At 33.5% G+C, this 57,671-nt stretch carries 56 protein-coding genes and 2 tRNA genes (1 of these 58 running past the window's edge); 24 read left to right on the top strand and 34 right to left on the bottom strand.

What is annotated here, in order from left to right:
- From BMX53_RS11360 to secA, 8 genes are all read left to right on the top strand, one after another.
- Nucleotides 1-185, top strand: partial view of a hypothetical protein gene (locus BMX53_RS11360; protein ID WP_038985837.1) — the 3' portion only. 145 nt of this gene lie to the left of the window's left edge; only the last 185 of its 330 coding nucleotides appear in the window; its start codon lies beyond the left edge, outside the window; its stop codon occupies nucleotides 183-185.
- A 208-nt stretch (nucleotides 186-393) separates the two neighbouring features.
- Nucleotides 394-467, top strand: a tRNA-Arg gene (locus BMX53_RS11355).
- A gap of 46 nt (nucleotides 468-513) precedes the next feature.
- Nucleotides 514-587: transfer RNA gene (locus tag BMX53_RS11350), tRNA-Arg, on the top strand.
- 77 nt (nucleotides 588-664) lie between these two features.
- Nucleotides 665-1,174 (top strand): hypothetical protein, encoded by a 510-nt coding sequence (locus tag BMX53_RS11345; RefSeq protein WP_038985838.1) that lies wholly within the window; start codon nucleotides 665-667, stop codon nucleotides 1,172-1,174.
- Nucleotides 1,175-1,327: 153 nt separating this feature from the next.
- The gene (locus BMX53_RS11340) at nucleotides 1,328-2,017 is read left to right on the top strand and encodes an ABC transporter ATP-binding protein (RefSeq protein ID WP_038985839.1); all 690 of its coding nucleotides are present in this window, start codon (nucleotides 1,328-1,330) and stop codon (nucleotides 2,015-2,017) included.
- 66 nt (nucleotides 2,018-2,083) lie between these two features.
- Complete coding sequence (locus BMX53_RS11335) at nucleotides 2,084-2,659, top strand: cob(I)yrinic acid a,c-diamide adenosyltransferase (RefSeq protein ID WP_063176616.1); 576 nt, start codon at nucleotides 2,084-2,086, stop codon at nucleotides 2,657-2,659.
- 133 nt (nucleotides 2,660-2,792) lie between these two features.
- A complete protein-coding gene (locus BMX53_RS11330; RefSeq protein ID WP_002986941.1) occupies nucleotides 2,793-3,014 on the top strand; it encodes a DUF2795 domain-containing protein in 222 nt (73 codons plus the stop codon).
- A gap of 87 nt (nucleotides 3,015-3,101) precedes the next feature.
- Entirely contained in the window at nucleotides 3,102-6,203 is a 3,102-nt protein-coding gene (gene secA, locus BMX53_RS11325; RefSeq protein ID WP_074746413.1) for a preprotein translocase subunit SecA, read from the top strand.
- Nucleotides 6,204-6,556: 353 nt separating this feature from the next.
- Here secA and BMX53_RS11320 read toward each other — a convergent pair whose 3' ends face one another.
- The 4 genes from BMX53_RS11320 to BMX53_RS11305 all read right to left on the bottom strand — a co-directional run bounded on the left by BMX53_RS11320 (nucleotide 6,557) and on the right by BMX53_RS11305 (nucleotide 9,970).
- Nucleotides 6,557-7,630: a peptidylprolyl isomerase gene (locus tag BMX53_RS11320; protein WP_116355032.1), complete on the bottom strand. Its 1,074-nt coding sequence runs from the start codon at nucleotides 7,628-7,630 to the stop codon at nucleotides 6,557-6,559.
- 5 nt (nucleotides 7,631-7,635) lie between these two features.
- Nucleotides 7,636-8,187 (bottom strand): gliding motility-associated peptidyl-prolyl isomerase GldI, encoded by a 552-nt coding sequence (gene gldI / locus BMX53_RS11315; protein ID WP_038985974.1) that lies wholly within the window; start codon nucleotides 8,185-8,187, stop codon nucleotides 7,636-7,638.
- Entirely contained in the window at nucleotides 8,180-9,202 is a 1,023-nt protein-coding gene (locus BMX53_RS11310; protein ID WP_074746411.1) for a DHH family phosphoesterase, read from the bottom strand. The genes gldI and BMX53_RS11310 overlap by 8 nt, the downstream gene beginning before the upstream one ends.
- A gap of 84 nt (nucleotides 9,203-9,286) precedes the next feature.
- Entirely contained in the window at nucleotides 9,287-9,970 is a 684-nt protein-coding gene (locus BMX53_RS11305) for a Crp/Fnr family transcriptional regulator (protein WP_038985976.1), read from the bottom strand.
- Between the two features lie 117 nt (nucleotides 9,971-10,087).
- Here BMX53_RS11305 and BMX53_RS11300 point away from each other — a divergent pair, with 117 nt between their 5' ends.
- The 8 genes from BMX53_RS11300 to BMX53_RS11265 all read left to right on the top strand — a co-directional run bounded on the left by BMX53_RS11300 (nucleotide 10,088) and on the right by BMX53_RS11265 (nucleotide 19,408).
- Entirely contained in the window at nucleotides 10,088-12,478 is a 2,391-nt protein-coding gene (locus BMX53_RS11300) for a heavy metal translocating P-type ATPase (protein WP_074746409.1), read from the top strand.
- 77 nt (nucleotides 12,479-12,555) lie between these two features.
- On the top strand, nucleotides 12,556-12,762 hold the full coding sequence (ccoS, locus tag BMX53_RS11295) for a cbb3-type cytochrome oxidase assembly protein CcoS (protein WP_038985978.1): 207 nt from the start codon (nucleotides 12,556-12,558) through the stop codon (nucleotides 12,760-12,762).
- A gap of 6 nt (nucleotides 12,763-12,768) precedes the next feature.
- Nucleotides 12,769-14,949, top strand: coding sequence for a cytochrome-c oxidase, cbb3-type subunit I (ccoN, locus tag BMX53_RS11290; protein WP_038985979.1), 2,181 nt, complete (start codon nucleotides 12,769-12,771; stop codon nucleotides 14,947-14,949).
- Between the two features lie 19 nt (nucleotides 14,950-14,968).
- On the top strand, nucleotides 14,969-15,175 hold the full coding sequence (locus BMX53_RS11285; RefSeq protein WP_038985980.1) for a CcoQ/FixQ family Cbb3-type cytochrome c oxidase assembly chaperone: 207 nt from the start codon (nucleotides 14,969-14,971) through the stop codon (nucleotides 15,173-15,175).
- A complete protein-coding gene (locus tag BMX53_RS11280) occupies nucleotides 15,172-16,149 on the top strand; it encodes a cbb3-type cytochrome c oxidase N-terminal domain-containing protein (protein WP_038985981.1) in 978 nt (325 codons plus the stop codon). Before BMX53_RS11285 ends, BMX53_RS11280 begins: the two co-directional genes overlap by 4 nt.
- A 649-nt stretch (nucleotides 16,150-16,798) precedes the next feature.
- Entirely contained in the window at nucleotides 16,799-18,232 is a 1,434-nt protein-coding gene (ccoG, locus tag BMX53_RS11275; RefSeq protein WP_074746407.1) for a cytochrome c oxidase accessory protein CcoG, read from the top strand.
- 18 nt (nucleotides 18,233-18,250) lie between these two features.
- Entirely contained in the window at nucleotides 18,251-18,709 is a 459-nt protein-coding gene (locus BMX53_RS11270; protein ID WP_074746405.1) for a FixH family protein, read from the top strand.
- Between the two features lie 3 nt (nucleotides 18,710-18,712).
- On the top strand, nucleotides 18,713-19,408 hold the full coding sequence (locus tag BMX53_RS11265) for a sulfite exporter TauE/SafE family protein (RefSeq protein WP_063176623.1): 696 nt from the start codon (nucleotides 18,713-18,715) through the stop codon (nucleotides 19,406-19,408).
- A 225-nt stretch (nucleotides 19,409-19,633) separates the two neighbouring features.
- Here BMX53_RS11265 and BMX53_RS11260 read toward each other — a convergent pair whose 3' ends face one another.
- The 9 genes from BMX53_RS11260 to BMX53_RS11220 all read right to left on the bottom strand — a co-directional run bounded on the left by BMX53_RS11260 (nucleotide 19,634) and on the right by BMX53_RS11220 (nucleotide 27,521).
- The gene (locus BMX53_RS11260; protein WP_074746403.1) at nucleotides 19,634-20,260 is read right to left on the bottom strand and encodes a WbqC family protein; all 627 of its coding nucleotides are present in this window, start codon (nucleotides 20,258-20,260) and stop codon (nucleotides 19,634-19,636) included.
- Nucleotides 20,261-20,268: 8 nt separating this feature from the next.
- The gene (lepB, locus tag BMX53_RS11255) at nucleotides 20,269-21,861 is read right to left on the bottom strand and encodes a signal peptidase I (RefSeq protein WP_074746402.1); all 1,593 of its coding nucleotides are present in this window, start codon (nucleotides 21,859-21,861) and stop codon (nucleotides 20,269-20,271) included.
- Nucleotides 21,862-21,898: 37 nt separating this feature from the next.
- The gene (gene dapB / locus BMX53_RS11250; RefSeq protein ID WP_038985987.1) at nucleotides 21,899-22,603 is read right to left on the bottom strand and encodes a 4-hydroxy-tetrahydrodipicolinate reductase; all 705 of its coding nucleotides are present in this window, start codon (nucleotides 22,601-22,603) and stop codon (nucleotides 21,899-21,901) included.
- A gap of 12 nt (nucleotides 22,604-22,615) precedes the next feature.
- Nucleotides 22,616-23,200: a DUF5683 domain-containing protein gene (locus BMX53_RS11245; protein ID WP_038985988.1), complete on the bottom strand. Its 585-nt coding sequence runs from the start codon at nucleotides 23,198-23,200 to the stop codon at nucleotides 22,616-22,618.
- Complete coding sequence (locus BMX53_RS11240) at nucleotides 23,200-24,105, bottom strand: ParB/RepB/Spo0J family partition protein (RefSeq protein ID WP_038985989.1); 906 nt, start codon at nucleotides 24,103-24,105, stop codon at nucleotides 23,200-23,202. Before BMX53_RS11240 ends, BMX53_RS11245 begins: the two co-directional genes overlap by 1 nt.
- A 28-nt stretch (nucleotides 24,106-24,133) precedes the next feature.
- On the bottom strand, nucleotides 24,134-24,898 hold the full coding sequence (locus tag BMX53_RS11235; protein WP_038985990.1) for a ParA family protein: 765 nt from the start codon (nucleotides 24,896-24,898) through the stop codon (nucleotides 24,134-24,136).
- Between the two features lie 260 nt (nucleotides 24,899-25,158).
- The gene (gene bshC / locus BMX53_RS11230) at nucleotides 25,159-26,748 is read right to left on the bottom strand and encodes a bacillithiol biosynthesis cysteine-adding enzyme BshC (protein ID WP_074746400.1); all 1,590 of its coding nucleotides are present in this window, start codon (nucleotides 26,746-26,748) and stop codon (nucleotides 25,159-25,161) included.
- Nucleotides 26,749-26,904: 156 nt separating this feature from the next.
- A complete protein-coding gene (locus BMX53_RS11225) occupies nucleotides 26,905-27,192 on the bottom strand; it encodes a MafI2 family immunity protein (protein WP_074746398.1) in 288 nt (95 codons plus the stop codon).
- Between the two features lie 23 nt (nucleotides 27,193-27,215).
- Nucleotides 27,216-27,521, bottom strand: coding sequence for a hypothetical protein (locus tag BMX53_RS11220; protein ID WP_074746396.1), 306 nt, complete (start codon nucleotides 27,519-27,521; stop codon nucleotides 27,216-27,218).
- Between the two features lie 535 nt (nucleotides 27,522-28,056).
- On the opposite strand from BMX53_RS11220, the gene BMX53_RS11215 reads away from it, so the two are divergent.
- Entirely contained in the window at nucleotides 28,057-28,533 is a 477-nt protein-coding gene (locus BMX53_RS11215; protein WP_143061422.1) for a hypothetical protein, read from the top strand.
- A gap of 167 nt (nucleotides 28,534-28,700) precedes the next feature.
- On the opposite strand, the gene BMX53_RS19115 is transcribed toward BMX53_RS11215, so the two are convergent.
- The 4 genes from BMX53_RS19115 to BMX53_RS11200 all read right to left on the bottom strand — a co-directional run bounded on the left by BMX53_RS19115 (nucleotide 28,701) and on the right by BMX53_RS11200 (nucleotide 32,682).
- A complete protein-coding gene (locus BMX53_RS19115; protein ID WP_167357248.1) occupies nucleotides 28,701-28,868 on the bottom strand; it encodes a hypothetical protein in 168 nt (55 codons plus the stop codon).
- Between the two features lie 7 nt (nucleotides 28,869-28,875).
- Entirely contained in the window at nucleotides 28,876-30,213 is a 1,338-nt protein-coding gene (locus tag BMX53_RS11210) for a c-type cytochrome (RefSeq protein WP_074746392.1), read from the bottom strand.
- Nucleotides 30,214-30,215: 2 nt separating this feature from the next.
- Entirely contained in the window at nucleotides 30,216-31,667 is a 1,452-nt protein-coding gene (locus BMX53_RS11205; protein WP_240485541.1) for a c-type cytochrome, read from the bottom strand.
- A 127-nt stretch (nucleotides 31,668-31,794) separates the two neighbouring features.
- Nucleotides 31,795-32,682 (bottom strand): AraC family transcriptional regulator, encoded by an 888-nt coding sequence (locus BMX53_RS11200; protein WP_074746390.1) that lies wholly within the window; start codon nucleotides 32,680-32,682, stop codon nucleotides 31,795-31,797.
- 126 nt (nucleotides 32,683-32,808) lie between these two features.
- Here BMX53_RS11200 and BMX53_RS11195 point away from each other — a divergent pair, with 126 nt between their 5' ends.
- From BMX53_RS11195 to BMX53_RS11185, 3 genes are all read left to right on the top strand, one after another.
- Nucleotides 32,809-33,228 (top strand): GNAT family N-acetyltransferase, encoded by a 420-nt coding sequence (locus BMX53_RS11195; RefSeq protein WP_074746388.1) that lies wholly within the window; start codon nucleotides 32,809-32,811, stop codon nucleotides 33,226-33,228.
- A gap of 149 nt (nucleotides 33,229-33,377) precedes the next feature.
- Entirely contained in the window at nucleotides 33,378-35,576 is a 2,199-nt protein-coding gene (locus tag BMX53_RS11190) for a B12-binding domain-containing radical SAM protein (RefSeq protein WP_074746386.1), read from the top strand.
- Nucleotides 35,577-35,587: 11 nt separating this feature from the next.
- On the top strand, nucleotides 35,588-35,914 hold the full coding sequence (locus BMX53_RS11185) for a winged helix-turn-helix transcriptional regulator (protein WP_038986001.1): 327 nt from the start codon (nucleotides 35,588-35,590) through the stop codon (nucleotides 35,912-35,914).
- On the opposite strand, the gene BMX53_RS11180 is transcribed toward BMX53_RS11185, so the two are convergent.
- Both BMX53_RS11180 and BMX53_RS11175 read right to left on the bottom strand, forming a co-directional pair.
- A complete protein-coding gene (locus BMX53_RS11180; RefSeq protein WP_074746384.1) occupies nucleotides 35,909-36,367 on the bottom strand; it encodes a VOC family protein in 459 nt (152 codons plus the stop codon). The two genes, BMX53_RS11185 and BMX53_RS11180, sit on opposite strands and share 6 nt — an antisense overlap.
- Before the next feature lie 128 nt (nucleotides 36,368-36,495).
- On the bottom strand, nucleotides 36,496-37,770 hold the full coding sequence (locus tag BMX53_RS11175; RefSeq protein WP_074746382.1) for a hypothetical protein: 1,275 nt from the start codon (nucleotides 37,768-37,770) through the stop codon (nucleotides 36,496-36,498).
- A gap of 257 nt (nucleotides 37,771-38,027) precedes the next feature.
- Between BMX53_RS11175 and BMX53_RS11170 the strand changes: the two genes are divergently transcribed.
- Entirely contained in the window at nucleotides 38,028-38,669 is a 642-nt protein-coding gene (locus BMX53_RS11170) for a hypothetical protein (RefSeq protein WP_074746380.1), read from the top strand.
- On the opposite strand, the gene BMX53_RS11165 is transcribed toward BMX53_RS11170, so the two are convergent.
- The 4 genes from BMX53_RS11165 to BMX53_RS11150 all read right to left on the bottom strand — a co-directional run bounded on the left by BMX53_RS11165 (nucleotide 38,662) and on the right by BMX53_RS11150 (nucleotide 42,531).
- Nucleotides 38,662-39,201 carry a DUF1697 domain-containing protein gene (locus BMX53_RS11165; RefSeq protein WP_074746378.1) on the bottom strand — a complete coding sequence of 180 codons (540 nt, stop codon included), beginning with the start codon at nucleotides 39,199-39,201 and terminating at the stop codon, nucleotides 38,662-38,664. The genes BMX53_RS11170 and BMX53_RS11165 overlap by 8 nt on opposite strands.
- A 73-nt stretch (nucleotides 39,202-39,274) precedes the next feature.
- Nucleotides 39,275-40,678, bottom strand: coding sequence for a dihydrolipoyl dehydrogenase (lpdA, locus tag BMX53_RS11160; protein ID WP_074746376.1), 1,404 nt, complete (start codon nucleotides 40,676-40,678; stop codon nucleotides 39,275-39,277).
- 14 nt (nucleotides 40,679-40,692) lie between these two features.
- Nucleotides 40,693-41,871 carry an acetyl-CoA C-acyltransferase gene (locus BMX53_RS11155; protein WP_074746374.1) on the bottom strand — a complete coding sequence of 393 codons (1,179 nt, stop codon included), beginning with the start codon at nucleotides 41,869-41,871 and terminating at the stop codon, nucleotides 40,693-40,695.
- 63 nt (nucleotides 41,872-41,934) lie between these two features.
- On the bottom strand, nucleotides 41,935-42,531 hold the full coding sequence (locus tag BMX53_RS11150; RefSeq protein WP_074746372.1) for a TetR/AcrR family transcriptional regulator: 597 nt from the start codon (nucleotides 42,529-42,531) through the stop codon (nucleotides 41,935-41,937).
- Between the two features lie 147 nt (nucleotides 42,532-42,678).
- Between BMX53_RS11150 and BMX53_RS11145 the strand changes: the two genes are divergently transcribed.
- A complete protein-coding gene (locus tag BMX53_RS11145) occupies nucleotides 42,679-42,879 on the top strand; it encodes a hypothetical protein (protein WP_074746370.1) in 201 nt (66 codons plus the stop codon).
- A gap of 38 nt (nucleotides 42,880-42,917) precedes the next feature.
- Here the strand turns inward: BMX53_RS11145 and BMX53_RS11140 are convergent, their stop codons facing one another.
- From BMX53_RS11140 to BMX53_RS11105, 8 genes are all read right to left on the bottom strand, one after another.
- Nucleotides 42,918-43,244 (bottom strand): SdpI family protein, encoded by a 327-nt coding sequence (locus tag BMX53_RS11140; protein WP_074746484.1) that lies wholly within the window; start codon nucleotides 43,242-43,244, stop codon nucleotides 42,918-42,920.
- Nucleotides 43,245-43,263: 19 nt separating this feature from the next.
- Nucleotides 43,264-43,653, bottom strand: coding sequence for a DUF3784 domain-containing protein (locus BMX53_RS11135; RefSeq protein WP_074746368.1), 390 nt, complete (start codon nucleotides 43,651-43,653; stop codon nucleotides 43,264-43,266).
- Between the two features lies 1 nt (nucleotide 43,654).
- Nucleotides 43,655-44,566 carry an alpha/beta hydrolase gene (locus tag BMX53_RS11130; RefSeq protein WP_074746366.1) on the bottom strand — a complete coding sequence of 304 codons (912 nt, stop codon included), beginning with the start codon at nucleotides 44,564-44,566 and terminating at the stop codon, nucleotides 43,655-43,657.
- 16 nt (nucleotides 44,567-44,582) lie between these two features.
- Nucleotides 44,583-45,170 (bottom strand): hypothetical protein, encoded by a 588-nt coding sequence (locus BMX53_RS11125; protein WP_074746364.1) that lies wholly within the window; start codon nucleotides 45,168-45,170, stop codon nucleotides 44,583-44,585.
- A 22-nt stretch (nucleotides 45,171-45,192) separates the two neighbouring features.
- Complete coding sequence (locus tag BMX53_RS11120) at nucleotides 45,193-45,477, bottom strand: DUF2089 family protein (protein ID WP_038986013.1); 285 nt, start codon at nucleotides 45,475-45,477, stop codon at nucleotides 45,193-45,195.
- A 162-nt stretch (nucleotides 45,478-45,639) separates the two neighbouring features.
- Nucleotides 45,640-48,333, bottom strand: coding sequence for a toxin-antitoxin system YwqK family antitoxin (locus BMX53_RS11115; RefSeq protein ID WP_074746362.1), 2,694 nt, complete (start codon nucleotides 48,331-48,333; stop codon nucleotides 45,640-45,642).
- A 134-nt stretch (nucleotides 48,334-48,467) separates the two neighbouring features.
- A complete protein-coding gene (locus BMX53_RS11110) occupies nucleotides 48,468-51,194 on the bottom strand; it encodes a toxin-antitoxin system YwqK family antitoxin (protein ID WP_074746360.1) in 2,727 nt (908 codons plus the stop codon).
- Between the two features lie 151 nt (nucleotides 51,195-51,345).
- The gene (locus BMX53_RS11105; protein ID WP_074746358.1) at nucleotides 51,346-52,902 is read right to left on the bottom strand and encodes a hypothetical protein; all 1,557 of its coding nucleotides are present in this window, start codon (nucleotides 52,900-52,902) and stop codon (nucleotides 51,346-51,348) included.
- Nucleotides 52,903-53,219: 317 nt separating this feature from the next.
- Here BMX53_RS11105 and BMX53_RS11100 point away from each other — a divergent pair, with 317 nt between their 5' ends.
- A complete protein-coding gene (locus BMX53_RS11100) occupies nucleotides 53,220-53,960 on the top strand; it encodes a YggS family pyridoxal phosphate-dependent enzyme (protein ID WP_074746356.1) in 741 nt (246 codons plus the stop codon).
- Between the two features lie 75 nt (nucleotides 53,961-54,035).
- On the opposite strand, the gene BMX53_RS11095 is transcribed toward BMX53_RS11100, so the two are convergent.
- Nucleotides 54,036-55,013, bottom strand: a complete 978-nt coding sequence (locus BMX53_RS11095; protein WP_038986018.1) for an EamA family transporter — start codon at nucleotides 55,011-55,013, stop codon at nucleotides 54,036-54,038.
- Nucleotides 55,014-55,762: 749 nt separating this feature from the next.
- On the opposite strand from BMX53_RS11095, the gene BMX53_RS11090 reads away from it, so the two are divergent.
- A complete protein-coding gene (locus tag BMX53_RS11090) occupies nucleotides 55,763-56,143 on the top strand; it encodes a hypothetical protein (protein WP_143061421.1) in 381 nt (126 codons plus the stop codon).
- A gap of 85 nt (nucleotides 56,144-56,228) precedes the next feature.
- Here BMX53_RS11090 and BMX53_RS11085 read toward each other — a convergent pair whose 3' ends face one another.
- A complete protein-coding gene (locus BMX53_RS11085; RefSeq protein ID WP_074746352.1) occupies nucleotides 56,229-57,089 on the bottom strand; it encodes an IS3 family transposase in 861 nt (286 codons plus the stop codon).
- Nucleotides 57,089-57,628 carry a transposase gene (locus BMX53_RS11080; RefSeq protein WP_074746351.1) on the bottom strand — a complete coding sequence of 180 codons (540 nt, stop codon included), beginning with the start codon at nucleotides 57,626-57,628 and terminating at the stop codon, nucleotides 57,089-57,091. Before BMX53_RS11080 ends, BMX53_RS11085 begins: the two co-directional genes overlap by 1 nt.
- Nucleotides 57,629-57,671: the final 43 nt, after the last annotated feature.

The following is a 57,671-nucleotide window of genomic DNA, read 5'->3' as shown; positions in this document are numbered from 1 at the left end:
AGGAGTGGGATGATGATTTTATAGATAAGCAGAGTTTTAATTTTCTTTTTGCAGGAGCAGTAGCTACTATACTTTTTCTAGTTTTTGGTCTCTTTACTGGTAATTCGTTCTATTTTATTTTGATGATTTTTATAATTACAGCTGTTTTATACTTGTATTTCTTTCCACCTACAGGGAAATTTTAGAAGTAAAGACTCTGTGATATACTAATGAATTCAATGGATACGAATAAAAGCGAAAAAAAGGAATGTTAAAATTTAAAAATCTTTACTGTTTAAATATTTAGTAATAAGTGTTTTAAAAAACAGGTAAAAAAAAATAATTATATTTTTCCTTTCTAGAGTTTGTATTTACGGAATAACGTCCTATATTTGCACTCGCAATAACGCAATAGGCCACGTGGCGCAACTGAATAGCGCATCTGATTACGGCTCAGAAGGTTGCAGGTTTGAATCCTGCCGTGGTCACTAAACTTTAAGAAATTAAAGTTTTGACAAAATAAATAAGGTACAAGGCCGAGTGGCGCAACTGAATAGCGCATCTGATTACGGCTCAGAAGGTTACAGGTTTGAATCCTGTCTCGGTCACAAAAAAGCTTCTCATTTGAGAAGCTTTTTTTATTTATACCTATTTTTGTTAGAAACTTCTTATTTATAATTCAGCAATGACAAAGAAAGAGAGCTATTTTAAGTTTTGGTGGAGATCGAGTAATGAGCATGGGGTGCATTCTCCATTTATCTTTAATTTATTGATGAAAGGGCTCTATCCTAAAGATAGTAGATGGAAAGGAATGTCTGTTAAGAATGCCTTTGTTTCTCGTATCGAGGCTTACTACGCTCCAAAAACTGTGGGTGTATATGGTGATTATACTTCTTCTCTGTCTAATACAATTGATTTTAAGACAATATCTGGTCAATGTGATATGATTGGTGTTGGAAAAGGAGAAAGTCTGCCAGATTTGACTAAAGTGTATGCTGCTATGCATAATGATAGTATTCTAGTTATAGATAGGAGAGTGGAGGTAGCTTCTGTGGAAGCTTATTGGCAAGAGATTGTCAATGATGATCGCTTTACAGCTACTATTGACTTTTATTATTTCGGAGTCGCTTTTGTGAGAACAGAGCAGTTAAAACAACATTTTGTACTTAGAATGTCTTCTATGTTATTTCATTAATCTGTTAGAGTGGTTTATTTCTGATATTTTTACTTACCTTAGAAAAGTCTTTGACTTAAAACAAGATTGTATAGGAGGCCAACTAATTTAAGTATTGGCAATTGTGGAAAATTGGTTTAGGTCAATGTGTATTTTTTAATAAACTGTCTAGTTATGGCTGAGAATATTATAGAAGTTAGAGAAATAAAACGCGATTTTAAATTGGGATCTGAGACAGTACACGTGCTGAAAGGAGTTAATTTAGAAATAGAAAAAGGAGACTATGTGGCACTGATGGGGCCATCTGGTAGTGGTAAGTCTACTCTAATGAATATTCTAGGCTGCTTAGATACACCTACTTCGGGTGCTTATTTCTTAGATGGAAAGGATGTGAGTGCATTAAAGGACGATCAATTGGCAGAAATTAGAAATAAGAGTATCGGATTTGTATTTCAAACCTTTAATTTACTTCCTCGTACTACTGCTTTAGACAATGTAGCATTGCCTATGGTTTATGCTGGAAATTCTAAATCAGAAAGAGATGAACGTGCTAAAGAAGTACTAGACCAAGTGGGGTTAAGTGATCGTATGGATCACCACCCTAATCAGCTCTCTGGTGGACAACGCCAGCGTGTTGCTGTAGCTAGAGCATTAGTGAATAGACCTGCTATTATTTTAGCAGATGAACCTACGGGTAACTTAGATACTAAAACTTCGATTGAGATTATGCATTTGTTTGATGAAATACATGCTAATGGAAATACTGTTATTCTAGTAACTCACGAAGAAGATATTGCAGAACATGCTCATCGTATCATTAGGTTGAGAGATGGTGTGATCGAAAGCGATATAAGAATTAAATAGCCCAACTGTTTTTGCTTGGTATTTTGTTGTATTTTGTGGTCTTGTTATAACTAATGACTACACTTTATGAAAGTATATACTAAAACAGGAGATAAGGGAACTACCGCATTATTTGGAGGAACACGTGTTCCTAAACATCATATTAGAATAGAAAGTTATGGAACTGTAGATGAATTAAACTCTTATATTGGTTTAATTCGCGATCAGGAGATGAATCAGTTGTATAAGAATGTACTGATAGAGATTCAAGATAGATTATTTACAGTTGGGGCTATATTAGCAACCGATCCAGAGAAGGCTATTTTAAAGAATGGGAAAGAGAGATTGAACATTCCGAAGATTAGCGTAGCTGATATTGAGCTGCTAGAAAATGAAATAGATAGAATGGAAGAGTCTCTGCCTCAGATGACACACTTCGTTTTACCTGGAGGGCATACTACTGTGTCATATTGTCATATAGCGAGATGTGTATGTCGTAGAGCAGAGCGTCTGTCAGTAAGCTTAAATGAAACAGAAGCAGTAGATGAGTCAGTTTTGAAGTATTTAAACCGACTTTCTGACTACTTATTTGTGTTGGCACGAAAGTTGACTTTTGATTTGAACGCTGAAGAAGTGAAGTGGATTCCAAGAAAAGACGAGTAAAAAATGTTATTTTTCTTAAAATCTATAGATTTTGGAGAGCTACGTTCTTGAAAACAGCTGAAATAAATAAAAAAAAGCTTGATAATTTCATAATAAAAATTATTTTTGCATTAAAAATTTAAAACGATTAGAGATGTATTGGACATTAGAATTAGCATCTTATCTAAGTGATGCTCCATGGCCTGCGACGAAGGATGAACTTATTGATTATGCAATTAGAACAGGTGCTCCTCTAGAGGTAGTAGAAAACCTACAGTCTATCGAAGACGAAGGGGAGATCTATGAATCAATGGAAGAGATTTGGCCAGACTATCCTACTGACGAAGATTACCTTTGGAACGAGGATGAGTATTAAGATATAAATAAAAAAGCCTCTAAACAGGCTTTTTTTTTATTTAGCTTTACGATTTGACAGTAATAAAAAAATAAACCACATAAATTTATGAGTATCATAAACAGTATATTAAAGGTTTTTGTCGGAGATAAATCAGAGAGAGATATCAAAGCAATTAAGCCTTTAATTGAGAAAATAAAAACATATGAAGGTGCTTTAGGTAGCCTTTCAAATGATGAATTAAGAGCAAAGACAATCTTCTTTAAAGAAAAAATACAACAATCAAGAGCAGATCAAGATGCTAAGATTGCTTCGTACAAAGAAGAGATTGAAAAAACTCAAGATATCGATAAAAGAGAGTCTATCTATGCTAGCATTGACAGCTTAGAGAAAGAGGCTTATACTAATTCAGAGAAATGCTTAATGGATATTTTACCAGAGGCATTCGCTGTAGTAAAAGAGACTGCTCGTCGATTTAAAGAGAACGAAACTGTTGTAGTTACGGCTACAGAACAAGATAGAATCTTCGCTGAGTCTAAACCTTACGTTACTATCGTAGGTGATCAAGCTCATTGGGCTAATACATGGTCAGCTGCAGGTAAACAGGTTACTTGGGATATGATTCACTATGATGTACAGTTAATCGGTGGTATCGTGTTGCACCAAGGTAAAATTGCTGAGATGCACACAGGGGAAGGTAAAACGTTAGTAGCAACTTCACCATTGTACTTAAACGCATTGACAGGTAATGGAGTTCACTTAGTAACAGTGAATGACTACTTAGCAAAACGTGATAGTCAATGGAAAGCTCCATTGTTTGAGTTCCACGGTATGACTGTTGATTGTATCGATAATCACCAACCTAACTCTGCAGGAAGAAGAGCTGCATATGCAGCAGATATTACGTATGGTACAAATAACGAATTTGGTTTTGACTACTTACGTGATAATATGGCTCACAGCCCAGAAGAATTAGTACAAAGAAAACACAACTTCGCAATCGTGGATGAGGTGGATTCAGTATTGATCGATGATGCTAGAACGCCATTGATTATTTCTGGTCCTGTACCTCAAGGAGATCGTCATGAGTTTAATGAATTAAAACCTGAAGTAGCTGGATTAGTAGAAATGCAAAGAAAGCTAGCGAATGGTTTCTTAGCTGATGCTAAAAAATTAATTCGTGAAGGAAATACTAAAGAAGGTGGATTCTTATTGTTTAGAGCATACAGAAGTTTACCTAAGAATAAAGCTTTAATTAAGTTCTTAAGTGAAGAAGGAGTAAAACAATTACTTCAAAAAACTGAGAACTACTATATGCAAGACAACAATAGAGAAATGCATAAAGTAGATGAGGCTTTATACTTCGTAATCGAAGAGAAAAATAATCAAGTACAATTAACTGACTTAGGTATTCAATATCTATCAAAAGATACAGACCAAAACTTCTTCGTACTTCCAGATATCGGTGTAGAGATTGCTAAGATTGAAGCACAAAACTTATCTAAAGATGAAGAGGCTGAGGCAAAAGAATTATTGTTCCAAGACTTCGGAGTTAAGAGTGAGCGTATTCATACATTAAGTCAGTTATTAAAAGCTTATACTTTGTTTGAAAAAGATACAGAGTATGTAGTTATGGATAACAAGATTATGATCGTGGATGAGCAAACAGGACGTATCATGGATGGTCGTCGTTACTCTGACGGATTACACCAAGCTATCGAGGCAAAAGAAAATGTAAAAATTGAAGCAGCTACTCAAACGTTTGCTACAATTACATTACAGAACTACTTCCGTATGTATAATAAACTAGGAGGTATGACTGGTACTGCTATTACAGAGGCTGGTGAGTTCTTACAAATTTATAAATTAGACGTAGTAGAGATTCCTACGAATAGAGGAATAGCTCGTCATGATAGAGAAGATAAGATTTATCGTTCAGTTCGTGAGAAATTTAAAGCGGTAATCGAAGATGTAGTAGAATTGTCAAATGCTGGTCGTCCAGTATTGATTGGTACTACTTCAGTTGAGATTTCTGAATTACTGAGTAGATCTTTAAAAATGCGTGGTATTAGACACAATGTGTTGAATGCTAAGTTACACAAACAAGAGGCACAAATCGTAGAAGAGGCAGGTCAATCAGGTATTGTAACTATCGCTACGAATATGGCTGGTCGTGGTACGGATATTAAATTATCACAAGAGGTTAAAGACTTAGGTGGTTTAGCTATTATCGGTACAGAGCGCCATGATTCACGTCGTGTTGACCGTCAGTTAAGAGGTCGTGCAGGACGTCAAGGAGATCCAGGAAGTTCACAGTTCTATGTGTCTTTAGAGGATAACTTAATGCGTTTATTTGGATCTGATCGTGTAGCTAAGTTGATGGATAGAATGGGATTAGAAGATGGAGAAGTTATCCAACACTCTATGATGACTAAATCTATCGAAAGAGCTCAGAAGAAAGTTGAAGAGAACAACTATGGTATTCGTAAACGTTTATTAGAGTATGATGACGTTATGAATGCTCAACGTGAGGTAATCTATAAACGTAGAAAACACGCGTTATTTGGAGAGCGTCTTAAAGTGGATATCGCAAATATGATGTTTGATTTATGTGAGCGTATCATCGAGACTAATAAGTTAGCTAGTGACTATAAAAACTTTGAGTTTGATATCATCCGTAACTTCGGTACTAATAATGTGGTAAGCGAGGAAGAGTTTGCAAAAGGTGATATAGTGACTTTAGCAAATAAACAATACGAAATCGTATTTAATGCTTATACAGAGAAATGTGCGCGTAGTGCAGCTGAAGCATTTAAGGTGATTAAAAATGTTTATGAGAATAACGGTGGTCAGTTTGAGCGTATCGTAGTTCCTTTTACAGATGGTGTTAAAACAATCAATATTGTTACTAACTTAGAAGAAGCTTACGCTAGTCAAGGGATGTCATTAATTAATGATTTTGAGAAAAACATTACATTGACAATCTTAGATGAAGCTTGGAAGAAACACTTGAGAAAAATGGATGAGTTAAAACAATCTGTACAGTTAGCTGTACACGAACAAAAAGACCCTCTATTGATCTATAAGTTTGAAGCTTTCGAATTGTTCAAAAAGACTATTTTTGAGATTGACTCTGAAGTAATGACGTTCTTAACAAGAGCAGATTTGCCTCAACAAGAGCAACCAGCTGAAGAAGTAGCTGAAGCATAAGAATATAAAAATTCATATAATTAAAAAAAGATGTGTTTTAAGCACGTCTTTTTTTGTTTTATATATATTGAGTTGTAAAACATTTTATAGTTGCTTAAAAGCTAATATTATTGCTTTTTAATGTTTGTTTTCTCTGCAGGATATCTATTGGTGGTTTTATTGGTATTGGTTATTATATCATACAGTGTATCACAGTGATATTTAATCTTGGTTTAAATGTTATTGTTTTAAAGTGATTTTTTAGAATAGAGAAAACGATTGACTTAAGCAAGGTTGTTGATTTTGGAATACAACAAAAAAAGGGTTGAAACGAAGCGTTTCAACCCTTTTTTTGTTGTTATATATTATTATAACTATTTCATTTCTAATTCGAATACTAGATCTGTGTTAGGTGGAATTACTCCTCCTGCACCACGCTCTCCATATGCTAAATGAGCAGGGATAAAGATAATCGCTTTATCTCCTATTTTCATTTGTTCAATTCCTTCAATAAACCCTGGTATTAGGCCAGTTTTAGTTCCATATTTGAAAGGAATTGGAATATATTGTTCAGCATCAGCTCTTCTTTGGTCAAATGTTCCAAATGTTTTTGATAATTCTTCATTGCTTGAATCAAACATTAATCCATTCTCAAAGAAACCTGCGTAGTCAATCATTACTTCTTGACCCACGTTTGGTTTTTTACCTTGTGCATCATTCGTGATAACATAAGATAATCCAGAATGTGTTTTAGTAGCTTTAGCTTTTAATTCAGCGAATTTATCAGCGTATTCTTTTTGTGCTTTTTCTACCTTCTCTTGTAGGTCTTTTTTCGTTTTGTCTGCTTCTTCAAAGTATTGTTTGAATACTTTTACAGCGTTAAATTTCTTAGCATCTTTACCGATTCTGATGATTTTAACTGACTCCATTTTATCACCTCGTTCGATAGTATTTACAATATCTAAACCTTTAACAGTGTATCCGAAAACTGAGTGTCCTCCATCTAAGTGAGGTGTTGCTTTATGTGTGATAAAGAATTGACTTCCGTTAGTGAATGGTCCACTGTTAGCCATAGATAAAGTACCTGCTTTGTCATGTCTAAGACTTGGATCAAACTCATCTTTAAATACGTATCCAGGACCACCTGAACCTGAACCTGTAGGGTCACCACCTTGAATTACAAAGTTGTTCTCTACACGGTGGAATGTTAATCCATCGTAGTAAGGTTTGTCTTTGTATTGCTTATCTACGAATGGGTTGTTTCCTTCTGCTAATGAAACAAAGTTAGCTACAGTAACTGGAGCTTTTTGGTATTCCAATTCGATGATGATGTTACCTTTAGATGTTTTGATATCTGCGTATAATCCGTCTGGTAAATCAGATTTAGGTGAAGCACATGATGTAACTAGTGCAACAACACTTAATATTAAACTTGTCATTTTTTTCATATTATTTAGTTATTTCTATCTATTGATTTTAAATCTACAGTAATTATTATTGGTTGGTTTTTGTCTATTTTATTTTTATCTCCTAAGTAGCTATAAGCTAATGTTGATGGTGAAACAACTTTTATTGATTCATTGTTCTTCATTAGTTTAATAGTATGTCTTAATACAGGAAGAATGTCTTCTTTATCCACGATATATGATAGTACTCCTATGTCATTTTTAGAATACAGTATACTATCTTGAAGTGTACTAATCTCATAAGTGTACATAACGGTATTGCCTTCTAATGGTCTAATAGAGTCGTGTACTTTTCTTTCTTGGTACGTATACCAAAAGCCATTCTTAGAATTGATATAGGTGTGTTCTTTATCAGTTTCTATATATTTAGAAATAAGCTCTTCTTCGCTTTGTACCATTTCCATGTTTTTTAAAGCAGAACTGTGAATTACGCTTTCTTTTGATTTAGAAATAGGTTTTCTTACTTCGTTGTTATTATTACAACTAACGGCAATGATAGCCATAGCGGCTAAACTTAGAAACTGAATAAATTTATACATAGAACTCTTGTTTGTGCTTTTTGATTATATCAACAAATCTTGTTATTGTATCGTTTAGAGAAAGAGTAGACTTTCCTCCAGCAGCATTGACGTGACCTCCTCCTTCGAAATATTTACGTGCTAATAGATTGACATCCATATTACCTTGCGATCTCAAAGAAATCTTGACAATACCTTCGTCTTTACGTTCAATAAAGAAGAAGGTTAAATCAACACCTTTAATAGATAGTCCATAGTTAACGAATCCTTCTGTATCTCCTTTTTGATGTTGGAACTCATTAAGTTCTTTATCTGTTAGGAAGATATAAGAAGTGTTATATTCTGGTAAAATAACCATATTTTGTAATGCTCTACCTAGTAATTGTAGTCTATTGTAATTACTGTTGTCAAATAAAGCGTTGTGGATTTCTGGATTTTCTATTCCCTTATCAATAAGATTTGCAACAACTCTATGTGTGTTTGCATTTGTTTTTGGGAATCTGAATGAACCTGAATCAGTAACAATACCTGTGTAGATACAAGTAGCAGCTTCTTTACTAATTTTATCAGTAAGATTTGCTTTATCTAAGATAGTGTATAGCAGTTCACAAGTAGAACCAAATTCAGGGTTGGAGAACGTTAATTCAGCATAGTTACCAGGCATCTGATGATGGTCTATCATGACAAAAGGAGCTTTCATCTTTTCGAGAACCTTCTCCATGTCATCACCTGTTCTCAATAGAATATTAAAATCTAGAGTAAAGATATAGTCACTACTAGATAAGAGTTGAGTAGCATAATCTCTTTTTTTGTCAAATATTATAATGTCTTCACTAGCTGGCATCCAAGCTAAGAAGTGAGGGAAATCATTAGGAGATATTACATATGCTTCATGTCCTAGAGACTTTAGAACATGGTATAAACCTAGTGTAGAACCTATAGCATCTCCATCAGGATTTCTATGAGGTATAATACTTATTTTTTTAGGAGAACTTAAAATAGATTGAAGTTGCTCTATGTTTTTTTCATTCATCATGTTGCGAAAATACATTATTTTATAATATTAAATAATGATATCTAAGTTTAAATGACAAAAAGATGTGTTAATGAATAGATAAGATTATTGAGCAAGATTCTTTAGCTCATTTTTATCTTTTAAGATAATTTTCTTTCCTGATAATTCAATGATACCATCTTTCTTAAGTTCAGATAATAAACGGATACAACTCTCTGTAGCAGTACCTACCATATTAGCTAGATCTTCTCTAGAAAGTTGGATATTTAAAGCGTTGTTCTCAGGATTGATACCACCTACTTCTTCTAATTTAAGTAGAATTATAGCAAGTCTTTCTTTTACTGTCTTATGAGTATGATCAGCTAAACCTTTATCTGCATCTTTTAAGTGATTACAGATATCTCTAGTTACTAGTAATGAGAATTTGTTATTGTCTGTGAAGTAATCCATCATTTCCTTTTTAGGAATAAAACAGATTTGCATATCTTCAATAGCTGTAGCAGTAAGGTTTGATGTCTCTTCGTTAATGATAGAGCGTTGTCCTAGTAAATCTCCGTTTTTGGCAAGTTTAACGATAGTGTCTTTACCATTAGAGTTTAACTTAGTTAACTTACAGAAACCATCTTTTATGCAATACACACCATTAAGGTTATCTCCTTCATTGAAGAGAACTTCTCCTTTTTTTACGATAAAATGCGTCTTAGTTTCAGAAATTGTTAAAAGTTCTTCTCTTGTTAGAGCTTTTAAAGAACTAAACTCTCTAATTATACACTGTTCACATCTGCCCATAACCACGTAGATTTTGTTAAAATAACTGCACAAAGATAGTGATTTTTTATGATAAATGTCATATATTCTGCATTATTAAACGTAGACCTTTGTTAGAGGTAAAATGAGCATTTTTTTATGGATAAGAAGACGTGTTATCACTGTGGTAATGAGGTGACCACCTTTAACCGCATTGAGTTCGATAGTAGGGAGTTTTGTTGTAATGGATGTAAGACAGTTTATGAGATTTTTAGTGAGAATGATCTTGGCTGTTATTACGATATGGAAGCTACTCCTGGAGCTACTCCAGAAGAAGCAAATGGGAAATATGACTTCTTAGAAAAGAGTGATATTATTAACAAATTACTTGAATTTAATGAAGGGACTACAAGTATCGTGTCTCTCTATATTCCACATATTCATTGCAGTTCTTGTATTTGGATCTTAGAGAATTTACATAGACTTAATGAGGGCGTTATACGCGTTCTAGTAAACTTCCCTGAGAAGAAGGCTACTATTACTTATAATGATAGTAAAGTAACTTTAAAAGAGCTGGTATTGCTTCTTACACAAATAGGGTATGAGCCTTATATTAGTTTGAAAAATTATGAAGAGAAACCTCAGTCTATAGATAGAAGCCTAATCTATAAGATTGGTATTGCATTCTTTAGTTTTGGGAATGTTATGATGCTTTCTTTTCCAGAGTATTTTAATATAGATGATATCTGGATGAGAGAGTATAAGGATTTCTTTAGATGGTTGATTCTACTTATTTCTTTACCTGTATTTTTTTATTCTGCTTCACCATATCACTTAGCTGCTTGGAAAGGTATTAAGACTAAGAATTATACGATTGATATTCCGATGTCATTGGGAATTATAGTGATGTTTATAAGAAGTACTATTGATATAATCTTTGATTTAGGTCCTGGTTTCTTTGATAGTATGACAATGCTAGTGTTCTTTATGTTGTTAGGAAAATTATTTCAACAGCGCACTTATAACTTCTTGTCTTTTGAACGTGATTACAAATCATACTTTCCTATTGCAATTACTAAAATTGGAGAGGATGGAGTAGAAGAACCAATACAAGTTTATGAAGTAGTAAAAAGGGATAGACTTTTAATACGTAACCAGGAGCTAGTTCCTGTCGATTCGATATTGATTTCTAACTCAGCTTTCATTGATTATAGCTTTGTTACTGGGGAAGCAGTACCTGTTGAGAAAAAATCAGGAGATAAAGTATTCGCAGGAGGAAAGCAGGTTGGTGATGTAATAGAGGTAGAGGCAGTTAATACTGTTTCACAAAGTTATCTGACTCAACTGTGGAGTAACGATGTATTTCAGAAGAAAGTAGATATGAAGTATAAGACTATTACTGATACGATAAGTCATTACTTCACACCTGTATTACTGACAGTATCAGTTTTAGCTTTTCTAGGATGGGCTTTTGTTGATTTAAATGCGGCATTTAATGTTTTTACAGCAATTCTAATTGTAGCTTGTCCATGTGCTTTAGCCTTGACTGCTCCTTTTACATTGGGAAATGCAATACGTATATATGGTAGAAATAAGTTTTATCTAAAGAATGTAACTGTAGTAGAGCAGATGGCAAAAGTAAATACTGTTGTGTTTGATAAAACAGGGACAATTACTACTAATGCTAATTCTACTATTTCTTATGAAGGAGATGAATTAACTAAAGAACAACAAAATGATATTCGAAATATCATAAGAGCTTCTAATCACCCATTGAGTAGAAAATTATATAATTTCTTATCAACTAAAGTTGTAGTGAAACCTCAATTTTTTGAGGAAATAGCAGGGCAAGGCCTAGTAGGTGTTATTAATGATGTTAAGTATTTAATAGGATCTCCTAAGTTACTAGGTATAGATACAGAAAAAATGATTAATGAAACTTCTGTTCATATTCAGATTAATGGGATATATAAAGGAAAGTTCATTTTTGCAAATCACTATAGAGAGGGGTTAAAAGAATTATTTGATAATTTAACATATTCAGGATATAAGTTAGTAATCCTATCGGGAGATAATGATGGTGAAAAAGAAGCGTTACAGGAGCTACTGCCAGAGTCTACTACATTGGTATTTAATCAAAAACCAGAAGAAAAGTTAAGTTATGTTAACTATTTACAAGAACAAGGGGGCAATGTTATGATGGTTGGTGATGGACTTAATGATGCTGGAGCTTTAGCACAAAGCAATGTAGGAGTGTCTGTCTCTGAGAATGTTAACGTTTTTACTCCTGCAAGTGATGCAATTTTAGACGCGAGAATGTTTGAATACTTAAAGTCATTCTTAAAATATTCAAAGAAATCTGTTAAAACTATTAAATTAAGTTATATCTTAGCATTAAGCTATAATGTGATAGGTATTTCGGTTTCAATAATGAATAAAATGTCTCCACTTGTAGCTGCTATTTTAATGCCTATAAGTACTATATCTATTATAAGTTTTGTGACAATAATGAGTAATTATTATGCTAAAAAAATTATAAAGAAAGATTGATAGAAAAAATGTAAATATGATACTTATCATATTTTAAGGCGAGAGAGAATGTTAATTTTGACAAATAAATATAAGGTATGAGTGTTATTTATTTCTTAATTAGTATCAGTGTCGTTGTAGCTGGTATTTTCCTGTACTTATTTATTAAGTCTGTGAAGAGTGGGCAATTTGATGACGCATATACTCCTTCTGTTCGTATGTTATTTGACGATGAAGTCAACGTGAAACAGAAAAAAACAAACAGTGAACAAACAGAAAATAAACAAAAAGAAAATCAAATATAAACAACTATGGAAGTGCAACAATTTTATTATGACAACAAAATTGTAAAGAAATTTCTTTATGCTTCAATATTTTTTGGAGCTGTCGGAATGCTAGTAGGATTAGTTTTAGCAGTGATGTTTATATTTCCTAACTTGACAGATGGAATATCTTGGTTAAGTTTCGGGAGATTACGTCCATTGCATACAAATGCTGTGATTTTTGCGTTCGTTGGTAACGCAATTTTCGGAGGTATTTACTATTCTTTACAAAGGTTATGTAAAGCTAGAATGTTCAGTGATTTTTTAAGTAATCTTCACTTTTACGGCTGGCAATTAATTTTAATCGGTGCTGTAATTACTCTACCATTAGGGTATACAACATCAAAAGAGTATGCTGAATTAGAATGGCCTATCGATATCGCAATTGCGATTATTTGGGTAACATTTGGTATTAACATGATTATGACAATCATCAAAAGAAGAGAGCGTCATATTTATGTGGCTATTTGGTTCTATTTAGCAACATTCGTTACGGTAGCAGTGTTACACATCTTTAACTCATTAGAGTTACCTGTGAATGCATTAAAATCTTATTCTGTTTATGCAGGAGTTCAAGATGCATTGGTACAGTGGTGGTATGGACACAATGCGGTAGCGTTCTTCTTAACTACTCCTTTCCTAGGGTTAATGTATTATTATTTACCTAAAGCGGCTAATAGACCTGTTTATTCTTATAGACTATCTATTATTCACTTCTGGTCATTAATTTTCTTATACATCTGGGCAGGACCTCACCACTTATTGTATTCAGCATTACCAGAATGGGCTCAAAACTTAGGGGTTGTGTTCTCAGTAATGTTAATTGCACCATCTTGGGGAGGTATGATTAATGGTCTTTTAACTCTTCGTGGAGTTTGGGATAAAGTAAGAGTAGAGCCAGTATTGAAATTCTTCGTAGTAGGTATCACAGGATACGGTATGGCGACATTCGAAGGACCAATGTTGTCTTTGAAAAACGTAAACGCAATTGCTCACTATACTGACTGGATCGTAGCTCACGTGCACGTTGGTGCATTAGCATGGAACGGATTCATGACATTCGGTATGGTATACTGGTTAATACCAAGAATGGTTAAAACAGAATTATATTCTAAAGCTGCTGCTAACTTCCACTTCTGGATTGGTACTTTAGGTATTATTTTATATACTATTCCTTTATATGTTGCTGGTTTCTCTCAACACTTAATGTGGAAAGATTTTAACCCAGACGGAACTTTAAAATATGGTAACTTCTTAGAAACTGTTACTGCTATTTTACCTATGTATGCTATGCGTGCTATCGGTGGTACATTATATTTAGCTGGGGTATTAGTATTAATTTACAATATCTACAAAACAGTGAAAGCTGGTCAACCAGTAGAAGATGAATTAGCTGAAGCTCCTGCGTTACAAAGAATATCTGTAGGTAGATTAAAAGGTGAAGGATGGCATGCTTGGTTAGAAAGAAGACCAGTACAGTTTACTATCTTAACTACAGTTGCTATCTTAATTGGTGGTTTAGTTCAGATTGTTCCAACAATATTTGTTAAGTCAAATATTCCTACAATTACAAGTGTTAAGCCATATACTCCATTAGAGTTAGAAGGTAGAGACTTATATATTAGAGAAGGATGTGTGGGATGTCACTCACAAATGATTCGTCCTTTCCGTTCTGAAGTAGAGAGATATGGTGAATACTCTAAATCAGGTGAATATGTTTATGATCACCCATTCTTATGGGGTTCTAAGAGAACTGGACCAGATTTATTTAGAGTAGGTGGTAAATATTCAGACAACTGGCATTATAACCACATGTATGATCCACAATCTACTTCTCCAAACTCAATTATGCCTGGATATAAATGGTTATTCGCTAATAAAGCTGCTGACTATAGTGATATTGAAACAAAAATGAGTGTGATGAGAACTTTAGGTGTTCCTTATTCTGATGAGGATATCGCAAATGCTAAAGCTTCTATTAAAGCTCAATCAGAACAAATTGCTAAGAATTTAGAAGGAGATCCTGATTACGTTAAGTCTTACCAAGATGGAGAAAAACGTGCTAAGGCTAAAGGAGAAGAGTTTGTACCGATGAGTGATCGTGAGATTGTTGCTGTTATCGCTTATTTACAGCGTTTAGGTACTGATATTAAAAAGGTAGAAGAATAATATTTTAAAATGAATCAATATGCTAAAGTTCATTAAACATAATATGGAAACAATTGGTGGAGTAGAGATATTTCCTATTATTTCACTACTTATTTTCTTTACATTCTTCGTAGGTCTTTTCTTTTGGGTGTTTACTTATAAGAAAGAGACAATAGAAGAATTAAGCAATATGCCATTCATGGATAATGAAGAGCAAAATGTTGATAGTAATTCAGAAAAATTATGAAAAAATTTTTTCCAGTATATGTAAGAGTTCCTCTACTGTTTGCAATATTCTTTTTTGCAATTGAGTGGATAGTTAGAGGAGACAGTGATAAACCTGCTTTTATAGAACATCCTGTTGTACTTATTTTATTAGGTTTATTTTTATTCGCTTTGATTGCTGTTGAAATGGTGGCATCTGCAACGAGTAAAATTATGGATCGCTTAATGACTCCAGAAGAGAGAGCTCAGAAAGAAAAAGAAGCTAGTCTTCCTTTTGCTGAAACTCCTTGGGTTAAGAGATTAATGCAAAAATTAACTAGTACCAAGACTATCGCTCAAGAGGGGGATATTATGATGGATCATGATTACGATGGTATTAAAGAGTTAGATAATGAGTTACCACCATGGTGGGTTGGTCTATTCTATGTGACAGTTATTTTTGCAGTTATTTATTTGTTGAGATTCCATGTATTTGATGGTGATAGTCAAGTAGCTGAGTTCGAAAAAGAAATGATAGCTGCTAAAGAGCAAGTTGAAGAATATAAAAAGACTGCTCCAGATATGTTAACTGCAGATCAAGCTGTATTCTCAGATGATCCAGCAGTATTATCAGCAGGTAAAGCTCTTTTTGATACAAACTGTGCAGTATGTCACAAACCTGATGGTGGAGGAGCTATTGGACCAAACTTAACTGATGATCACTGGATCTTAGGTGGAGGAATGAAAAATGTCTTCAATACTATTTCTGAAGGTGGACGTCCTGGAAAAGGAATGGTGCCTTGGAAAACTAACTTCAAACCATCAGAGATTGAGAAAATTGCATCTTATGTAATCTCTCTAAATGGTACTGTACCAGCTGAAGCTAAAGCAGCAGAAGGAGATATCATTTGGTCTAAGAGTGAATTAAGTGCTGATAAAGCTACTGAAGAAACTCCTGCAACAGAAGAAGCTCCTGCAACTACTGATGCTGAAGTAGCTCCAGAAGCAGCAAATTAAAATCAATAGTAATGTGTGCTATTGAAGTTTAATTACTTTGAAGTACATCTTACTGTATTATAATATAAGAGGGCTAAGCTATTAATTTAGCCCTCTTTTTATACAACAACATTTCAAATACAAAAGAGTTTGACTTTTTTAGTTTGTTTGTGTTAATAAAGCGTGATGTTAATGCTTTTTTAAAGGTTTTAGAGTGTTTTTTAATGGTCTTTTTCGTAACTTTATAGTGGTATTTAAAAATGGTCTTACAAAAGTATTTTCTTTATAAGGAGATAGCTTTGATAGAGCAAATTATAAGATAACATTAGTGAAAGTAGTAGGAAGATACTTAATAGGTATGAGTAAAAATCCTTTTTAAAGATTTAATATTTTATGTTTTGATAACACTTAAAATAAGTAAATCGTCTCTTTCAATTTAGATTTGAGGTTTAAAGTAGGAGTAGTGTTTACTGCTCCAAATAGAATCAAGAAAAGATTTAAATAAGTTATAACGTATGAGAAATCTATACAGCGACAATATATGTAGGTTTCTTATATAGACAGAGGAAGACTGTCAAATTCTGTGCGTTAAGCACTTTTATAAACTAACATAATAAGAATAGAGCTGTAAGCCAATTTATGCTTTATGCTCGTTGAAAAACATTTTACTATGGCTACAATACATGATGAGAGTTTCCGTGACTCCATAGGTACAATTGACAAAGATGGTAAAAGAGCTTGGATTTATCCTAAGAAACCTTCTGGGCCTTTTTATAATAAACGTAAGATAGTTAGTTACGTTTTAATATTGTTTCTTTTTGCGGCACCATTTATTAAGGTAAACGGTAATCAGTTTTTACTGTTTAACGTAATTGACAGAAAGTTCAATATTTTAGGATTCCCATTTTGGCCTCAAGATTTTTATCTTGTAGTAATATCACTGATAATAGGAGTGGTCTTTGTTACTCTGTTTACGGTATCATTTGGACGTATATTCTGTGGATGGATTTGTCCTCAGACTATTTTTATGGAAATGGTTTTTAGACGTATAGAGTACTGGATTGATGGTGATAGAGGAGCTCAAGTACGTTTAGATAAACAACCTTGGAATTCAGAAAAGATAAGAAAGAGATTATTGAAATGGTTCATATTCTTTGTAATATCATTCTCTATAGCTAATGTGTTCTTGGCATACATTATCGGAAGTGATGTTGTGATTCAAATGATGAAAGATGGGCCAGCTGATCATATGGGACGCTTTGTAGGATTAATTATTTTTACAGCAGCTTTCTATTTTATATTTACTTGGTTTAGAGAGCAAGTATGTGTCATTGCTTGTCCTTATGGTCGTTTACAAGGAGTATTATTAGATAATAAATCTATTATTGTTGCTTATGACCACGTTAGAGGTGAGGCTGAGAATGGTAGAGCTAAGTTTAAAAAAGGAATTGATAGAGCAGCAGAAGGAATAGGTGACTGTATCGACTGTAAACAATGTGTGAACGTTTGTCCTACAGGTATAGATATTCGTAATGGTACTCAGTTAGAATGTGTGAACTGTACAGCTTGTATTGATGAGTGTGATCACATGATGGATAGTGTAGGACTACCTAGAGGATTAATCCGTTACGCATCTGAATCTGAAATATCAGAGGGAACTAAGTTTAAATTTAGTTTACGTCAAAAAGGATATACTGCGGTATTGTGTATTTTAGTGACAATATTAGTTGGTTTATTATTTTTACGTACTGATATTGAAGCAACTGTTTTACGTGTAGCTGGTCAAACATATTCACATATTACAGTGAACAATGAAGAGAATATCAGAAACGTATATACTTTCAAAGTGGTAAATAAAACAATGAAAGACTTCGATAATGTTACTTTTAAATTATCATCTCCTGAAGGTGGTGTAATTACTGTTGTAGGTAAACCAATTATTAAAGTAATTAAAGAAGGATATGCTGAAGGAACAATGTTTATTGATGTACCACAGTTTGTTTTAGAAAGTCATAGGACTAAAGTGAAAATAGAGGTTTATGAAGGTGATAGATTGATTCAAACAACATCTACAAACTTCTTAGGCCCTAGAACATTGGATTAATATTAAAATTTGTTAGGTATGAAATTTAATTTTGGAACAGGAATAGTTATTGCTATGGGACTTTTTATGGTCTTCATATTACAATACGTTATCCGTGTACAAATGGATAAGAAGTTTGATAATGAGTTGGTTACTGAAAATTACTATCAACAAGAGATAGAAGTGGATGGTAGACATGATAGAGAAGTAGCTGCTTTAAAATTAGATAAGAAATTAACGATTGAAACAACGAAGTCTGGAGATATCTCTATTGTATTCCCTTCTGACTTTGACGCTAAAAATATTACAGGTAAAATATTCCTATATAGACCGTCTAACCAGAGATTAGACTTTGATATGCCTATATCACTGTCTTCTTCCAATTTGCTCATACCTAACAATACGCTGGTAGACGGTCGTTGGGATATTGCGGTAGAATGGTCTTATGATGGAGCAGATTATAGAAATAAACAAAGCTTAACTGTAAAAAAAGATTAAATAGTGATTACAGCTCTTATATTTGGACTGATTAGTAGTCTTCACTGCATCGGTATGTGTGGACCTATAGCTATGATGTTGCCAGTTTCTAAGAGTAATGGGGCTAAGAAAGTTGTGCAGATATTCACCTATCACTTAGGTAGGATATCTGCATATTCTATTTTAGGGCTTGTCTTTGGTATGTTTGGTAAGGGCTTATACCTAGCTGGTTTGCAACAGCAAATGTCTATTGTTGTTGGAATATTAATGATAGTATTTATCCTTATACCACAGAACAAACTTGGAAACTTTGGTTTTTTAAAGCCATTTTATTTTGTTGTCAATAAAGTAAAAGCTAAACTGGGAAGTCAGTTTAAAAAACAAGATAAAGGAACATTGTATTTTATTGGTTTTTTTAATGGATTCTTGCCGTGCGGTATGGTGTATGTTGCTCTTTTTGGAGCATTAGCAACACAGAACGTTACTTTAGGTATGCTTTATATGATCTTATTTGGAGTAGGTACTATTCCATTGATGAGTTCTATTATTTATGTAAGAGACATGTTCTCTCCTAAAGTTAGAAATGCTATCATGAAGTATTATCCTTATGTGATAGTATTGTTCGGAATGTTGTTTATTATTAGAGGCCTTGGCCTTGATATACCATTCTTGTCACCAGATAATTTAAATTTATTTGTTAGGGGAGAAGCTGATTGTTAATGGATTGAAATATTTTTAAAAAATAAATTAAAAAAATATGTGACCTTTTTCATAAAGGTTGTCTTAAGTATAACGATAGAGTCATCAACTCTTTTTAATGCTATGAAAAGGGAAATTATTATGTTGATTGTTTGTTACTTATAATCTATCGTTAAGTACTTAAAATAATAAGTATAAAATTGCGCTATGAAAGAAAAAAAGCAGACCATTGGTCTGCTTTTTTTTTTATATATGTAGGTTACTTTGTTTCTTTAAGTAATCTATCGCATGTCTTCCTTCATTGAATAAAAGATCTAGTATGCTTAGATTGTTTAAATAACCGTGTTTATCGTCAAAAACTTGGATGTAAGGATCGAATGTATTCAAATCTTTTTTTCCGTTAACTAGAGGTCTTAAATCGACTATGTCTGAGTTAAGCTCTTTTACATATTCTGTAGTTTGCTCAAATGGTAGATTGATTCCTAAACAAGAACACAGTACTTCGTGTATCTGTAAGTTTAAATCTAACATAAACTCTGGTTTTCCTTCGAATATAGGGCGTATTTCGTCTTCAAAGTACTCAAAGTAAGGAGAAGTCCTATAAGCTGCTTCTAAGCTTTTAAAATGCTGTTTTTGCCATCCAAAAGCATGTTCTATTCTAACATCCTTAAACTTTTGTTTTGTATCATCCGTATGTTTGATAGGGATGTTTAACATCTGTCTTCCGTTAGCACTATAGATAAAAGCTCTATTTCTATTCGTTTGTTTTTGAAAGTTATCTTCCATTTCAAAAGTCACTTTATCTGCTTGTAACATTGCAACAAAGTGACTTATTGAAGGAAAATAAGTGGGATGAATAAGTATGTTATTCATGTCTTATTTTAGTATTTTGAATTCTTTTTTTCTTTTCTCTTCTTATAGGTATTATATCCTATTAGTCCTATCATAGCTACTAAGAAGTAAGGGAAATATGATGTTTGTTTACCATTTCCATTTACAGTAGTAAACATTCTGTCCCAACGGATTTTATCTAAAGCTTTTGACCAAGGAATGTTTTGATCTAAACTCAACCATACAAATACAGGTTTACCTACAATGTGATCTTCAGGTACAAATCCCCAATATCTACTGTCTTCAGAGCGATTTCTATTATCTCCCATCATAAAGTAGTAATCTTGTTTGAATGTGTATTTGTCAGTAGCTACATCATTAATGTAAATCTGATTGTTCTTAACCTCTAGTTTGTTTCCTTCGTATACTTGGATTGCTCTCTGATACATTGGGAAGTTTTGAGAAGTTAACGTAACAGTCTCTCCTTTAGCAGGAATATGTAAAGGACCTAAGTTATCTTCATTCCACGTTGGTTGATTATGTGGAAAGATAGCTGTAGCGTATGCTGATTGCATATATTCTTTTGCTTGTTCTGGCAACCCTTTAGTTACACTCAATATTTGAGACATTGATTTAAGAACTTCTACATTCTCGTCTGTTAAAGCGAAGAAAATAATAGTTTTAGGATCATTGTTGTAATACGTAACACCTTCTCTAAGGTTTAGACGTTGTATTAGAGCATTTAAATCTATTGGAGTTCCATCAGTTCTTACAGTATAGGTGAACTGTACTCTAGCACGGTCATTTAGTTTTAATTTCTCATTATTGATGTAAACATCACCATCTTTAACAGTAAGGTTTTCTCCAGGAAGACCTACAGCTCTCTTAACATAGTTAGTTTTCTTGTCAATAGGTTTATCTACAGCTGGTCTTCTCAGCGGATCGTTGAATTGATATACTGTATCAGTAGGCCAGTTGAAGACAACGATATCGTTGTGTTGTACTTTTTGGAAACCTGGTAATCTAAAGTATGGTAAATGTGGCTTCTTTAAATATGAATTCTTTTTAGTGAATGGCAACGTGTCGTGTACCATTGGTAATGCTACAGTAGTTATAGGAGTTCTAGCTCCATAGTGAAACTTACTTACGAATAAGAAGTCACCTACTAACAAAGTCTTCTCTAATGAAGAAGTTGGAATAGTATAAGGTTGGATCACATAAGTATGAATTACAGTAGCTACTACTACTGCAAATAATACAGAACTAACTGTCTCTCCTGAACTAGTAGTTGCTTTAGTACTTCTGTTTTCTACATATTTAGCATCTGTAGCGTAATTAACATAATAGATATATAAACCTAATGTTACTACACCTAAGATAGTATCTACTGTTTTGTTTTTACCAAAGCTTCTTAATGTCTCCACCCATACTACAGGGAACATAATAAGATTAACAATAGGAATAAACAATAAAATAACCCACCATTTAGGTCGGTTAATTATTTGCATTAATACTACTGCATTATATATAGGTACAATAGCTTGCCAGCTTTTCTTCCCAGCTCTTACATATAATTTCCACGTTCCAAGAAAGTGAATAACTTGTACTAATAGAAAAAACAAAAACCATTCAGACATTGTCATAGTTTATTACTGTTTTAATGATTAATAGTGAAGATAATTATTTTTTTAAATTAAGAACATCTTTCATAGAGAATATTCCTTTTTTATTCTGTATCCATTCAGCAGCAACCACCGCACCTAGAGCAAAACCTTCTCTATTATGAGCCGTGTGTTTGATCTCGATTTGATCTATTGCAGAATCGTAGAATACACTATGCGTACCAGGTACACTATCTACTCGTTTAGCATCGATGTGTATTTGGTTATTTTGAGCATTGTCTAATGTCCATTCTGTATAAGCAGAATTATCGATGATACCATTAGCTAGAGTAATGGCTGTACCACTAGGAGCATCTAGTTTTTGAGTATGGTGTATTTCTTCCATAGAGACCTTATAGTCTTGTAGGTTACTCATCATCTTAGCTAAATAACTATTTAGTTCGAAGAATAAGTTTACACCTAAACTAAAGTTAGAACCGTATAAAAAAGCACCATTGTTCTTAGTACATAGCGCTACCATATTATCATATTCTTCTAACCATCCTGTAGTACCAGATATAACAGGCACACCTAATTCGAAGCAAGTAGATATATTCTGTACAGCAGCAGATGGCACACTAAAATCTATCGCTACATCAGCATCTTTTAGCCCATCATAATTATCTGTACTTTTTTTGCGTAGTACTATTTCATGTCCTCTCTCTATGGCAATTCTTTCAATGATTTGACCCATTTTGCCATATCCTAATAATGCAATTTTCATTAAATACGTTTTTTAGAAGCGATATTCTACATTTATCGCGTATTGGAATTGGTTTTGATTCTGAAGATTCATTCTATCTAACTCAAATGCAGGTTTGATAGTAAGGTTTTCATTTACGTTAAACTGCATTAAGTGCGCATCTACGTTAGCATCTATGATACTAAGTATGTAAAAACCTGCCGTAATTACTACAGATAAATCTCTGTTACGTCTATAGAATTTTTGAGCCTCTAAGATACGATCATTATCTAATCCTCCGAAAGTCGGATCATTAGGATCATTTATACCTTGAAGGCGTTTTTTATATTCATCACGATATCTTGTATATTGTCTTTGGTTATCCGCCCAGAAGTAAGCTGGAATACCAATACCTGCATATACTAAAGGTACTTTCCAATATTTCTTATTATAAATCTGACCTACACCAGGTATAACAGAAGCGTAGAATGCTGCTCGAGAGGGAGCCAATGGATCTAAAGGCTTATCTTCTTTCGAGGTTTCAACAGTAAATTTAACGTCTTCATTTACAGTTTGAGCATATGTGGGGTGACAAACTGCTCCTATGAAGAACAATAGGATTAATAACTTGTGTTTCACTAATTTTCTAATAGTTTGATAATACGATTTAAGTCCTCTTCAGAATGGAATGGAATAGATATTTTTCCTTTACCATTATTCGAAACTTTGATATCTACTTTTGTACCAAAGAATTGACCAAAAGATCTCGTATAATTCTCAGGAATACTAAATTCTTTATTCTTTTTCGGTAGAGCAGGTGATACTATACCTCTAAGTTGTTCTTGATATTTCTTTACGATAGCCTCCGTCTCTCTCACAGATAAATTCTCTGTGATGATTTGGTGGTATATATCAGTCTGTACATCTAAGTCCTCTATGTTAATGATGGCACGTCCGTGTCCCATAGAGATAAATCCATCTCTGATACCTGTCTGAATGATAGGATCTAGACGTAATAATCTAAGGTAGTTAGCGATAGTAGAACGTTTTTTACCCACTCTGTCACTTACCTGTTCTTGTGTTAGATTTATCTCCTCCATTAAGCGTTGGTACGACAGTGCAATTTCGATAGGGTCTAAGTCGTGACGTTGGATATTTTCCACTAACGCCATAGTCAATGACTCATTATCGTTTGCTATACGGATGTAAGCAGGTATAGAATCTAGACCTACTATCTTAGACGCTCTTAGACGACGCTCTCCAGAGATTAATTGATATTTATTAAACTCAATTTTTCTAACTGTAATAGGTTGTATTACACCTAATTCTCGAATACTTGTAGCTAATTCTTGTAAAGACTCTTCGTTAAAATTTGTTCTAGGTTGAAATGGATTTATCTCGATAGAATCAATATCTAGTTCGATAATATTACCGATTACCTTATCAGCATTATTATCTTCGATTGATCTAATATCATTATCCGGATCTTTTAATAGAGCCGATAGTCCTCTTCCTAAAGCTTGTTTTTTAATTGCCTTTGCCATAATATTCTAAATAAATAATCTAGTTTAGTTAACTATTTTTGCGAATAATCTCTTCTGCTAGATTGATGTAATTCGTTGCTCCTTTGCTTGTTGCATCATAATTAATGATACTCTCACCAAAACTTGGAGCTTCACTTAATTTCACATTTCTCTGGATAATAGTATCAAATACCATATCGTTAAAATGTTTTTGTACCTCTTCTACCACTTGGTTTGACAAGCGAAGACGAGAGTCGTACATAGTTAATAATAACCCTTCTATATCTAGATTAGGATTGTGTATTTTCTGTACACTTTTAATAGTGTTTAATAATTTTCCAAGACCCTCTAATGCGAAGTATTCACACTGAATTGGAATAGCTACTGAGTCAGCAGCAGTTAATGCATTTAGAGTAAGTAAACCTAAAGAAGGAGCACAATCTATGATGATATAGTCAAACTTATCTTTGATAGATTTAAGTGCTTCTTTTAGCATATACTCTCGATTTGGTTTATCTACCAATTCGATTTCGATAGCCACTAAGTCAATGTGGGCAGGGATTAAATATACATTCGGTGCTGTACATTCCACGATAGCTTCTTCTGGCGTATTACTGTGCTCTAGTATTTCATAAGTTCCTATTTCGACAGAATCTACATCAATTCCTAATCCTGAGGATGCGTTAGCCTGAGGGTCAGCGTCTATGATAAGTACCTTTTTTTCAAGTGCTCCTAGAGAAGCAGCTAGATTGACAGATGTTGTTGTTTTTCCAACACCACCTTTTTGATTAGCAATAGCAATGATTTTACCCATTTTACCAAAAGAATGTTTTTATAATTGGTAAAAATACGATTATTTGCGGCTCTACAAAATCTTATTTATCAACATTTTCCTAAAAACATTAAAATTCAATATCTTATAATAATAAATGCCATCTGTTCTTGAAATGGCATTTATTAACTGATATCATTATTTTTATCTAAAATTATTTTTCTTATTCTCGCTTTTGAACAAATCGAATTATCTAAAAAATATTTTAGTTTGCTCTATTCGTCTTTAATCTCAAAAACAAATTACAAGACTACGATGTCAAACTCGTGACTTAATGGTTCTAGTTGATCAAACAAAGTTGTAATTAACTCATCTCCAAATTCTTTGTAATAGACAGAGAAGTTAACGATACGTTCCTGAAGGCTGTTATTAGGGAACAGCTCATTCTGTAGTAATGTGATTCGCTCTAACTTTTCAGCGTGATTTCTCTTCTCTGCTTTTTGCAATCGTTTTTCTAGATTTTCTAAACCTTTTAACTGTTTTACTTTTTGAGCATTTACAGCACCTATAAAAGATTTGTCGGTTTGTAAAGCTATATTCTCTAAGGTTTTAAATTGTTCTTCTAAGAACTTGCGTTGCTCTTCAAAATCAAATTGTATAGAAGAGAATTCTTTTGTCTTAGCGTTGATTAACTGGCCTTGTTTAGTGAATACATCTTTCCATGTTAAATCTAGTTTGTCTAGTTTATCTACCTGTTTAGAAGTAGCTAGTAGAACAGAATTTCTCAACAATAGCATAGGGAAAGTTACCTTGTGTAGGTCAAATACTTTTTTTAGTTCTAACCAATAGGCTAACTCACCACCACCACCTGTGTAACACAGATTAGGCAATATTACCTCTTGGTATAGCGGTCTAAGGATTACATTAGGGCTAAAGCGTTCAGGGTGCTTATCTAGCTCTTCTAATATAGCTTCTTTAGAGAATGTGATAGAAGTGTTATTTACTTTATATACCTCATCTTCAAATATAATACGCTCTCTTAGATTGTCCTGAATATAGAATAGGTTTATCTCACGAGGATTTACCTGTATGAAGTAATCTGCTAGAGTAGCATAACTTTTTTCAACCTCTTTGATAGCACTTTGGTTGATTAATTCTTCTTTTATGTGTGGAGCGAAAAGCTTTTTCAGTTCGGCATCATCACCATCTATAATCACTAATCCGTATGCCGCGAATAATTCATTCGCTAAGTAGCGTGTAGCATCCGTTAGATTGTCGTGTTTTAGATATGCGTTTTCGAATAGCTCTTTAATACGCGTTGCATTAGTACCTACCCCGATATGAGATTTAAATACCTCGAATACTTTATCTAGTCCTTCAGTACTTAATCTTCCTACAGGGCCTTTGCTCTCTTTGTTCCAACAGATTACTTTTTCTTCAAAGACGAAGTGATTTATCTCTTCGAAATCGTGATCTTCTGTAGCCATCCAGTACACAGGTACGAAGTTGTCAGTAGGATATTTAGCTTTTAATTCTTTGGCTAAGTTGATTATAGATATAATCTTGTATAAGAAATATAGGGGACCAGTAAATAAGTTTAACTGATGTCCAGTAGTCACAGTGAAAGTATTTTCTTGAGCTAATGCATGTATGTTGTCTAAGGTCTTGTCAGAAGCCTTAGTGTTCTTATATTGACTTAACAATGCCTGACAGAGTACAGTTCTATGTGCAGCAGGATAGTTAGCACGCTTTTCGTCTATCTGTTGTTTAAAGTTCTGTATCGTAGGAAAGTGATTATATAAGTGTCTTAGACTATCCTCTTGATTGAGGTAATCTACCATTAGTTTTGAAAAATAGCCCGCGTTCTGAAACGTAATTTTGTCTAAAGGCATAGTGTTTATTTTTTGCTAATTTAAACAATAATCGCTTTTTAAATTCAGGTTTAACGTTGTTTAAAGATTATTGCTTGTACTTATAAATTAAATAACTAAAGTCTAAAATACGCTTTAAGTAGTCGTTTAGCTATTGATAACCTACGGTATATATGCTTATTGCTTCTTTACATAAAACCATCCCTTATAGGCGTTAAGCTCGTTGATAGGTCTTAAGTCATGTATCATCTCTATGTATTGGTATTTGAGATTGGGCAGAGACGCCATCATCTCAGTGATAGCGATATCTACAGCTTCATAGTCATCCTCTGTATGTACTGTACTTAGATATACGTATAAGGAAATACTGTCTTCTGTATAATCATAAGCAATAGCTCTAAAGTGATCATCTATTACTCCAAAGAAGGCAGGTATCATGTTTAAAAGTAAGTCTTGTTGTGTCATGGATTAGATTGTATTAGTAATGTTTATTGACAATGTGGTAATGCTTTTGTCAATGTGTTTTCTATATCCTCTAATGTTTTACAATGTGCTTTAAAGAGGGGAACTTCCCAGTTGTAATCCTTTATGACTTGTATCGTGAATTGCCCTTGAGCATTAAACTCTGGGTACCAACCAATGTCCAGTAATGTATTATTATCAAACTCTACTTGCATTAGGTCTTCTTTGAGTTTATCTATCATCTCATCAGTAGTCAGACTAAAGTCTAGATATGTTAATGTATCATAGGTGATATTGCCTCTGTATTGTTGTATAAGTGTTTTAATAGCCATTATATTTTACATAGATAAACCTATTGCAAGATAGTAAACAATGTAGTAATGATGAATGTAACACTCCATAAATAATACTTTTTATGACTATATTTAGGTTGTAGTGCCCTCCTTTGGATTTAATGAGCTGATATGCTCTTTTTGGCTATTTATGAATATTAATTTTGATTTTAATATATTGATATTCATGGTTTTGATTGTTTTTAGAAGTTTTTTGTTTTGATATTGTTCGGTAGTATACAGTGTTTACTTGGGGTTAGGAGCTATTTTGCGAACCATACTAAACTCGTACCCAAATCATCTCCTTATGAATTGTTGGTATATTCTGTTAGAACAAGAGCAGTTTTGTTTTGGCTAAGTCCATATTGAGTCCATACTGAGTCCATAGTGACTCCATTATATTAGCTGTTTTTAATGGAGTCATTGTAGACTTATATTAAACTCATATTAAATGCATCCAAAACAAGGGTACAATATGAATGAAAGGGTAGTGCTATGGGAGGGGTATTAGGTGTATTTATAAAAAGTTCTATTTTTGATTAAATTAAAAAAAGTAAAGGTAATGAGTGAACAAGAGAAGAGACTGTCTTATCAATATTCGACGTGGTATATACTAGGTAATATGTTAATGGCAGTATTGTTTTGCAGTGTGTTCTGGACGCGATTTGCTATGACTGATTTTGAACATAGTCTTATCAGTGGATTGCAGATAGCAGTGGCACTATTCTTTGTGGTATTAGTGATTAGTCAGTTGTTATACCAATGTACTGCTTATGTCAGACAAGATAAGGTAGTGCTTAAGAAGTTGTTTAGAGACGAACAGCAATATGCTTTTAAACAGATAGTAAATGTAAAAAAGTATAACCTAAGTAGAGTACACTACGTGGTAGTGACAATGCGCAATGCTAATGGTACTACTGAGAAATATATGATTATGAATATCTATACGTGGTATGCACAGTCAAGATATGATGCCAAAGAAGTATTAGAGGAATTGCAAAATAAAAGATAAAAAATATCCCTTATTAGTTAGATAATGCATCGTTGTTTATGAGATATAGTCAGTTATGAACTAGTGTGTAAGGGAGCATACACTAGTTATGACAATAATAACTAACTACAGGTAACAATATCGATTATCTAGTAATAAGGGATAAAAAAATATAGCTATGAAGACTATTAATACAGTCCTTTAATAAATTGGTATTCTTTTTCTTCTTTGATTTCTTTCTTCCATAACTCTTTGTTTTTGTTAGAGTACAGATACAGTTTAATCACTTTAGATACAATGATGGCACAGATAACCACGATAGCCAGCAGTACCAGAATGGTGAATGTTTTAATCATAATGTCCTTATTTAATATTTAGTATATATTGAGTTAGATCTTCCATATCTGTATCATTGATTTGAGGGAATGGAGGCATCTGTGGAGCGTCAGGTCTTTTCTTACCTGGGGACTTAATCCACTTGATTAGATCTGCTTTTTTATCAGTATAGATTTCTTTCATCTCTGTCACAGGAGGTCCTACTAATAGAGAAGTCTCTTTATGGCAGGCTGCACAGTAGTTATTAAATACAGCTTTGCCTTTGGCAGTGTTATCCCCAGAAGCCTCAGCTGCTGCTATAGCTTCATTAGCCTCAGCCTGTTTGTTAAGTGCTTGTTCTCTTGCTTCTTTTGATGCTTGTTCAAATTCTGCTGTTTTCTGAGCCATTAATTCACGGTGAGGGTTTAGGGCATTTGCTCTATAAACGTGTCGTCCACTTCCCATAAATACGACTACGATACTCATAGAGATAACGATACGTCTGAAGTATTTATTTAAGTCAGCATCTGAGCCTCTAAGTGTCTTGATCATATAGTACACGGCATATACCGCTACAGCTACACCTGATAATATCACGCTCATCATACTCCAGCTAAATCCTTTAGCAGGTAGAGTAGCCATCACGATAGGACCAAATAAGAATTGGGCTACTGATGCTCCTAAGGCTAACTGATATCCGATACGCTTTACTTTCGCTCTTGTGAATACTTGAAAGTATTCTTCGAATGGATAGTTTTTGCGTCCCATATACCAAGTGATAAATAGACCTGTAAGGGCTAGTGAAGCACAGATAAAGTGGAAGTAACGTGGGAATACGTTTGGTAGCGCTAGTGCTGATAAGAATCCTCGTACACTCATCCACTTCTCTGGGAATAGCATTAGATTGACATTCACTAAGAATATTAGTGGAATGAATAAGAACATAGCTACTGCTAATGCGTTGATAGCGATGTGTAGCAGCTTCATGTTCGCCATAGCTTCCCATGTGTATTTATGTAAATAGGTCAGTAAGAATACGATGGCAACCATAGGTATGATCAGTATCCACATAATACCTGTCAGTGAGTTAGCTGTGTAGAAGTATATAGTGTATAACGCATTGATACTAAGTAGAGGTGCTACCCCTAGTACTACAGCTAATGATTTGTTTACAGTTATTGTCGCAGCTATTTCTTGAGCTAATATGTCATATTCTTTGTTTCTCAATCCTTTTATTTCAGCCCATAAAGTTGCTATCGAACCACCTACCATAAGGTTGACAAATACGATGTGTGCTAAGAACGATACTACTAATAGAATGACTAATAACCATTCTGGTAGTGGTAAGTCTAAGGGTATATCTTTAGGTAATGGAGTATTGTTCATGATTATTGTTGTTTAGTTTTTTGTTCTATAAAGTGTTCTACAGAGTGTGTAGGGTTAAGATGTGCTCCTGCACTCTGTGCCCCTTCTAATGTCGCTCCACTCTGTTGTAAATAGAATATGTAATGTGCTAAGGCATCGAGCTCTTCTTCGTTACCTGGATAAGGTGGCATATACGTCCTACCGTTGTGCATATTTGGTATATACGCCTTCATAGAGTTAATGTCTAACGGTTTGCCTTCGCCATACATTTTCTCAAATACGAATATGATAGAGTTAATCCCTTGACTCGTGTGACATCGAGAACACGCTATCATAAATACGTCTTTACCAGCCTCTAGTTTGTTCTCTTCTGTTATCTCTGTGATAGAGGTATAGGTAGAGTGCTTTAGGATACCATCTCTCTGTAATAAAGGGTAATCTTCTTCTCTAATAAGGTTAGAGTACATATAGTTACCGATAACATAAGGTTTACGGATAAATTCTCTAACGCGTTCAAAAATTCCTAAGAATCCAAGTGAAAGTACAAAAGGTATAATCACTATAATTAGATTTACTTTCTTAGGTTTCCACAGTGTCCAGATAGCTAATAGCGCTAATGAACTAGTGGCTATCAGAATAATGTATTTTAGTAAATCATAGTATTTAGCGAAGTCCATAGTACCTACTGCTGTACTCATATTAGCAGTCATAGCTTCTGGTATCACATTATAGTAGTAGATAGATGCTAATATTGACATCGGTAGCCATAGCAGTACCCATGTAGCTGTAGTCTTAAGGGCCGTAGGTCGTATAGGACTATCTTTCTTAGTAAATAACATGATAAGCAAAAATCCGAAGGCTCCTGCTACTACCATAGCTGTAGGCGTTCTGAATAGTAGCTGAGGTAGGTATATAGGGTTGGTTAATGCACTTAGTAATGATTGGTCTTCTACCCAGTTACCAGGGTCCATCATAAATCCTAAGATAGCTACGATAATAGCCATAGTCAACCAAGAGAAGGCAGATAGGAACCAACCAAAACGGATATGACGTTGTTTAGCACGTAGTGACTTGTTAGAGTTTTTCCACGTTAAGAAGTAGATCATGATAAATACTACTTCGGATACGAATACAATCCACTCTGTGAACCATCCCCAGTAGAATACGCGAATCAAACTACCAATAGAGTTAGGACTAATCAACGCTGCTGAGAACCAGATACCGACTCCTGTCATCGCTCCCATAGTGGTAGTAATCACAAATCCGACCATCATCATACGTTGTACCATCTTATCCCAAGCTAAATCGGTGATATCTTCTGGTCCACTTTTGACTACTCCTTGTTGTTCTAATAAGGTAATATAGGGTAAGAATCCAACGGCTAACCCGTGGTTTATAAATACGTGAATAATCGCTATCATCGCAATGAGGAAGCGGTCATTCAGCCAGTCTAAATGAAATAGAGGAAAATCCATAATGTATTATTTTTCAGCAAAGTTAGAAGTCTGGCTACTGAAATATATTACACTAAACGTGGTGATATTTACACTAATCAATTGAGATTAGTGTGATAATGCGGAATTGTGTTTATTTATTTAGTTATTAGTTCTGTTTTCTGAATTCCTCAGGAGATAATCCCGTATTCTTTTTGAAGAAACGAGAGAAGTAAGCACTGTTCTTAAAGTCTAATTCATAAGAGACTTCTGTGATGGATACATCAGCATTGACTAATAATCTTTTGCACTCTAGGATTACTCTGTTTCGGATAACTTCACCTGCTGTTATTCCCAACACTTTTTTGCATAGAGAGTTGAGGTGATTAGGCGTGATATGTAGCATATCAGCGTATTCTCCTGGTAGGCGTTTAGCGACAAAGTGCGTTTCTACTAACTTCTCAAAGTTCTTGATGATAGAGTGTGCTCCTTTAGTCTCGTTGCACTCTTCAGGTTCGAATACTTTTTTGACTAAGAATAACTGTGTCTCTAAGAATAGTTCTAACATCAACACTTTGATGTAATCTTTCTGTAGAGGCTGATTCTCTAAGGAGGCGTAATATATCTTCTCAAACTTAGTGTGTAGTGTCTCATAGCACTTCTCACATGAGAATTTAGAGTACTGTGCGTTACCTCCAAAGAAGGTAAACTCCTTTAGATAGTTTGGGTTCACTAAGAATGTGCGTAGAAAGTTCTCATTAAAGTTGATTAAAAAGCCTTTAGTACCTGGCTCAAACTCCCATTTGTGCACTTGTGAAGGATTTAGATAGAACAGGCATTTCTCTTCGATAGAGAATTTCTCAAAGTCAATAGAGTGTACTCCCTTGCCTTCTGCTACGAAGAGTATCTGGTAGAATGCGTGTCTATGTGGTGAGGATACCACATTGGGTCTATTAGAAATAAACTCTTCTAAGCGATATACCACACAGTCTTGTGATATATTGTTATTGTCGAGTAGGTTACAGATGTTGTAAATAGGAATACTGTTGTTCTCCATATTTCTAATATTTTAGACAAAGATAGGAATATGTTAAATTCTTTGAATGGTGAATGTATAGAAATAAACTATGATGTGATTTAGATTTAATAATTTAGACTACTATAATCGGTTAATAAATAATATATGGAAATAAAGATAAGTACAGAAATAGAGGATAGTAATGCGATGAAAATTAAGGAGATATTGTCTTCTTATAACCTCAAGCATACTACAGAGCTTGTGGATTGTGTGAACGAATCACTTGAGATTACACTTACTGATAATGATGAGGTGATAGGTGGGATACTTGGTCGTTCGCTTTGGGGAACATTAGAGATACAGAGTCTTGCTGTCAAAGAGAGTTATAGAGGACAAGGACTTGGCAAGAAACTAATGCTAGCTGCTGAACAAGTAGCAGTGGATCGAAAGTGTAAGTATATATCATTAAATACTTTCTCTTTTCAAGCTTCAGACTTTTATCAATCCTTAGGATTTACAGTGTTTGCAGAGGAGAAGGACTATCCGCTGGGGTACGCTAAGTTATACTTGCGTAAGGTGTTGTAGGAAGTGATAGGAGTATAATATGATTGTTTTTATTGTAATGTGTTGATTATTTGTTTGTTAAATTGTAATTAAATATAAATGGGAGTATAGAAGATACAGTTTTTTACTCCATTGAATAGTAGTATCTTTGCACTCCAAAATTAGATACAGTGAATACGACAATAGCTTTTATAACTCCTCCGTTTACACAGTTAAACACACCTTATCCAGCTACGGCTTATATTAAGGGGTTTCTGAATACCCTAAATATAGATAGCTATCAGGCTGACTTAGGGATAGAGGTTATATTAAAATTGTTTAGTAAACAAGGACTAGTAGATTTATTCGATTATGTGCATGAACACATAGAGGAAGTATCTCCTAACATTCATCGTATCTTAGCCTTAGAAGAAGACTATATCGCTACTATAGACGCTGTAATTGCTTTCTTACAAGGCAAAAATCCTACGCTAGCACATGCTATCGTACAAGAAGACTATTTGCCTAGAGCTTCTCGTTTTGAGCAATTAGAAGAGTTGGAGTGGGCATTCGGTACTATGGGAATACAAGATAAGGCAAAGCACTTGTCAACACTGTACTTAGAAGATTTATCAGACTTAATCGTTGAGACGGTAGATACTAACTTTGGGTTTAGTAGATATGCAGAGCGTTTAGGTCGCTCAGCTCATACATTCGATGAGATGTATGAGGCACTTCAACAATCATTGACTTATATCGATGAGATTACTATAGCGTTACTTCAACAGCTAATAGATAAGACTAATCCTAAGATTATAGGTTTCTCAGTACCTTTCCCTGGTAATTTATACAGTAGCTTTAGATGTGCTCAGTACATCAAGAATAATCACCCTCATATTAAGATTACAATGGGAGGAGGATTCCCGAATACGGAGTTGCGTTCTCTAAAGGATGTACGTGTATTTGAATTCTTTGACTTTATTACGTTAGACGATGGAGAAGCTCCATTGGAGAATTTGATTTTATATGTGGAAGGTAAAATCACTCAGGAAGAACTAAAGCGTACACTGATTGCTAAAGATGGTGAGGTAGTGTATATCAATAATCCTCTAAAGCGTGATTATAAACAAGCTGAGGTAGGAACACCTGATTACTCTGATTTACCATTGACGGAGTATATTTCTGTAATAGAAGTAGTAAATCCTATGCACCGTATGTGGAGTGATGGTAGATGGAACAAGTTGATAATGGCACATGGATGCTATTGGGGTAAGTGTACATTCTGTGATATTAGCTTAGATTATATCAAGGTGTATGAACCGATAGCGGCTAAGCAGATAGTAGATCGTATGCAGACGCTGATAGAACAGACTGGTGAGACTGGGTTTCACTTTGTAGATGAAGCTGCACCTCCTGCACTGATGCGTGAAGTTGCTTTAGAAATTATCAGACGTAAACTAACTGTGTCATGGTGGACGAATATTCGCTTTGAGAAGAGTTTTACAAAGGACTTGTGTTTACTGCTAAAAGCATCTGGATGTGTGGCAGTATCAGGAGGATTAGAGGTAGCGTCAGATCGCTTGCTTAAGCTAATCGATAAAGGTGTAACTGTAGAGCAAGTAGCTCGAGTGAATAGAAACTTTACTGAGGCGGGGATATTAGTACACGCTTACTTAATGTATGGTTTCCCTACACAGACTGCTCAGGAGACTATTGACAGTTTAGAGATGGTACGTCAGTTGTTTGAAGCTGGAGTGATGCAATCAGGTTTCTGGCATCAGTTCGCGATGACGGCTCACTCTCCTGTAGGTATGAACCCTGAAGAGTATAAAGTAGAGCGCGTAAACGCTGAGATGGGGACATTCGCTAATAACGATGTACCTCACGTAGAGATGAATGGTGCTATACATGATAAGTTCTCATACGGATTGAAGAAATCACTGTTTAACTTTATGCATGGCATGTGTTTTGACTGGCCGTTAAACGAATGGTTTGATTTTAAAGTACCTCGTACGAGTATATCATCTGATTATATATTTAGTTGTTTAAACAATGAACCTCTGACTGTGTGTAAGCCTAATCAAAAGGTAGTATGGCTGGGGACATTCCCTTATATAGAATACTTCGAAAAGAAGAAAAAGAACAGGGTGTTTGAGATGGCTCAGTTAGTGTTTTATACTAAAAAGGAGACTATTGCTGTGGATGTGGATAGAGTAGTAGGTGATTGGTTTGTACACTTTGTAGAAACATTAAAAGAGAAAGCTTCACAAACAATGACGTATCAGGAAATGAAGAAAAGCTTTGAGGATTTTACAAATGAAGACTTTGAACCATTCTGGTACTCTAAACCTGCATTGGCATTAAAAGATATGGCGTTATTGGTTTTATAATGTATTAACTTATGAGAAAAGAGTCTTCTACTAATTTTAGTAATGAGAATACTTTAAAAGAGTTTTGTGCAGCACATAAGGTATTAATGCAAATAAGTGGACGATGGAAGATGTCTATATTGTTTGCATTAACGGAGAGAGAGTTGCGCTATAATGAGTTTATCGATGTATTGCCAAATCTGTCTGAACGCATTCTGACCAAACAATTAGGAGAATTACAACGAGATAATTTAATCTTAAAAAACAAGGATAAAACATCATCTGTTTATTCATTAACGACAAAGGGAAAAGATTTTATTGTATTAATAAAATCTTTTCAATCATTAGGAAGTCTATAGAAAATTGACTTCTTCTAAGAATTCGATTACTTCTCCATTAGGACTATATACTAGGCTATTTCTGACAGCTATGTCTTTGAGATCACTAGATAAAGTAATCTCAGCTGTCCCTTTACTTAAATCTATTGCTCCTAATCGCAAAGCTTCTGTTCTGGCAAGTTGTGCATCTTTTACTGTAAAACAGATATGTAATAGTGCATTCTCTATGTATTCATCGTCTGTTAATCTCTTTCTTCCTTGTGTTGGAATATCAGCATCTTTATCAAATATTTCTAAGTAGATGTTTATTTTTGGATGAAATAACATCGTTGCTTGTTTTAAATTAAAGTCAGGCAATGACCACGTATGTACTTGTACAAAACCTAGTTGTTCATAAAACTGAATAGTATTGTTGTAATCTTTGGCTTTAATGGCATAGTGATGAAAGCCAATTATATTATCTGATAGTTTCATTTTTTTTGACAAACTTATCTTCTATTCTCTAAGCCTGCAAGAACATACATTATTGTTCGTAGTTAGGAGGGAGGATTTTGTGTAGTATGATATAAAAAGCCTCACTTAAGAGTAAGGCTTTTCTATTTTTAGGCTTCGTTATTGTCGTAAATACTTTTTTTGATGAAATCATAGTAATTAGGTAAGGAAGTATTGATTCGTTCTAAAAATTCCTTTTGTTTCTTGTTTTTGATAGAAGTATCTTCTAAATAAGAAATGTAGTTGAGATACAGATAGGTAAATCGTAAACGGTTTAATGTATCAAGTTCGTTATCTTCTATTATTTCAAGGATTTCACGTTCAAATTCTTGTTGTTTTTGTGCTTCACTTATTGCTCTACTGAGTCTATATATATTTCCAAAATAATGATTTTTAGCAGGATTATCATACAAAAAAACAGTTCCAAGAATTAGGTCTATTGTATTAATATTTAGAGTCTCCAGTTCTTGAATATACGTTTGTCGATATGCCTCTGCCATGTTTGACCATGCAACTCTTTCAAAGTTATCATTTAATATATCTAAGTGAGCCTTTAAAAATATTTTCCAATTATTAGTTTCAGCAGCAAGTATTGCAATGTTTTTAGCTTGTACATTAGGACTTTCATCCATACTACAACTACCGATTACTAAATTACTTCTCATCTCATCAAGAAGCTTTTTTTGTTTTTTTAATGAAAGACTTTTCCAATTTTTAGGTAAGTATACATCCATCATAGTATAAGTAGCATTTTCTTTAAACTTAGTTGTTGTTGTATCTATCATGCAGTCAGTATAAGCAATCATCTGTGCATATTTTTGAGGGAGCAATTTTTTTGAACTATTGTTGCTATAATAAAATGCACTTAAATATTTTAAAGAATCACTATCTTCTTCTGATACAAGAACTAATCCTTCACTATCCTCCTCCTCATTAATATACCAGGTATCTTTTTTGAGTGGAGTTTCTGTCGATATCGTAAAATTGTACTTAGTATATAAAGTGTGATAAGAATACTTTTTGTCTTCTTTAGTAATAGGTGTAGATAATGCTAATAATGTATTTTCTTGAATATCTACTGAAGGGTATTTTGCTTTAAGTTCTGAGATTGAGATATTATTTTTTAGATCATTGACAATATTTGATAGATCTTCTGCTTCGTAATGAATGCTTGTCCCAATAGTTTGGGGTATAGGATAATAGGTAGGAGTTAATTCGCAATTAAGAAAACTACTATTAAGAGAGTCAACTATATGTTTTAGTTTGTCTATAGTTCTTTCACTATATAATAGTTCTTCCTTTTTGATTTTTTCAGAATCTTTTCTTATTTGAGCAAAAGAGGTTACAGCAAATAAACAGATTAAAATAGAATGAATTATTTTCATGAGAAATAGTTTAAGTGTCTTCTAAATAATTGATTATAAAGTGTATTGTTGGTTAAAGATACCTATTTTTAAAAGTAATCCTCTCAAAAGTTTTATAAAACTTATCTTCTATGCTCTAAGCCTGTAAGAACATACATTATTGTTCGTAGTGTTTAGTATTTCAGATTGTATTGGAGCAAGTGAGTAGAGTCCATTTTTTGGACTAGTAGGCTTGCCAAATTATAATTTATTAATTTTGAAGTTGAAAAAGAAAAGGTATGAGAAAGTTATTATTAAGTGTGAGTGCAGGGATATTAGCTGTACTTAGCATAAGCTGTAATGGACAGCAAGGGCACCAACAAAGAAGAGTTGAAGAGAGTAAAGAACCAGGTATTCCTAAAGAGAGTAGTGTGACTTATCAGGCTCCTTTAAATCCTGTGTTTACTAATATCTATAGATCGATAGCTCAGTTGCCTAATGACCAAGATGGTGTAAGTCCTCTAGATTATAAATATACTAATGAGATACGTTCAGAGTTGTGTTTATTTGCACAAAACTTAGGACTAGAGCAGTCTAACAATAGAATGATTATCATAGAAAGAATACATAAGTCTAATGTATATAAGTTTGGTTATTACGCTGCTATACTTAGTGAGAACTCTCCGATATATTATCTAAAAGTAGATGACTTTAGAACTAGTGCTTTAAAAGCTGGTAGTAGACTAATAGATGATCCTGGTGTAGCTGTAAAGGTTGATATAGAATTGTTTTATAAAATAGCACAGACATCAGATCTAGAAGCGTATAATGCAAATAAAGAAGAAGTAGCTCATAAAGAGTCGGTTAATTCGCGTATCTATTTACATATAATTGACAGGGCAGGTAGTGGTTTTAGAACAATTACCTATCGCCTTAAATAGTACTAGCAAGCGAGATAAGCTTTAGACAGGTATTATAGTTGCGTGTAGTAGCTATTACTTTTAGTTTATTTTCTATAAGTGTATTGTTTACCTTAGTTTTACCATAGCCTATATTAGCAACTAAGAATACAGCTGACGCTGTGATATGAAGTAGTTCTGTGTCTGCTTTTTTGCCTATCAGTGTATTTAGACCTTCTAGATGAGGGGTGCCTTCTATAAAAGTGATATACAGTAGGGCTAGCTCTTCTTCAGTTGTAAACGGATTCTCATTGATGATCTTTTTAAATTGTTCACTTTCTAATGTAAGTACGGGAATGTTTAATCCTAGATGAGTTAGTATTGTATTATTTATCCTTTTCGATAGGATAGAAGGGTCTTGTTCTGAAGTTTGATAAACAATATTTCCACTCTGAATATAAGTCTGTACATTGTGTAAACCTAAGTCAATGCATAGCTGTTTTAATTCATCCATCTTAATGATGTTTTTACCACTAACATTTATTCCTCTAAGAAGGGTGATATAGGTTTTCATAGTTTATATTTAGTTTACAATATTAATTAATAACGGCAATAAACACTCGATTTATTGCCGTTAATTTTGCTAATTAAATATTGACAGAAGGCCTTCCTGAAGCAATAGTATACGCTTCTTTTAAGACTTCTGAGTAGGTAGGATGTGCATAACTAATATTTGCCATATCAGAAGCGGTAACTTCGTACTCTAAACCAACTACTGCCTGTGCAATAAGGTCCGCAGCTCTGGCTCCTATAATGTGTACTCCAAGTATTTCTCCGTATTTAGGATCAGTAAGTACTTTGACAAAACCATCTGTATCCATACCTGCTCTTGCTCTTGCATTTGCGCTGAAAGGGAATTTACCTGTGTTGTAATTAATTCCTTCTATTTTTAGTTGTTCTTCTGTTTTACCTACAGAGGCTACTTCAGGCCAGGTATATACTACGCCGGGAATAGCATTGTAATTAATATGTGGTTTTTGTCCATTGATTCGTTCGATGACATAAACAGCTTCTTCTTCTGCCTTATGTGCTAACATTGCTCCTCCAATAACGTCCCCTATAGCGTAGATAGTATCAACATTAGTCTTAAGATTTGTATCTACTATGATATTGCCTCTGTTGTCTAATTGTACGTCTGTGTTTTCTAATCCTAATCCAGTAGTATAGGCTTTACGCCCTACTGCCATTAGTACATATTCAGAGGTAATGCTGTGTGATTCTCCGTTTTTATCTTTGTAATGCACTTCTGTAGTAGTCCCTAAGTTGGTAACTTCATAAACGCTTTTGCCTAGTTGTATATCAATGCCTTGTTTGTTGAGTATTTTGTAAAGTGATTTACCTAACTCGTGATCCATTGTATTGATTAAGAAATCAGCATACTCTACGATAGTTACTTTAGTGCCTATCCTGTGAAAGATTGAGGCCATCTCAACTCCGATAACACCTCCACCAATAATAGTTATACTCTTAGGTTGCTCTGTAAAAGCTAAAGCTTCGGTAGAGGTAATGATACGTTTTTTGTCAATGGTTACATTTGGTAAAGTAGCAGGTTTAGACCCTGTGGCTACTATGATTTTATTTGCTGTGTAAGATACTTTCTGTTGATTATTATCTGTTACTTCTACAGTGTTGTTATTGATAAAAGAGGCTGTACCCAGTATGCGTGTAATCTTGTTTTTATTCATTAAGTAATCAAGACCTTGTGTTGTTTTTAGCACAACACCTTCTTTTCTCTTGTATAATTGTTCAAAGTTGAGTTGAATACTGTCAAATGAAATACCATGTGCACTGTATTGGTGTATAGCATCGTGATAGTGATGTGTACTATCTAAGAGTGCTTTAGTTGGTATACATCCTACATTGGTACAAGTACCTCCTAAGGTATTATACTTTTCTATAATGGCTGTTTTATATCCTAATTGGGCACTTCGAATGGCTGCTACATATCCACCAGGTCCTGATCCTATAACTAAAATATCAAATTGTTCCATAGCTGTTTGTTTTATTATTTGTTGATGTTCTCTATTAATATGGCTGTTGCGCCACCTCCACCATTGCAAATAGCAGCGATACCATACTTTCCTTTTTCTTGTTTTAATACATTGACTAATGTGGTTATAATACGCGCTCCAGAAGCTCCTATTGGATGCCCAAGAGCTACGGCTCCTCCGTACAGATTGACTTTTTCGATGTTATAATTAAGTATCTCTTGATTAGATAGGATAACAGAAGCGTAAGCTTCATTGATTTCAAAAAAGTCTATATCATCAATACTTAGATTAGCTTGTTTAAGTACTTTATTAATAGCAATAGAAGGAGTAGTGGTGAACCACTCAGGATCTTGTGCTGCATCTGCATAAGCAATGATTTTAGCCAATGGTTTTAAGTTGTGTTTGTCTACTGCTTTTTGTGAAGCAAGTAAGACTGCCGCTGCACCATCGTTTAGATTACTTGAGTTGGCTGCTGTAAGTCTTCCATCTGTTCTAAAAGCAGGAGGAAGACTGGCTATCTTTTCAGGGATTAGTTTATAAATATCCTCATCCTTGTCTATTGTGATATTTCCTTTCTTAGTTGAGATAGTAATTGGTATTAACTCATTTGCAAATTTCCCTTGTTCTGTTGCATGTTGTGCTCTTTTGTAAGATAGTAGAGCAAAGCTGTCTAATTCTTCACGAGTGTGTTTATATTTATCTATACTAAGTTCAGCTGCTGTTCCCATGTGAAAGTCATTGTAAACATCCCATAAACCATCCTTTATCATTCCATCTGTAAGGTTGAGGTGACCAAGTTTATTGCCATTTCGGACATTTGTATAATGAGGTACATTACTCATACTTTCCATTCCACCTGCAACTACGATATCTTCTAAGCCCAGCTGTATTTGTTGAGCAGCTAAGGTTGTTGCTTTCATACCTGCTGCACAAACTTTGTTTACAGTGGTGGCATCTTTGCCAGTTGGAATATTAGCGAATATAGTAGCTTGTCTGGCTGGAGATTGTCCTACACCTGCACTCAATACATTACCCATATACACGCTGTCTATATACTGTGGTGCAAGTCCTATACTTTTATAAGTTTCTTCAATTGCAATTGCTCCAAGTTGAGGTGCTGTTAAAGAAGATAGTCCACCTAAGAAACTTCCTATAGGTGTTCGTTTTGTTGCTACAATAAATACATCTTTCATTTGTCTATAGTTTGTAATATACCAATCGGTATATTGTTGGTTAAAAAAAGAGTGAAATCTTTTTTATAAGGTGATTTCACTGTTTATGATTATTGCTATTCTATCCAAGGAAGTATGCAAGTGTTTGATTTGACCTGTTGTTTTCCCCAGTAACATTCCTCCTTCGATAAGAGAAATGAATAAGTAAGCATAAGATTCGATATCTATATCTGTCTTAAATTCTTTATTCTCTTGGCCTTTTTTAAGTATCTTAATAAAGATATTCGCTAATCCTGTGAAAGTCTTTACAACAGCTTGTTTTAGCTCAGGAAAGGTGTCATCAGCTTCTGTGGCTGTATTTAATAAAGGGCAACCTCCAAGTTCAAAGAACATAGGCCATTGTGTTTTGTATAAATCAACAATAGCTAATAGTCTTTCTCTTTGAGTTTGATTGTCTTTAGATATGCTCTTCTTGATCTCCTGGTATACTCTATAAGCATTGTGTTCAAATACAGCTAAGGCTACCTCATCCTTGTTTTTAAAGTTACCATAAATGCTTCCTTTAGTTAAGCCTGTCGCTTCTGTAATATCACTTAACGATGTAGCAGCAGCTCCTTTTGTATTAAATAGATAAGCTGTTTCTTCTATAATAAATTGTCTTGTTTTTTCTGCTTTAGTCATGATTAAATGATTTACATGACAAAGATAATATAAAATATACTGATTGGTATATTTGTATGTTGTTAATTTTTATATGGAGATATTACAATAAAAATAAGTATATTAGGTGTGTAAGAGATTGATTAACTGTATGTAAATTATAATTGTATGAAAGAACTTAGAGTAGGGAAGTTTTTAATTAGGAGAAAAGCTATATTATTAATTGCATTTGTTTTGTTTGTATTAGGGATGTCTATTGGGGCTTCAGTAGCTATGAAAGAGTTTAATGCTGCTTTATTTATTGCTCCTATATTGACTTTACTCTTAGTATCTAAACAGACAAGAGCTAATATAGAAACTGTAAAATAAATAAGAAAGCCTCTAATCGTAAATTAGAGGCTTTCTTATTATTGTGACTCAAGTCTTTTAAGACCTTGTTCTGTTTTGTAAATGATAAAAGCGAATGTTAGTGTTATACCAACAAAGAATATGCTTGTTAATAGTTTTGACTCTATTAGATTAAAATAATCTATAGCTATAAAAGGCAGTGTAGCTAGTCCTACATAGATAAAACATCTACCACTGTATTTCTGTGCATAGTCCCAATTTCGTTGATTCTTCATTGCACGGTAAGTTCTATATCCTATGATTCCATTGATTGTTTTTAGATGAGGTGCAATTAGACCAAGTATTATAAACAATACAGGGAAGAGTAAATAATGTGTTGCTATCATAATGTCATTATTATTAAGCTTAATTAATGTAATAAGCAAGTACAAGACTTCCTATTATCATACCAATAGGAGCTAACCAATCATACCAGCGCATAGGGTCTACTGAGTATTTTAATCTAGTGTAAATACTCATAATCACTAAAGGAATAATTAGTACACATATTAGAATAGAAGTAGTTATTACCTTATGCCACTCAAGTACAATTGCTAGTATAGTGATAATACTTGTACATATTCCTGTCCAGCGCATAGTTAAGTTCAGCACTTTAACAGTAGAAGAGATATCATATAGCTTTTTTCGCTCATCCGACATCGTGTTATAGCCAGCTAATAGACTATCAGCATTATCAGGTGTAAGAAAATAACTTATTCCAATGTATAATAGACCTGTAATAATAAACGCTTCCATCTTATTTCTTTATAAAGTTTACAATAGTAGGTACTAACTCAGTATGTAGAGGTACCTCAGGTTTACTGTACAACGCTAAGTTCTCATCATCTTTGACAACTGTCTTTAGTACATGATTCATTCCTTTTAATGTAATAAGGGTAGCTGTAGGCATGGCTTTTTTCAAGTTATCACCTTGATCAGTTTTTACTTGTAAATCTTTATCCCCTTGAAGAATTAGAATAGGTTGTTTTACCTTTTGTATTTCTACAGTAGGATCATACTTTATCCACGATATTAAGTAAGGCTGTACAGAAGGTCTATATAAGCTCATCAACATTGGAGGAACATCTGTTACTTGTTCTCCATTTCGCAGTTTATTGTGAATGTCTTCTACTGATTTAGCAAAGAATGGAGCTTGAGCTGTTAATTGCTTATACAGCGTTTTATCTATTGACTCTCCTGGTCCTTGTAGAGAGACAAGTTTAGATACAGCAGTATTGTTCTGACTAGCTAAAGTAGCGACTAAGGCTCCTTCACTATGTCCTATCAATATGATACTTGAATACTCTTTCTTGAAGTAATCAATTACTAGGTTTAAGTCTTTTACATTGTCTTCAAATCTACCATCTTCTTCTTTAGCTGTTTGGTTCTTCATTTGAGCAAACATTCTTTTGTTATAAGTGAATGTATTGATACCATTCTCTTTTAAGCCTTCAGCTAAGTATTTATAAGAGTTAGCTTTTACACCACCTGGGTTATTCCCATTCTTATTAGTAGGACCAGAGCCTGCAATGATAATAGCCAATTGCTTATTGTCTTTATTTGCTAAGTATAAGTCGCCATCTATTTCACTGTCTATTTGTATAGTAGTTTGTGAGAAGGCAAGTGAAGTAGTTAGTGCAAGTACAAGTGTGTAGATTAGTTTTTTCATAATGTTGTTGTGTTAGTTAGTATTGATAGGTTAGGTACTTAGAAATTACTTCAGCAATTAATACTGCTGGTACTAGAAGAATATTATGTGATAGTTTCTTAGAGTTTGTAGCTGTTTTATAACCTTGATAGATAAGTACTCCCATTAATACTAAAGCAATTAAAGATAGTATAGCTCCTAATCCTAGTATAATTAAATTAAGGATAGGTAGATTCGCTAAAGCTGTTGGGTCGCTAATATTAGCTAATAGGTATTCTCCTGTTTCTTGATTAATTCCCCCGATATTAGTAAATAAAGTAAAGTATAAAGGAATTCTACTAATTAAAGCAACATTAAGTATATCTATTATACGTGCTTTTGTTGGTAGTAATAGAGAAAGTAGATATAATAATACGGTCAGACATATTGTGTTTACTATATTGTCAATTAGAGGTTGATACCACAATACATTACTTCCTGTATGCATATCTATTACTCCATCGAAACGTGAGTTAGTAAGAAAGGCAAATGATGAGCTTATTAAAATAAACAATATTCCTATGACCAATAACGTCTTTTCTTGGATGGTCTCAAAAGGTCTAATAACATATTTTCTTAGTGACATAAGGTGGATGGTTTATAGTTAGTTATTCGGTTTTTTGTAGTTGCTGAATATGGGCTATCATATCGTCTAATTTATTTCTAACAGTAGGATAACTAATATTCATTTGCAATGCCATCTGTTTTAAACTCCCACTATTTAGAAAGAAAGCCAAGATGAACTCTTGTTCCTCTTTAGTCAATTGTAAGAGTAGAGGCAAAGAGAAATTACCATTGACTATAGTTTGACAATGTTCACAAGAGAGTTGGGTGACCTTTAGTTCACTCTCACAACTCGGACAGTGTATAGGTAGTTTTGGCTTTATAGACATAATACTTATATATGTGAATAGTTTGTTTAATTTTATTAAGGTCTAATTTAATAAAATTAATATTTATATCAAAATAGTTGAATAAAATAGTGTTTTAATAGACTTTGTAGAAACAAAAAATCCCAAGTGATTCACTTGGGATTTTGTAAATTATATCGACAACTAGAATAGGCTATCTAGTATATTCGGCTTTAGATCTCCTGCTTTAATAGGAGCATAAGTCTTCCATTCAGAAGGAGTGTTATTGAGTTGATTATATGGATATAAGTTCTCAATCAGAAGAGGTGTATTAAACAAAGCATTATAGCTATTATCTCCTGCTGTCTCTTTTATCTGCATATTGAGTAACTCTTTCTTGGCTTCATCTTCTATCGTTATATGATATGTATTCTTACTCTTTGTTATGACAGTATGATTAGGGTAGTCTTCATGACTATCTGTTGTAGGGTCAAAGCTAAAGTCAATAATAGCTACTGTACCACCACTTATTTTACCGTTTTCAAATGTAGCCTGATGTTTCAATCTATCCGCTTCATAGTGTTTAAACAAACCATCTAAGACATTCTCTTTAACACTGTAGTCATAGATAAGTTTACCTGTTGTTTGATCATAAATAGACCTTTTGAAAGTATTTTTATCAATGTAATTCTCTAACATCACAAGAGTTTCATGGCCACTAGTCGGGTCAATGTAATATATCTGTTTAGTTATGCAGTTTTTATCTTTAAATGTAGTCTTGACTAAGTAATTTTCTTGTTTATAGATATACGTTCCTTCTATAGGTAAGTTCTCATTAAAACTTACAGTAGAAATTAGTTTATTGTCAGGGGAAAAGAAAGAAGTAGTTCCTTCTAATTCACCGTCTTTATACTCAGCTATTTTAAACAAAATACCTTCATTATAGGTAGCTACTTTAATTAATTCCCCTTCCTCATAGAAGTTAACACTAATAGTCTCGTTTGTCTCTGTATTTCTGATTGTTTCTTTATCTACTTTTTTTCCTTCTTTATATGAAGTTTCTGTAGCTAGATTATTTTCAGTATCAAAGTTATATACAAGCCCTTCATAAGGTTTGCCCTCTCTATATTCTGTAAATGATAATACTTCTCCAGTTTCGTCATATGTCTCACCAGATTTATTATAATCAGTATAGGCATACACATAGTAACTAGGTTCAGTCAATATTTTATCCTCACCATATATCCCAAACTCTTTCTTGGTTAATGGTTTCCCGTCTTGAGTAGTTTCGATAGATACTATTTCTAGGTTATCCGTGTACTTAACTAATGTTCCTGTCTCATAAATATAATCATAAGTACCTATTAGCTCTCCAGTATCTTTATAGAATGCACCTTTAGCTAGAGTAGAGTAGTCCTTCATTCCATATATGTACTCTATGGCCTTTTTCCCATTAGTATAGTATAAAGTCGTGATGTATGGATTCCCTTTTTTATAGATTACCTCTATAGCTAATTGAGATATTTCATTATCTATGTTATATACTTTATCTGTAAGTGTTAACCCATCTTTATATGTAGACACCTGTATTATTAGGTCATCTTCCATAGTGAAGACAGTACCTGTATTGTATAATTTATCAAGATCTTCAGTTTTGTTTAGTGTTACTTTACCTATTTCTTTTCCTTTTGTATCATAGAAAGTAGATACTAAATCCTTGGTAAACTGGAATATTTTTCCATTGCTATAGTAGATAGTTTTTTCAACTATCAGGCCATCTTTAGTGACAGTCTTATTACCTTTTTTGTAGTCAGTACCGTTTAAAACATTCAACCCTTTTTCGTCAAAAGTAGCAACGCCATGTAGAATACCCTCTTTGTTAAAATACTCAATCTTATCAAATCCAAAATCAGCACCTTTCTTTAAGTATGTGCTTACTTCTATTGTGTTCTTATTTGGAGAGGTATAATAGCTGTCTATTCTAACTAATTTATCTTTTTCATAGTGAGAAGCGATTGTAATATCATCTTCGTTTTCTTCAGTGCTATAAGAGTACATGATCCCTTCTTTTTCAATAACCCTATCCAGAAACTGTATAAAAGACTGTTGACCTATACTTTCTCCTTCTTTATTATAAAATATTTGGGTGTATTTATCACCTTCTTTAGAAGCCTTAGTTTTAATCTCACCTGTAGTATAATATTGTGTAATATTATTTACTTGACCTTCTGTTCTATTTTCGATAGACTTTATTTTAAACTGCTTTTTGAATAGATCTACTCTAGTACCATCATAATAATTATTGTTCTTTAGTGTTGTCGTGTAAAGTAGCTTACCACTCTCATCGTAGTATTCTTCAGATGTTTTATCCTTATCGATAGGTTTAAACTCTATACGATTGTTAAAGTTATTAGGGTTAATCAATGCACTAACTATATTTTGACCATTGATTATCTCCATATAGATATACTTGCCATTTTCTAAGAAGAAAAACTTTCCATTGTAGGGATTGTTATCTAAGAATTGACATTCATACTGTTCTCCTGTGCGTGCATCTGTTGAGCATATTTTATCTATATTGTCATTGGTGTCAAAAGTATTAGTAAACTTCAGAACCCCATCAGTATTGTATATAGAAGCTTTTTTTAAAGTTAATTGTGTTCCTGTTTCATCTAACAGACCGTATCCAGAAGTTTTAAGTTGCTTAGTCTTTTTGTCATATAGATTTATATGTACCTTAAGTGTATCTTTTGGATCCTGTTTCAGTATTTTAAAACTACTAGCTTCTCTTTTAGACACTACAACATCATAATTATTCATCCATATAGTATCGCGGACTACCTGCCCATACATAGAGACAGATGCTAATAAAACCAGTATAGATAATCTTTTACGCATAAACAGTATTTTACTGTGAATTTACTGAAAAATATGGTAGTAACTATAATATCATTTGAATTGTAAGAGATATAAAAAAACTCCCAAGCATTACACTTGGGAGTTTCTATAATCAAAAAAAACAATATGTCATTTTATTCATAGTATGCCTCAGCAGCTGGGACAGCCATCGCAGCGTCTGCAGCAGCATCAACAGCTGTAGCAGCAGCCTCTACTGCGTAGTCATACGCACCATAATAACTAGCTACGTTAAACTCATTGCTAGGGAATAAGTTGTCAAGAGTGATCTTGTTACTAGTAAGAGGGTTTAGGCTACTATCACCTTTCTTCACCTTAGCTTCCATTTTAAACAATTCTTTATTGTTCTCATCGAATACTTTTACAGTGAAGTTTCCTTTCTTATTTGTTAATACAGTGTACTTACTAGAGTTATCGCTATAGTAGTTATATGAACTATAGTTAAGGTCATTGATCGCTATAGTACCATCCGTTAAGATACCTTCTTTTAACGTAGCTTGGTACTTAACCTTACCATTCTCATAATATTGGTATTGACCATCTAAATCATTGTCTTTTACCCCATATTTAAAGATCGTTTTACCAGTTTCTGCATCGTTTATAGTTCTTTTGAACGTAGTTTCATTCTGGTAGACTTCTTCTAATACTAACGTAAGAGGAGCCGTAGCACTATCATCTAATGTTGAAATCTTCTTAGAAGTGATCACTCCATCCTTATAGTCTACAGTAGTGTAGTGAGAATAATCTATAGTTGTTAGTGTTCCCTCATAAGGTACACCACCATTATAGATTAGTGTAGATAATACTTCTCCTTCGCTATTATAGTAAGTAGTAGTACCGTGCTGTAAACCTTCGTGGTATTCAGCTACAGACTCTAGAGTATTATTAGTATACGTTTCTACCTTAGTTAGTTCCCCTTCATTGTCATAGTGGTTGATATTTACTATCTCGTCACTATGTAGATACTTCACAGTCTCTTTACCTATCTTAACCCCTTTGTTATAAGTAGCTTCAGTTATGTAGTATGAGTCCGAATCATAAGTAGTTCCTGTATAAGGAGCCCCGTCTTTATAAGAAACTGTAGAGATTAGTTCTCCTTTTTCGTTGTAGAACTTCCCTTGTTTATTATAATCTATATCAGACTGTAAGTAATATTTAGAACCACTGTTCTGATTTTGAGCATACCCTTTTTTGCTTATAGCATTACCATTAGAATATTTAATATTTGATATGATCTGTTTATCATAACTAAATTCAACTAAAGTACCTGTCTGAGTAACATAGTCATAGCTACCTAATTCTTTACCAGTATTGTCAAAGAATGTTGATTTCACTGGACTATAAGAGTAAGAAGAAGGAGAGTATATAGCTATACTAGCTTTCTTACCATTACTATAATATTCTACTACTTTAGTGATATTGCTGTTTTGGTAGAATGTCTCTGATGATAATACAGATTTACCCTCTTTATTATCATAACTACCTTGATAAGTTAATGCCTCTTTCTCATATTTAGAAACATCAGAGATTAAATCATTTTGTATTGTATATCTAGTACCAGAGATATAAACCTCTGTACCATACATTGGCTCATCTCTAAATGTTACTCTACCCATCTCTTTCCCTTTCATATCATAGAATACAGAAAGCCCGTTTTTAGTAGATTCAAATACTTTACCATTAGAGTAGTTTTCTACTCGCTCTACTAACTTACCATTTTTATAAGTAGTAGTCATATTATCAGCATAGTCAGTACCATCTTTAGGCGTATACCCATCAGCGTCATATACTAACTGTCCTTTTAGTTTACCATCAGGTGTGAAGTACTCTTTCTTCAGTGTTAGGTTCTCCTCACTGTTATAAGTAATCATTTTGACAGTATTCTTTTCAGGAGCTACATAGAAATCTTCTACTTTAATAGCAGCGTTATCTTTATAGTGATAGATAGCATAGATTTCATCAGGATCAGTACCATAAGCATTGAAATAATACAATGTTCCATTCTGATAAGTAGAGTATCCATCATCTTCTAATTTACTAGAATATGTACCTAATTGTTTACCATTTTTGTCAAAGTAAACCTCAGAAGTTAAGTTACCTTTTACTACAGATGTACTCTTAACTTTACCATTTTTATAATAGCTAGTAGTGTTTAAGCTTACTCCATCAGCATATTTAGAGATACTTAAGATACCAAATTCATCGTAGTTAAGTAAAGTAAACTCACCATTATAGTTTTGTCCCTCGCTATAAGTACCAGTATGAACTACTTTTCCACTTTCGTCATAATAGCTTTCAGCAGATAGTATGTTGTTTTCATCAAATGTATAGACTACTCTGTTCTTGTCATTCTTAGGATTGATTACTAAGTATTCTTTATAGTGCCCGTCTTCTACTAGCATATATACATATACTCCTTTCCAGTCATAGAATGCCTCTCCATTATATAGATTGTTATCTGAGTAAGCACACTTATATACTTTACCATTACGAGGATCAATAGATTCACTATTAGTAATCATATTGTTCTCATCATATGTATAAGTAGCATTTACCTTTCCATTCTTATTGTAGTATTTTACATCTCCTTGGTATAATACAGTAGCGCTACCATCTTGGAATACTCCATTACCTTTGCTTTCTATCAGTCTAGTTTTAGCGTTGTATACCTCAATAGATTGTAGATTAGAATTACCTTTTATAGGCTTAGCAAGTTTAAAAGATTCAGCGTCTTTTTTCGTACTGATGTAGTCGTAGCTATCTACCCAGATAGTATCTCTGGCAACCTGACTAAACATCGGAGTCGAAAATAATATGGCTAGTGAAAAAATCTTTTTAATCATAGTAATATTTTATTTTGTGTTTTTATACTTGGTAAAAATAAAGAAGTATTGAGTAATATTTTCTCAAATTAGGATTAATTTATGGCTATAATAGCAAAATCACTGAAAACAGTGAATTGCTTAGTTGCCTTATAAATCAATAGAGTTAACACTATAGATTTGACTTTTTAGTGTGGTTAGATTGATCTAATTGTCTACCTGTTTGTTCTAATGAACTAGAGCTCTTTGGGTCAATAATAGTATGTTCGTTAAGCTGCCCATTCTTGTGATAGGTTTTTTGCTCTGTCATTACCTCTTCTGTAAAGAACTGTTCTACTGCTAGCTTAGGTTCTACTGTATCAAAACTATACTCTACCTTATAAACCATCTTTTTGTCTTGATATTTAGAGGTAAGTAACGGAATGTCATAGATAAGTTCATATACATCACCTGTGTCATATAATCGTTGTCCCCAGTAGCTTTCATAATTGGTCACTTTACCTAATTCTTCTCCTTTTTGAGAGTAGAATGTAGTATGAGTAGGAGTTTCTATAGAGAACACTTCTTGTGTTCCGTATTTGTGTATTTCTTTAATTGTCTCTCCCTCTTTTTTATAGACATCATAGGTAGAAGAGTCAACTTGTAACCCATCTTTTATCTTAGTATCGTTATCGAGATAAGTAGCTTGATCAATCTTATTATTATGTGTATCAAAATACTCAGTTAATACAGGCAAACCATCTTTATATTTAGTAACAATGGAAGCGTATTTAGTATCCTTTTCATACTTATAATCTATCTTTTTTTGTAGTAGATCACCGTTGTAATATTGCTCTTCTAGTACTCTGTCAAAGTCAACAAATAAATGATCAAACACATATTTAGTACCTGTTTTATTGATAGTATTGTCATCTTCTGTTTTTTTCTCCGTAAACACAGCTAAGCGCTTTCCATTTTGGCTATAAGTTTCTGTCTTTACTATACTGTTTTTACTAGTGCGTTTCTGTTTTATTTTGCCAGAAGAGTAGTAAGTTGTTTGCTTTATCTCTTCACCATCTACGAACTCACTAAATATACCAATACCAAAGTTTTTATAGCTTAATATAACACTAGTACCACTATAAGGTTCATTGTTCTGATACATAAGAGTGTATTTCTTAGTACCAGCTTCATCGTAATACGCTTCGTCTATTGTCTCGTAATCTTTGTTATAATTAACTTCTAATCTATTCTTTTGATTGTTGAGGTTATACACTATTTCAGTTCGTGGTATTCCTTGTTGGTGGCGAGTGTAGAACAACTTCCCGTTATACGAATCGTATATTTCACCCTCATAACGGCTTGAAGGAGTATGTAACATTACTAGTGAATCTCTAGTAGCAGGATTATAACTTACCTCATGTGTAAAAGCTTTTTTGTTAGCATCATAGTGTTTTACGCTTAATAACTTTCCATCACTTAGGTAGGTATATACATTGTTTTTAAATTCTATTTTCTTACCATCCCAGATAGCTTGTCCTTTAATAGAAGGAGCATTAGTATCTATTCGGTAGAGTGTAATATCTGATAATACACTATGCTCAATAGGAGTATGAGTAGCATAATATTCTACTCTAGATCCTTTTTCTACTCTTTCATAACTTAAGTCAAAGTAAAATGGTTGATTGTTCTGTTGAGCTATAAGTTGTTGGGCACAAAGTAGTATAACAAGTAGAAAGGTATTTCGCATTTTTTGATTTATTATGGCGGTAAAGGTAATTAAAATATGCAGTTTTAAAAGATTACAAGTATTAATATTCACTCATTAGTGAGTTGTTTAATTTTATGCTTATTCAAAGGTTGCAAAGCAGTGGTATTGTTCTGAATTAAGTCGATCTGGACTAGTTTATATTGTGAAATCTGTGCTATATTAGTATGAGAACTGTAATCTATATTTGCATAACAAATGTTAGTATAGATTATTTAAGCATACTAATTGTTGTTTAGTGATAAGATATCCCTGAACTGCAATCTTAGGGATATCTGTTTTTTAAAAAATTAAGTAATATGGAAGCCAATATAAAGAATAACTTATCAATACTAGAGAAGCGGATAACTGCTGCCTGTGTACAAGCAAATAGGTCTCGTGATGAGGTCAAATTGTTGTTAGCAACGAAGACTGTAGATGCTGAACGAATTAAGATAGCTATCGCACAAGGGTATCTTCTGATAGGTGAAAATAAAGTACAGGAGCTTAGAGATAAGTATGAAGGAATAGGTACGGATAACTGTACTCGTCACTTTATAGGGCATCTGCAGACTAATAAGATAAAGGATATCTTAAAGTATGGGGTTTCTTGTATAGAGTCTATAGATCGCATCAGTGTAGTGGAGAAGTTACAACAGTTATTAGAGCGGGATGACCGCACTATGGATGTATTAATCCAGGTGAATACTTCTGATGAGGATAGTAAGTTCGGTGTTGCACCTGAGCAGGCTATTGACTTTATTAAGGAGGTAGCTACGTATGATAGACTACGTATAAAGGGGTTGATGACGATAGGACTATTCAGTGCAGAAGAGCGATTAGTACGCCCATGTTTTCAGTTATTAAAACGCGTACAACAAGAAGCTATAGCGCTTAATTTACCCAATGTAGAAATGAACGAACTGTCTATGGGGATGAGTCACGATCTAGAGATAGCGATAGAAGAAGGGGCTACTATAGTACGTGTAGGTACTGCTATTTTCGGTGAGCGTATCTATCCAGATAGTTATTACTGGAATGAAGAAGGTAATGTTATATAACGAGCATAACTAAATAAAAAAGTCTTCTCTATGACGGAGAAGACTTTTTAAAAATCATATAAACTAGTAAGGAAGTTATTCTATTACTTCAGTACTTTTTTTCTTAAATAATAAGTTGCTATTCATTAGTACGATAGCCCCTAAGATCATTAGGATACCTGTCCACTGAATTAAGATTACTTTCTCTCCTAATACGAAGAATGCTACTGTTACAGAAGCTGGTAATTCTAATGAAGAGATAATACTACCTAAACCAACCCCTGTTAATGGGAATCCCATATTAAGGAAGATAGGAGGTAATACTGTACCAAATAAGGCTAATACTAATCCCCATCCGTAGAAGATACTCCAGTCAAAGTCACGAATACCAGTGGTATTATCAGAGAATGACGTGTAGAAGTTCATCATGATTTCAGAGTTATTAGGACCTATTTGAGTCACAAATACAAAGATACACACGATAGTCGCTGCTCCACAAAGCATAAACATACTGCGTTTAGGTGCGGCTAAGTGATTAGCAATACGTCCTGAAGCAAATAAAGTAGTAGCAAAAGAACATGCTGCCATAAATCCAAAGATTACTCCTCTGATGTCAAGTTGTATTTCACTTGCTAGTATATTAGTAGCTAACACTGTTCCACTTAGAATAAGTATGACAGATACTATCTTTAGCTTATTAGGAAATGTCTTAGTAGCAATACTGTCTAATACAATACCAATCCATACAGACTGCATTAACAGTACTACAGCGATAGAAGCATTGATATAACTTACAGCCATATAATATAATACAGATGTGAATCCCATCGATGTTCCCGCTAAGATTAATTGTCTGATATCTTTAGAAGATGCTTTAGCTTCATCAGCTGGTTTTTTGCGAAGTGTATTGATTAAAGTTACACATAATAACCCTAAAAGGACTTGTGATAAAGTTACTTCCGCAGTTGTATAACCGCCTTTGTATGCAAGTTTTACAAACGAAGCCAACATCCCGAAACTAGAAGCTCCGATGGCAACTAATAAAACACCTTTTGCAGTATTCTGTTCTTTCATTTTATTACATTTTTTGCTAAGCAAAGGTAGCTATATTTTTTTGAGCTGTCTAGGACAAATGTCTGTACCAAATTTTAGACTGATCATGAGTATATCAAATAAAGAGGTCAATAGTAGTACTCAATCAATGACACTAGTGAGTACAATAATATAATAAAAGGTAAGATTGATGAGTTGTGCAAGCCTTTTGTGAAGCACTTAATAGGAGAATAAGAGGATAATTAAAGGAGCATTGTTCGACAAACTGCTTCTTTTGCCCACTATTCTCGAAGTATTCTCCACTAATTGTCGAAGGATCTAGCTTGAGTGCTTGTGTTTACTAGCATTAAGGGACTACCTAGTATTTAAGTGTATTTTGATTGTATTTATGTAATGTGCTGATATATAATTGTTTATTGTTAAAAAGTCTCGTGTTGAGATTAAAAAAAATGATATGCTTTTTTGATTTTTAGCTCTTGAAAGCCCCTTTTTAGACTTTATTCTAAAAAAATATAACCTAAAATGGCTTATTTCGGTATGTAAATTTGTCTTATTTGAGTAAAAAACAAAAAAAGTAACTATAAAAAATAAGTAGCTTGAAGAGTGAATAGGTGGAATCTCATTTAGTACTAGTTATGAGAAGTGAAGGGGAATGTACAATGTTTATATTGTTTGATTAGTGCAACGAATAGAGGTGAAATATCTCATAATAATTGCTAATTTTAGTAATAGGAAATTTTAATTGTTAGCTGATGTTTAGTAAGAGGAATATGAATTTATGGTTAATTTTAGTACACTTAGAAGTATCTATAGGGGTATATTTCTTATTGGATAAATTGTTTTTTAAATGTAGTGGAGCAGTTGATTATATGTCATATGTTCAGATTGTATTTATCGTTCCTTTTTATTCTATAGTTGTTTTGTGGTTTGCTTTTATTCCTTTTCTTCTAAGCTATATAATACTGAAAGATGTGTTTAAGTGGAGTTGGTTTAAGGCTTACCTTATAGCCTTTATGTTATTTCACATCATGATGATGAGTACATGGTTGGGGATTGAACGTATTACCTGGCAAGTTTTATTTTTGGCATTATTAGATTATGGAATAACATCATTTGTTATCTGGCTGGCGTTTAATAAGAGATTGCTCTAATAGTATAAGATATAGAGTGTATAATAGAATCATTTGATTTATAAAAAGCCTATAACATGGACTGACCCCAAAAAGTTGGACTAAGTTATGCAATGTTTTTAATATAATGAGCTCGATATTCTATCGGGCTCATTCCATTTAAGTTAATCCTTATTCTATCGTTATTGTAATATTTAATATAGTCTTTGATCTCTTTACTCAATTCTACTATCGAAGTATATTTCTTCAGGTAAAATAGTTCTGACTTTAGCACTCCAAAGAAATTTTCTATAATAGCATTATCTAGACAATTCCCTTTTCTAGACATACTTTGAATAATGTTATTAGCTTTGAGTTTGTGTTGATATTTTTGTAGTCTATATTGCCATCCTTGATCAGAATGAAGTATAGTGTGGATATGTGCTCTATTCTCTTTTTTCCTTTTTTTAAATGCTTTATCAAGCATGTCAATAGTCTGTTTATAATTGGGTGAAGTAGATAAATTATAACTAATAATCTCTCCATTAAATAAGTCTATAATTGGAGATAAATATAATTTATTTCCTTTTACATTAAATTCTGTCACATCAGTAGCCCACTTTTGATGAGGCTCTGTAGCTTTAAAATTTCGTTGAAGTATATTCTCTGCTTCTTTACCAACATCTCCTCTAAAAGACCTGTATTTCTTAACTCGGATTATGCTTTTAAGATTTGATTTCTTCATTATCTTAGCGATAGTTTTAAAGTTTACAGGTATTCCTAACTCTTTTCTAAGAGCTAATGTGATACGTCTGTATCCATACAATCCTTTGTGTTTATTGTAGATATCAACTACATGTTTGACTAAATTCACATGTTTATCCAAAAAAGAAACACTCTTTATATGGTAATAATAACAACTACGAGCTAGCCCTGCTAAGTGTAGTAGGTGTTTTAAATTATGATCGCGCCTTAGCTCCGTAACTATTACGGCTTTTTCTTTTTGGCTTGCTTGCTTTGAGCCAAGGCTTCTAACTTTTTTAGATAAGCAATTTCTGCACGTAAATATTCATTTTCAATTTTCAATTTTTCTAAATCAGTCATTGAGCTTTTTATCCCAGGAATAGCGCTTTTCTTTGTCATTGAGGTAATTTTTTTGTTTTTCTTTAAATGTACACCCCGATTATCTTCTAAACCCTTAAATCCTTTGCTTTTAAATTTGGCTATCCATTGGAATAAGACAGAAGGATTTGAAATTCTATATCTCACACAGGTGTCTGTCAAAGATAAACCACTATTTTGATGCTCCTGAATAATATGAACTTTTTCTTCTATAGTGAATTTGTTTTTGGAGATTCCTCGTAATCCTTGTTCTCCATAAGCTTCATATAGTTTAAGCCAAAAGTAAAGGTTAAACTCACTAATTTTTTCTGATCCTGAAAGTCCACACATACTGTCTTTCCCTTCCAAAATAATAGTTACTAAACGTAACTTAAACTCGAAATTGTATTTCTGTTTTCTACTCATAAAAAATGCCCCAAAAAGTGTCTAACTTTTTGGGGCATGTCTA

Origin of the sequence: Myroides marinus, assembly GCF_900109075.1 — a bacterium.
In the GTDB taxonomy this organism is placed as follows: domain Bacteria; phylum Bacteroidota; class Bacteroidia; order Flavobacteriales; family Flavobacteriaceae; genus Flavobacterium; species Flavobacterium marinum_A.
Note: the sequence above shows the minus strand (reverse complement) of the source record. Positions and strands in the feature narration are given on the sequence as shown.

Bases quoted from the DNA above. Each gene is read 5' to 3' on its own strand.
- BMX53_RS11345 (WP_038985838.1), top strand. From the start codon at position 665: ATGACAAAGAAAGAGAGCTATTTTAAGTTTTGGTGGAGATCGAGTAAT.
- BMX53_RS11340 (WP_038985839.1), top strand. From the start codon at position 1,328: ATGGCTGAGAATATTATAGAAGTTAGAGAAATAAAACGCGATTTTAAA.
- BMX53_RS11335 (WP_063176616.1), top strand. From the start codon at position 2,084: ATGAAAGTATATACTAAAACAGGAGATAAGGGAACTACCGCATTATTT.
- BMX53_RS11330 (WP_002986941.1), top strand. From the start codon at position 2,793: ATGTATTGGACATTAGAATTAGCATCTTATCTAAGTGATGCTCCATGG.
- secA (WP_074746413.1), top strand. From the start codon at position 3,102: ATGAGTATCATAAACAGTATATTAAAGGTTTTTGTCGGAGATAAATCA.
- BMX53_RS11320 (WP_116355032.1), bottom strand. From the start codon at position 7,630: ATGAAAAAAATGACAAGTTTAATATTAAGTGTTGTTGCACTAGTTACA.
- gldI (WP_038985974.1), bottom strand. From the start codon at position 8,187: ATGTATAAATTTATTCAGTTTCTAAGTTTAGCCGCTATGGCTATCATT.
- BMX53_RS11310 (WP_074746411.1), bottom strand. From the start codon at position 9,202: ATGATGAATGAAAAAAACATAGAGCAACTTCAATCTATTTTAAGTTCT.
- BMX53_RS11305 (WP_038985976.1), bottom strand. From the start codon at position 9,970: ATGGGCAGATGTGAACAGTGTATAATTAGAGAGTTTAGTTCTTTAAAA.
- BMX53_RS11300 (WP_074746409.1), top strand. From the start codon at position 10,088: ATGGATAAGAAGACGTGTTATCACTGTGGTAATGAGGTGACCACCTTT.
- ccoS (WP_038985978.1), top strand. From the start codon at position 12,556: ATGAGTGTTATTTATTTCTTAATTAGTATCAGTGTCGTTGTAGCTGGT.
- ccoN (WP_038985979.1), top strand. From the start codon at position 12,769: ATGGAAGTGCAACAATTTTATTATGACAACAAAATTGTAAAGAAATTT.
- BMX53_RS11285 (WP_038985980.1), top strand. From the start codon at position 14,969: ATGCTAAAGTTCATTAAACATAATATGGAAACAATTGGTGGAGTAGAG.
- BMX53_RS11280 (WP_038985981.1), top strand. From the start codon at position 15,172: ATGAAAAAATTTTTTCCAGTATATGTAAGAGTTCCTCTACTGTTTGCA.
- ccoG (WP_074746407.1), top strand. From the start codon at position 16,799: ATGGCTACAATACATGATGAGAGTTTCCGTGACTCCATAGGTACAATT.
- BMX53_RS11270 (WP_074746405.1), top strand. From the start codon at position 18,251: ATGAAATTTAATTTTGGAACAGGAATAGTTATTGCTATGGGACTTTTT.
- BMX53_RS11260 (WP_074746403.1), bottom strand. From the start codon at position 20,260: ATGAATAACATACTTATTCATCCCACTTATTTTCCTTCAATAAGTCAC.
- lepB (WP_074746402.1), bottom strand. From the start codon at position 21,861: ATGACAATGTCTGAATGGTTTTTGTTTTTTCTATTAGTACAAGTTATT.
- dapB (WP_038985987.1), bottom strand. From the start codon at position 22,603: ATGAAAATTGCATTATTAGGATATGGCAAAATGGGTCAAATCATTGAA.
- BMX53_RS11240 (WP_038985989.1), bottom strand. From the start codon at position 24,105: ATGGCAAAGGCAATTAAAAAACAAGCTTTAGGAAGAGGACTATCGGCT.
- BMX53_RS11235 (WP_038985990.1), bottom strand. From the start codon at position 24,898: ATGGGTAAAATCATTGCTATTGCTAATCAAAAAGGTGGTGTTGGAAAA.
- bshC (WP_074746400.1), bottom strand. From the start codon at position 26,748: ATGCCTTTAGACAAAATTACGTTTCAGAACGCGGGCTATTTTTCAAAA.
- BMX53_RS11225 (WP_074746398.1), bottom strand. From the start codon at position 27,192: ATGACACAACAAGACTTACTTTTAAACATGATACCTGCCTTCTTTGGA.
- BMX53_RS11220 (WP_074746396.1), bottom strand. From the start codon at position 27,521: ATGGCTATTAAAACACTTATACAACAATACAGAGGCAATATCACCTAT.
- BMX53_RS19115 (WP_167357248.1), bottom strand. From the start codon at position 28,868: ATGATTAAAACATTCACCATTCTGGTACTGCTGGCTATCGTGGTTATC.
- BMX53_RS11210 (WP_074746392.1), bottom strand. From the start codon at position 30,213: ATGAACAATACTCCATTACCTAAAGATATACCCTTAGACTTACCACTA.
- BMX53_RS11205 (WP_240485541.1), bottom strand. From the start codon at position 31,667: ATGGATTTTCCTCTATTTCATTTAGACTGGCTGAATGACCGCTTCCTC.
- BMX53_RS11200 (WP_074746390.1), bottom strand. From the start codon at position 32,682: ATGGAGAACAACAGTATTCCTATTTACAACATCTGTAACCTACTCGAC.
- BMX53_RS11195 (WP_074746388.1), top strand. From the start codon at position 32,809: ATGGAAATAAAGATAAGTACAGAAATAGAGGATAGTAATGCGATGAAA.
- BMX53_RS11185 (WP_038986001.1), top strand. From the start codon at position 35,588: ATGAGAAAAGAGTCTTCTACTAATTTTAGTAATGAGAATACTTTAAAA.
- BMX53_RS11180 (WP_074746384.1), bottom strand. From the start codon at position 36,367: ATGAAACTATCAGATAATATAATTGGCTTTCATCACTATGCCATTAAA.
- BMX53_RS11175 (WP_074746382.1), bottom strand. From the start codon at position 37,770: ATGAAAATAATTCATTCTATTTTAATCTGTTTATTTGCTGTAACCTCT.
- BMX53_RS11170 (WP_074746380.1), top strand. From the start codon at position 38,028: ATGAGAAAGTTATTATTAAGTGTGAGTGCAGGGATATTAGCTGTACTT.
- BMX53_RS11165 (WP_074746378.1), bottom strand. From the start codon at position 39,201: ATGAAAACCTATATCACCCTTCTTAGAGGAATAAATGTTAGTGGTAAA.
- lpdA (WP_074746376.1), bottom strand. From the start codon at position 40,678: ATGGAACAATTTGATATTTTAGTTATAGGATCAGGACCTGGTGGATAT.
- BMX53_RS11155 (WP_074746374.1), bottom strand. From the start codon at position 41,871: ATGAAAGATGTATTTATTGTAGCAACAAAACGAACACCTATAGGAAGT.
- BMX53_RS11150 (WP_074746372.1), bottom strand. From the start codon at position 42,531: ATGACTAAAGCAGAAAAAACAAGACAATTTATTATAGAAGAAACAGCT.
- BMX53_RS11145 (WP_074746370.1), top strand. From the start codon at position 42,679: ATGAAAGAACTTAGAGTAGGGAAGTTTTTAATTAGGAGAAAAGCTATA.
- BMX53_RS11140 (WP_074746484.1), bottom strand. From the start codon at position 43,244: ATGATAGCAACACATTATTTACTCTTCCCTGTATTGTTTATAATACTT.
- BMX53_RS11135 (WP_074746368.1), bottom strand. From the start codon at position 43,653: ATGGAAGCGTTTATTATTACAGGTCTATTATACATTGGAATAAGTTAT.
- BMX53_RS11130 (WP_074746366.1), bottom strand. From the start codon at position 44,566: ATGAAAAAACTAATCTACACACTTGTACTTGCACTAACTACTTCACTT.
- BMX53_RS11125 (WP_074746364.1), bottom strand. From the start codon at position 45,170: ATGTCACTAAGAAAATATGTTATTAGACCTTTTGAGACCATCCAAGAA.
- BMX53_RS11120 (WP_038986013.1), bottom strand. From the start codon at position 45,477: ATGTCTATAAAGCCAAAACTACCTATACACTGTCCGAGTTGTGAGAGT.
- BMX53_RS11115 (WP_074746362.1), bottom strand. From the start codon at position 48,333: ATGCGTAAAAGATTATCTATACTGGTTTTATTAGCATCTGTCTCTATG.
- BMX53_RS11110 (WP_074746360.1), bottom strand. From the start codon at position 51,194: ATGATTAAAAAGATTTTTTCACTAGCCATATTATTTTCGACTCCGATG.
- BMX53_RS11105 (WP_074746358.1), bottom strand. From the start codon at position 52,902: ATGCGAAATACCTTTCTACTTGTTATACTACTTTGTGCCCAACAACTT.
- BMX53_RS11100 (WP_074746356.1), top strand. From the start codon at position 53,220: ATGGAAGCCAATATAAAGAATAACTTATCAATACTAGAGAAGCGGATA.
- BMX53_RS11095 (WP_038986018.1), bottom strand. From the start codon at position 55,013: ATGAAAGAACAGAATACTGCAAAAGGTGTTTTATTAGTTGCCATCGGA.
- BMX53_RS11090 (WP_143061421.1), top strand. From the start codon at position 55,763: ATGAATTTATGGTTAATTTTAGTACACTTAGAAGTATCTATAGGGGTA.
- BMX53_RS11080 (WP_074746351.1), bottom strand. From the start codon at position 57,628: ATGAGTAGAAAACAGAAATACAATTTCGAGTTTAAGTTACGTTTAGTA.